This is a genomic window from Flavobacterium reichenbachii, assembly GCF_002217435.1.
In the GTDB taxonomy this organism is placed as follows: domain Bacteria; phylum Bacteroidota; class Bacteroidia; order Flavobacteriales; family Flavobacteriaceae; genus Flavobacterium; species Flavobacterium reichenbachii.
Window position 1 is genome coordinate 115,344 of record NZ_MUHF01000005.1, and the last position, 57,671, is coordinate 173,014.

Genomic DNA, 57,671 nt, shown 5'->3' on the forward strand with positions numbered 1-57,671 from the left:
ATTAGAATACATGAGACTCAGCAATCGTTCTGAAAAACAGATTGATTTAGTTGAAAAATACTGTAAAGCAAATCTCTTATGGCGCACAGGCGATGAAGCGATAACTTACACCGACGTTCTTGAACTGGATCTTTCTACTATCGAACCCACTATTGCGGGGCCAAAAAGACCGCAGGACAAAATTTTACTTAAGAATCTTGAACCCGCTTTTGTTGATTTGCTGGATAAAAATTTTGGGAGAAAATATACTAAACCTGCAAAACAATTAACCCATTGGTTTGCCGAGGGAGGTTCTCAGCCTTTGAGTGCCGGCGCTCCGGTTCCAGACGATATTTCGATTGATGAGAAAATAGAAAACGGAAGCAAAAGTGTGGCTGTAACTATTGGTTCAGAGCAATTTACACTTTCAGATGGTGCTGTAGCAATAGCCGCTATTACATCCTGCACAAATACCTCTAATCCTTTTCTGATGATTGGAGCGGGTCTAATAGCTCAAAAGGCAAGAGAAAGCGGCATTAACATCAAACCATGGGTAAAAACTTCGCTGGCACCGGGATCAAAAGTAGTAACAGAATATTTAATAAAAGCCGATTTATTAAAGGATCTCGAAGCTCTTAAATTTCATGTGGTAGGTTATGGCTGTACTTCCTGCATAGGAAATTCAGGACCGCTTCCGCCGCATGTTGCAAAAGCTGTAGAAGATCATAATCTTGTACTTGCATCGGTATTGTCTGGAAATAGAAATTTTGAAGCCAGAATACATCCGCAGATCAAAATGAATTTTCTAATGTCGCCTATGCTTGTGGTTATCTTTGCTATTGCAGGGCGTGTAGATATTGATATTATCAATGAACCACTGAGCTACGACTCTAACTTACTGCCTGTTTATCTTAAAGATTTATGGCCTACAAACGATCAAATTAATAAAGTTTTGAGTGATGTTTTAACCCCGAAACAATTTGCCGACTGTTATTCAACGATATTTGAAGGCAATGAAATCTGGAAACAGCTGCAGGCTCCCGTAGAAAAAAATTATCAGTGGAATCATGATTCAACTTATATAAAAGAAGCTCCCTTTTTTAAAGATCTTCCGGAACAGCCTAATGCGTTGCAAGATATTGTAGACGCCAGAACTTTACTGGTACTTGGGGACAGTATAACAACAGATCATATTTCGCCTGCAGGATCATTTAAGGAAAATTCTGCTGCTGGAAAATATCTTTTAAGCCGAGGTGTTGAGAAAAATGATTTCAATTCTTATGGCTCACGCAGAGGCCATGATGAAGTTATGGTAAGAGGTACGTTTGCAAATGTACGTCTTAAAAATGCATTGGCAGATCAGGAAGGCGGTTTTACCAAATATCTTCTAACGGGAGAAGAAATGAGTATTTACGAAGCTTCTGCAAAATATAAAGAAGCCGAAACACCTCTAATTATTCTTGCAGGAAAAGAATACGGCAGCGGTTCGTCTAGAGACTGGGCTGCAAAAGGTACTTTTTTACTGGGAATAAAAGCAGTTCTCACAGAAAGTTACGAAAGAATTCATAGAAGTAATCTTGTGGGTATGGGCGTGCTGCCTCTGCAGTATAAAGATCAGGAAAATGCAGCCAGTCTTGGACTTACAGGCAGAGAATTTTTTACTATAGAAGGAATTGCAAACGACATTAAACCCTTGAAAGAACTCTCTATTAAGGCCGTAAAGGAAAATGGAGAAATCATAAATTTTAATGCAATTGCAAGGCTGGATTCAAAAATTGAAATTGAATATTATAGAAATAATGGAATATTACAATATGTTTTAAGACAATTTCTTCAGAAATTATAAAATGAATTAGAGGATTTTTAAATGATCTTCGACTGATATTCTAGATTCCAAATGTCTCCAAATTAATTTAATTTGGAGACATTTTATTTTAAACAACTCATAATAAAAAACTTGAATGCATTACTTTAAAAAAACAACTAAAACAAAAAGTTTATTTAAATGTTAAAATCTTTAAATTTTATAACTTTATGTCAAGATTTGAGCTTTTATTAAAGAGCATTTTTATGCAACTTTGATCCTTAAATAAAACAATAATTTAAAATAAATAAAACAGTTTAATAAAACTGAAATAGAATAAAAATATATTAAACATCTTAAAGTACACGTAAAGTATTAAAAACTCTAATCAAATGCTCATCAAATACCTCCCCTTTTCTAAAACGGCAATTTCAATAAATTATATAATTTTAGAATACTTTTTTGCTCCCGAAAAGAATAATAACATGCAAAATTATTTAGAAAATGGAAAAAAATAAAAAAAGTCAAATCATCGATTTTTTCGACAATGTAAAAGTCATGGGTGCCAACTTTTCTGAAGGGCACATTGGAGACGAAGATTTTTCGTTAATCAACTCCAAGGTAATTCATCCAGAACATACACTTCCCTATTCTACCCCTTTATTTTACACCACTTTTTATTCAATTGGCGTTGTAATTGATGCTCATGGAAGTATTTTAGTTGATAAAATGCCGTTTGCTACCAAACCTGGTATGCTGTTTATTAATAAACCCGGCGAACCGCAGCAATTAACCTGGGAAACGATGAATGAGACATATGGATTATGCTTTACCGAAAATTTCCTTTCTAAATATGCTGGAATATCCATTTATAAAACATTCCCTTTTCTGCTATTCGAAAGACATGTACCACTGCAAAACACTGTAGAATTTCAGCAGGAACTTAAAAAGATTATTTTGCAAATTAATACCGAATTACGCAGAGAATCACCGCTGAAAAAAAAGATACTCGCCAATTTACTCACCAGATTCCTGCTTAAAATAAAACAAGAATTTTGGGAAGGATACAAAATTAATACGCCGCAAACCAGAAACCCAGATATTGTAAAAGATTTTAAACAAAATTTAGAATACCATTATGACCAGCTTCAAAAAGGAAAAGTCAATCAGATCCTCTATATAAAAGATTATGCTGAAATGCAGCATCTTCATGAAAACTATCTTTCTAAAGTTTTAAAGGAAAAAACAGGAAAAACCGGCAGTCAGTTAATTGCTGAAAAAACTTTGGGTGTCGCCAAAAGTCTCATCAAAGATTCAAGGCTTTCGGTAAAAGAGATTGCTTATATATTGGGGTTTTCTTATATATCGTATTTTAATATCTTTTTTAAAAAACACACTGGCCAAACCCCTGGAAGTTATCGTAAAAAGAGTCTATATTAAATTCCTTCGGTGCAATTATTTTCAACACATAAAAACATATTTTTTTGAAGATTAAAAAAAAACGTTTCACTAATCTAAATGCACACAGTTAATCTATGTGTGGAAACTTGTTTCTTTTAATCTCTTTTTGATACAATCGCATCCCATATTTTAGGAATATAGACTATGCTTCTATGTGTTAAAGTTTGTATGAATTTTTAATTTCATCCAACGATTTATATTAAATTTCACAAATATAGTGTTAAGACTAAGATTCAATAATACAATCCTAAACCGTTTACCAACTTGGTCTTATATTTACTGATTCGCCCCGATAAATATGAACGCGATCAGAATCTGAAGCATTAAAATCGTTCCTGACTAAATTTGGAGTGTTTTGGGTATGCTTTTTATAAAATGTATAAAAATATTTAAGATCGCCGAAACCAAACAACGCTGCAATTTCGGTCATTGGTTTATCTGTATTCTTTAGCAAATAAGTAATTTCATCAATAAGTCTCTCGTTGATCCAATGATTGATGGTCTTTCCTGAGCTTTTAGTTACAACCTTAGAAAGATACGTCTGGCTGAAATTCAGCATTTTTGCATGTTCTTTTGTTCGAAAAATTGTTGAGGTTTTCCCTGAAATCAACATGCTGAAATTCTGATCTATATTTTTGAAAAAAGAGGTTAGAACCGCAGTATTTTTTTCGTCCTGAATCTCGAGTTTAATTTTGTTCTGATGTTGTTGTATCAGAAGTAAAATATTAATGAGAAGATTAGAAATCATCTCGTTTTTAAAATTTAATCCAACAGTAGCTTCTTCGTAGATTTGCGCACAAATTTCCTCAAAAGCCTTAAAATCATTACTATTTAAGTAATAATTTAATGCACTTATGTTATTTTTTAATGGGATTTCTTCGATGCCTTCTGGAAAATATTTCTTAAAAAAATCTGTCGTAAAAGAAATACTGTATCCAACGGGTGACTCTGTCCAGCCGCTTGAAAAATAAACACCCGGCTGTTTCATAAAAACATGTTGTGGACCAAGTTCATAAATATGATCTCCTACAACAAAAGTGCCTTTTCCGCCTTGTATTACGGTTAAAGTATAATAATCTGGTCTAAAGGTTGGAGTAAGATACGGCATTTGCAATCCCATATCATGAATTTTTATGATAGCAAAATCATCGCTGTCAATATAAGAAGAGACCGGTAAATTCATAAAAGCAAGAATGTCTCTAAACTTGCTTAAGGTGGTTAGTTCTGGTTTCATATTTACCCACTTAATTGTCGCGTGTTATGCTAAATAACGTATTGAGCAAATTTAGTGAAATAGTAAAAAAAAAGGTCCTTACAGAGTACTTATTTCTGGTTATGTTTTATTCTATTTGAAAATAAAAAGGAAAAAAATAGGTTATTGTTGTCGCGTATACTATATTTGCAACAACAAAAAATTTATATTATGAAAAAATTAATTTTCTCTTCTCTTCAAGTAAGGGATTTAGAGGTTTCAAAAGCTTTCTACACAGATAAATTAGGATTTGAATTATCAGAAATGACAAATCCGGAAGCATGCATTTTTAAATACAACCAAGGAGAAGCTAGCTTTGCACTAAGAAAACCTATTGGAGACTTAGACGGCAAAGAGCTTGGAACAGGAGTTTCTCTTTGGTTTACTGTTGATGAAAGAATTGAAGAACTTCAAAAACAGCTGACTGAAAAAGGAGTACTATTATTAGGATCAATTAACAATACTCCTTTTGGCAAAACATTAATGGCAAAAGATCCTGACGGTTATGTTATTACATTTTTAGAACAAACGCAAAACAATCAATAATGAGTGATCGAGAGATAAAATACTGGGTAATCTCAGCATCCAAAGATCACGTAAAGAATGGTACAGCGCAAGGAATTGCTCAGGCTTGTCATGGAAAATCAGCGCCTTTAAAGAGAATGAAAAAAGGAGATTTTATTCTTTATTATTCAGGAAAGCAAACTTTAGGAAAACCAGATAAATGCCAGGAATTTACAGCAATAGGAAAAGTATTAGATGATGAAATATATCAGTTTCAAGTTTCTGAAGACTTTTGTCCTTCGAGAAGAAATATTGATTTTTTTGAATCTAAGGATCTCTCTATTCTTCCGTTAATTGAAGATTTAGATTTTATTCCAAACAAAAAAAGCTGGGGTTATCCATTTAGATTTGGTTTCTTTGAAATTAATTACCACGATTATAATTTAATTTCATCACAAATGCTTCAAAATCATGTCTGAAAAAATCGAATTTAAATTTAAAAGTCCAAACGACAGCCCAGGTTATCTGCTCGGGCAAATCACGATGCTTTGGCAGAGAAAACAAAAAAAAGCACTTGATCCTTTAGATCTCACACATACTCAATTTGTACTTCTCGCTGCTTTGGCGTGGCTTTCTAAAGAAAATGACAATGTAACTCAAATTGACATTGCCAATCAAAGTAATGCAGATAGAATGATGGTCTCAAAAGTACTGCGGACTCTGGAACAAAAAAAATTTATAACGCGTCATGAACATCAAACCGACACTCGAGCAAAGACTATTCGATTGACATTGATCGGCGAAAAAGTTTTACAAAAAGCTCTTACAGAAGTAGAAAATACAGATGCAGCATTTTTCTCCATTTTAGGAGAAAATCTCGCTTTGTTTAATTCTGAAATGGTAAAATTAATTGATGATAATAAAAGTGAATAAAGATAAATATCTAAAAAGAAACACATTATGACGACAATTGACTACAATAATAAAATTTGCACACTGATTAATGTTTTTACGGTTGAACCGGAAAGACTGAATGAATTGTTAGAAAGCTTAAAAAAAATTACCGTAAACGTAATGAGTAAGTATTCGGGTTTTATATCGGCTAATCTTCATGTTGGCGATGATATGAAAACGATTATCAATTATGCACAATGGGCTTCTATGGAAGATTATCAAAATGTTTTAAAAGATGAAGAAGCTTTAAAACATATGAAAGCTATTGCCGCAATTGCAACAGGTTTTAAACCTGCAACTTGCAGCGAAATATGGTCACATTCGGTATAATCTGAAACATTTCATTAAAACTTACGATTTTCTTTTTTAGATAAGCTAAAAAAATCTCTGTTAATCTTACCTGATTTGTGATTAACAGAGATAATTTATACTATTTTTTACTTAAATAAAAATGATTCTTCAGATGTTACAGCTGTTGATCTGTCTTGTACTGCAAACAAAAATTATTTTTTTTCATCGACAAATACATATAATTTCTGCACTTTACCATTTTCAATCACAAACAAATCCATTCCGGAAACAACAGCTGGTTTCTCTTTTGAACCAAAGTGCCAGTATAAACGAACTATATTATGATTGGTTTCAAGCAAATTTGCTGAAAATCTGAAATCAGGATTTTTTTTCTGAAGTTCTACAATAAATTTACTGATTTCATCACTTCCTACGGCAATAAAATGACGATCGACCATCTCAACATCGGCTGCATAAAATTGATTCAGCAAAGCATTTCTTTTGGTTTCATCTTTTTCATTCCAGATCTTAAGATGATTTTCTACTATTTCATTATTTTTTTTAGAATCTAGATCTGCAGCTGTTCTTTTAACAGAAGGATTTTTTGGAGACCATAATACCGTTTTCGGATTAGATTTTTCATATCCTTTTCCGTTAGGATAAGAAACAAGTTCCATTTTAGATCCCCAAGGTGTTTCAAAATAAACCCACGATTCGCCAGCCGTATCTCCAGACGGAGTCAGAAAAGGTTCTCCCAATATTTTTACACCTTTAGCTTTTAAATACTTTACTGCCGCATTTATATCTGCTGTATAAAAAGCAATATGCGAAGCTCCTATATCATCAGAATTAGGATGAACAAGACTGCCTTTATTATCTTCATAACTAAACAATTCGATGCTCGCGCCTGTTCCTGCATTTATCATTTTTATGGTTACAGCTCCTGTTCCCTTGTTGATGTGGTTGGCTTCTTTCCAGCCTGCATCCAGTGGTATAGGACCTAGCTGTGTTACAGGCGTAAAACCAAGTACATCGCTAAAAAATGTTATGCCTTTATTAAGATCGGGAACATTAATTCCAACATGGTCTACGCCGATAATTCCTGCGTTGTTTTGAGCAGCCGTTTTTTCTGAGGTCGAAAAGAAAAAAACTAAATTTAGTAAAGCTATGGCAGAAGTCTGCAATTTTTGATTTGATTTATGATTTGTTTTCATGATTTTATAAATATTATTTTATTGTTTTAAATGGCTGTTAGACAAAAAATTAATTACTGTAAGCCGCTAACCATTTTGCTTTAATTGCAGCACGTGCTTCTATAAATTCTTTATCAGTTCCCTGAGCAATAGCATCAAGTGGAAAACGAAGTGGTCGCTCCCCTTTTTTCATAGTAACCAATTCTAAAATTCCGTTTGCAATAGTTTGCGGATTCATATCAAACTGAGCCATTTTACCAAACATTGAAGCTCCTAAAGCATTAAATTTTTCTGTTGCAGCATCTCCATATTGATCTATAATATCTTGCTTATCTGCATGTATTCCTGCTTTAGAACCATTATTCATTTCAGTAGGATAAACGCCTGGCTGTATGCTTACGTTTTCAATTCCGTAATCAGCTAGTTCGTCCTGCAAGCCCTCTGTAAAACTTTCTACGACCAATTTTGAAGCGATATACGGAATCATAAAAGGAAGTGTGTGTCCGCTTGCTCCCGTCGTAATATTGATGATAAGTCCGTTTTTTTCTTTTCTCATAGAAGGAAGAACAGCCTGATACGTACGAAGAATGCTGTATACATTAACATCAAACATTCTCTTCACTTGTTCGATTGAATATCCTTCTAATAAACCAAAACCGCTTACTGCTGCATTATTGATTAGTACATCAATTTTTCCGTATTTTTCAAGGACTTTTTCAAAAGCCTGACCTACAGAAGCATCATCTGTTACATCAATATCTACTACTTCTATATTGGCAATTGCGGTTAATTCTTTTGCAGCTGCTTCATTTTTATCTTTTGTATTGCGCATTCCTGCAATTACAGAGTGGCCTGCGTTAGCTAATGTTATTGCTGTAAGTTTACCAAAGCCTGTACTTGTACCTGTAATGAAAATTGTTTTTGACATGATTTCTAATTTTAGTGTTAAACTATTTGTCCCTTTTGAACATTACAAAGTTGCGACGAATGCCAAACGTGCACATTGATTAGAAATAAGTAAAAACTTGATATAGATCAAGTGTTTTGAATATGCCATAAAAAAAGGAGCTTAAAAAGCTCCCTTATATTATTATTTTTTTGCGGTTTGTTTCCGTATACGACTTAATGTTTCCGGGGTCATACCAAGATAAGACGCGATCATAGTCTGCGGAATTCGTAAAGCAAATCCCGGATATTTATTTATGAAATTCAGATATTTTTCTTCTGCAGTAAACGATAATGATGCCTGAATTCTGTTTTGTGCTGCAATAAAACTCTTTTGCAAGATTGCATTTACCATAGCATTAAAAGCCGGCACCTCTTTGCAGAGCAATTCAAAATTATCATGTGTAAACAAAACGAGCTCACTATCTTCGACAGCATCAATATTAAAACGAGACGGCTGTTGGTACAGCAGGCTTTCTCTATCGCCTGTCCACCAATTCTCAATGCTGAAACTATTTACATGCTCGCTCCCTTTTTCATCTACAGAATAAGTACGCAGACAGCCTTTTGTTATAAAAGCATCGTATTTCCAAATATCGCCTTCCTGAAGAAGATATTGTTTTTTACGCAGTTTTTTAATAATAGCAAAAGATTGTATATAATCAGACTCTGCTTGTGTCAACGTGGTTTTATCGTCTAGATATTTTTGGAATATTTCATACATAGATTGTAAAAATATATAAAAGTTTTTAAAGTAAAATCAAGATTTTTATTATTTCTGAATTTAGAATTTATTAAAAAATACAGCAGCGATCTGCTATTCTGGAAGATTGGAATATAATATAGATTCTACAAATCTGAAATGCTATTATGTAACAAATCTCTTTAACAAAGAACTAAATTTGAGGCACTTCGCTAAAAATAATATCATGAAAAATTCTTTAATACTTTTACTAACAATTTTCTTTTTTTCATGTCAGCAAAAAGAAAATAATATCGCTCCTCTTAAAGTTACGGACACTATTGCTGCACAGAAAAAAATTATAGAAAAGAAACAAAACAAACAAACAGGCGATACTATTGTCATGAATTTCAAAAATGAAAAAGGTCTTTTTACAGCAGAAGGTAACTTAGATTCTATTCATTCTAAAACATACATTAAATTTAATAATGAAAATACAGGCGAATTAAAAGCAAAGATTATCCCAACTGACGGCAAAGGAAACATCCGTTTCAACCAAATTATTTTTCCCGATAAAACTTCTGACGGACCTTTTGGAATGGATTTGAACATCAGCCTCAATCAAAAGGGAAATTATATTCTGGTAATTGGACATTCGTTAATGGCAGACAATCCTTTCTTTGGTAAATTCAAAATAGAGCTTGAAAATAAAAAAGAATAATCGCATATAAACCGGTGTTTATATATTTATTAAAATTTTTATTATTATGTCTTATTATGTAATTAATACCAATTATAATTTATTAATTTGGCTTAATGGCTATAAAACAATTTTCACATTTATTCTTTCGATATTTTGAATTCCAAACTATTCACAAGCTGAAACCAGCTGCTTTTGATTTTCTTACTCAATCTTGCAGTATCAAAAAACCTGCTAATCTTCACCACTCCTACCTAATTAAATAATTATGAATATTGAAAACGAACAAGAACTTTATTTATTAGTTATGAACGCTCCGGTGGGCATTTGCGTTTTAGATTCTGAAACTCTTACAGCAGAAATTGTAAACGATAGTTTTATAGCCGTGGCAGGAAAACCAAGGCATGCCATATTGGGAAATTTTTATTGGAATGCTTTCGCAGAAGTACGCCAATACTATGAAAGCGCGTTGGAAAATGCTATCAAGGAAGGTAAACCTTATACTGCAAATGAAGCTGAACTGGTATTGATCAGACACGGCAAAGAAGAAACTGTGTATGTTACTTTTGTCTATACTCCTCTAAAAAATAGTGCAGGCGAAGTAAAAAAAGTGGCAATCTGGGTTTTAGAAAACACGCTTCAGGTAACTAACAGACTGAAAATCGAAGAAAGCGAAAAGTTTGCACGAACAGTATTTTATAATTCTCCTGTGGCAAAGCTTGTATACATAGGAACTAATATGATACTGCGGGAAGCAAATGAAAAAATGCTTGAAATTTTTGGCAGAGAAATTTCGATTATCGGGATGCCAATATTAGATAGTATTCCTGAATTGTCCGAAACTAAACTGATTGAAGAATACCTGCATGTTTTAAATACGGGAGAAGTTTATTCAAATACGGCACAACGAATCGGATTTATCAAAAATGGTTCACCTTGTATTGGCTATTATGATTACACGTATAAACCTCTTTATGATGCAGTTGGAAATATCTATGGAGTTATGTTTACTTTGATTGATGCAACAGATCAAGTGATTGCCCGCAATAAACTTGAGGAGGCTGAATTAAACCTGAGAGGTGCTGTAGAACTTGCACAGCTGGGCACATGGAGTATTGATGTAGCGACAAAAGGATTGACTTATTCTGACCGCTTAATTGAATGGTTTGGTTACGACCCTGCAGAACAAGACTATAATGAAGTAATACCCATCCTGTCGCAAGAAGATCAGGAAAGAATTGCACGAGCAGTAGCACTGGGACTCAGTGCAGAGTCTGGTGGTTTATATGATGAGATATACACTGTTATTCATCCTAAAACCGGAAAAAAAAGAATTTTGCACGCACAAGGAAAAACGGTCTTTGATCCTGAAGGCAGACCAGTTCGAATGAACGGAACTGCACAAGATATTACCATTCAGATTGAAGTTCAGATGGAATTGGAAAATCAGGTGCAGCAACGTACAGAAGAGATCGCCGCTGTTGTAGAAGAATTAACGGCTACAAATGAGGAATTAGAACACACCAATTTACAATTGATACATTCCAATCAAGAATTGGAACAGTTTGCCTATATTGCTTCACATGATTTGCAAGAACCTCTTCGTAAGATCAGCACATTTGTCCAGCTGCTCGAAAGCAAAATAGAAGACAATCTCGACGAAAAATCAAGGAATTATATCGATAAGATAAAGAATGCTGCCGTCAGGATGAGTAAACTTATTAGAGATGTACTCGCTTATTCGGCTTTACCTAAGAACAAAGAAGTTTTTGAGGATGTCAATCTTGAAAATATCGCACAGACTGCACTGGAAGATTACGATGTGCTCATGGATAAAAAAGGAGCTGTTATTACATGGAATTCACTGCCAATAATAAAAGGAATACCGCTGCAGATGTCGCAGCTGTTTTTTAATCTGATCGGAAATGCCTTAAAATTTACACGCCCCGATGTTAAACCTAAAATTGAAATTAACTGCACCACTGCTTCGCCAGAAGAAATCGTGTCTGCAAATTTAAAAGAAGGTGTATCTTATCATAAAATTCAATTTACTGATAATGGAATAGGAATGACGCCTGAAAACACAAAAAAAATCTTCAGTATCTTCCAAAGACTGCATGGAAAAAGTGAGTTTGAAGGCACCGGAATAGGATTGGCTATGTGCAAAAAAATTGTCCAAAATCATAATGGAGAAATCGATGCTAAAGGAAGTAATGAGAAAGGAGCTGTATTCAACGTCTATCTTCCAATGAATACTGTAAATTAATCCTAAAAAAAATTGACTTCATTTTTAGAAGTGTCACCACCTATTCAATCTGGTTTATAATTATAAAATCCTTGACTACTCAAAAGTCATCAGGAGGCAGTTTTATTCTCTAAAGTTTCTATTTTAAGCATTACCTCAACAGAACAAATAGGATTTTTTTAATTCTAGCTTTGGCTCTTCCCTACACTTTTACGACAGTTATGCTCAATCATTAATGCAAGCCGAAAGGCTTTATAATTTGAAAATTGAGCCGTTATTTTTTACTCTAAATTGACCTTTCTTTTTCAAGTTAACATTTTTTTTAAAAAAAATCAGTAAAAAAGCCCTATCTTACAAAATAGAAAAGCCCGTATTTGCTGGCATCTTGACGTAATATTAATTATAAATTACAAAAATGAAACAATTACTACAATGGACCACTATTATTCCTGTCTTATCCTGGATTCTTTTCTTTAGCGGTATAATAGAAGGCAGTACAATCTTTCAAATTACAGCAAGTATATTACTTATTCTTAGTGTAATGTCAGCAGTGCATCATTCAGAAATAATCGCAGAAAGAGTTGGAGAACCTTACGGAACTATTATTTTGGCCATATCTATTACAGTAATTGAAGTTTCGATAATCATATCATTAATGATGTCAGATGGCCCGGAAGCAGTTTCTCTTGCAAGAGATACAGTATATGCAGCAACTATGCTTATTCTAAATGGTATTATTGGATTGTGTCTGTTAATTGGAGGTTTAAAACATTATGAACAAAATTTTTCGGCTTCATCTGTAACGATTGGTTTAGTTTCGCTTGTTTCAATTATAGTATTTACACTGGTATTTCCAACTTTTACAGAAAGTGTTTCAGGATCTTATTATTCAGTTCCACAGCTTGTTTTTGCTTCTATTGTATGTATCGTTATTTATGCTTCTTTTCTTTTTGCACAGACCCGCAGATACCGACAATATTTTCTAACCGTTGGAGAAGATGAAAATGAAGATGAAGTAGAACCTATCGTAATCAACAATAAAACATTTTATACCAGTCTTGTGTTTCTTCTTGTTAGTTTAGGCATTGTAGTATTATTGGCCAAAACACTCTCTCCTACAATTGAAAGTATTATTGTGAGTTACAGTCTCCCTAAAAGTTTGGTTGGAGTTGTAATCGCAATTATTATCCTATTGCCAGAAGCAATTGCGGCAATTATTGCCGCAAGAAAAAACAAACTACAGACCAGTATAAATTTAGCTTTAGGATCTGCTTTGGCCAGTATTGGTTTAACCATTCCCAGTGTGGCCGCAATTTGTATCATCATGGACATGCCTATTATCCTTGGACTAGATATAAAATCGATTGTTTTGTTAGCTTTATCAGTATTTACAGTAATGCTGTCATTAAGTAAAGGAAAATCAAATATTGTATACGGAGTGGTTCTTCTGGTAAATTTATTTGCTTTTATTTTCCTTATGATCTATCCATAGTTTTTTTATTTGAATAAGACTCAAAAAGCAAAATTATGGCAGGAAATGTTTAGCTGGTTTTAAGAACTGCAGGCGGCGTCCATTCATTTTTAATCGTCTTTTCTTCCGGCCAGTAACATCTAAAATACAGACAGAAAATACCTTTTGGACTTGGCAGCCAGTTTTCTTTTTTATCTCCCTGCGGTTCAGATTTTTGCACGTACAGCGTAAGCGATCCGTCGGCATTGTATTTTAAACCTTTATTTTTTGTTCCGACAGAATAACGCTTGATTGGATTTGGAGAAAAAAAGTGATGTTCGTCGTACAAAGTAAGCGACCAAAAACCTTTTACCGGCGGCATTTTATCTTTTGCAAAAGTTACAGTATATTGGCTGCTTCCGTTTAATCTTGCGCCTTTGGAATCAAGGTCCTGATAATAATATTTTGTTTCGGCACCAACGTTTACCAATATATTCGACTTTGCAATGGCGGTACGTGTAAAATAATCGGTTCCAAAAGCAGCGCAGTTATTGGCAGTCGACCAATTGTCTGCAAGCGGTATTCCCCAATTACGAAACTGCAATAACGGATCAACTAATTCTTTATCTGCTTTATGAGCTTCTTCGATCATGGCTTTTTTTAGTGCGGGATCTTTTTTAGCTGCTTCAATTACCGCAAGTACTTGTGCATATCTCGCTGCTTCTCCTGGTAATGGCGGTGCATCTTTTAAAACTGCAGGAAGCTCATCAAAAAAAGTATCAGGAAATACCCATTTAGTTTCGCCTGTACCGCCATCTTTTGTAGGCGATGCCAGAGAAGGAAGTTTACTCCAATCCTGATTTTTCATTTTACCATCATATTTATCCAAAGCATATACATCAATGTTATTAATTATTTTTTGTATCGCTGCTTTATCTTCAGGAGTATCGTCCTGAAATACTCTTGGTACAATAAAAGCAGTTCCGGTTTTGCTGCGGAAAGTTTTTGTAATTCCTTTAGGAACTTCTCCTTTCCAGTTAGGTCCGGTCAATAAATAAAAACCGGGCTTAGTGCCGTACATTTTTCCTAATTGTGCAAAAGCATCTGTTCGTAAATCGACTACCTGATACACCCAGAAACGATCACCAAAATCCGGAACCTGAACGACCACGGGAGTTTCATCCAGTGCCGCAATTGCAGCGCCATAAACCACATCCTGATTAGGACAGGCCACCCAGCGCTGTTCTGGTTTTATATAATCGTGAAGCATCGCCAAAGAATTTAATGGAGCAAAAGGCAGTACGCCATTCATTAACCCAACTTTTGGAGACTGCTTAAAAGCGAGACGGCGGTTGTAAATATTTTCCATCGGCCATGCCCAGAAATAAGCATCTCTGGCAACTTGTCGTGCGTAAGATTCGGTAATCTTAACGTTAATATCTGGTCCGGTTGACACTGAATCTGAAGAATTTAGCGCAGTAGTATCTTTGATTACTGCATTTTGTGTGTCAATATCTTTATTTTTACTTTGATTACAGGCTGCGAAAACAAATACTACAAGCAGCATAATTAGATTCTTTTTCATACTTAAAAATTTTATTTTTTGCTTTATTTCACTTTTTCTACGTCATTTAGTTTCCAGCTCTGATCGTATAAGTTGGGTTTTGGACCGTAAAAACGAGCCAGAATTTCAAACTTACCTTTTGGATCTGTCGGCACCCAGTTTGATTCGCCGCTGTCAGGTGCAGTCGGGCCAAAATAAAGATCGACAGAACCATCGCTGTTTGTTTTAAGCCCAGGTGTTTGCGACGAGCGTCCTGCCCACTTTGCATTGCGTATAAAAGTATGCGTGTCGCGATTTTACACCGTCATCGACCAGTATTGTTTTACGGGAACATTGGCTGGTACATTTAATTTATAAGAAGAATTTCCATCAAGTGGATTGCCATCTTTGTCTACGATCTGCATAAGATAGTACTGAGATTCTCCAATATGTTTGGCACTAAAAAATCCCACTGTATAAAGAAGACCTCTATTTCCTGTAGGATAAGAGTCTGCGATAAGATAGTCTCCTTGTATATTTTTTCCGAATTCGGCAGTAACTGGAAAAACCCAATGCGTTCCTTTAAAAAAGGGAGCGGTCTCCTCAAGATTAGAGTCCAGCCAGGATCTTGCAGTTTTGGCGGCAGCTGTCAGTATTTCTTTGGTTCTCTCCTCTTCTTTAAAAGGTTTTCCTCTTTCGATACCAATTGATTTTAAAATATCTATCATGGCTTTATCTCTTTCCAGCCAAGGTTCTTCCTGAATTATTTCATTTAATATTTTGTAAAAAGTAAAATCAAAAGGAATGTTTGATTCATATACCTGTTCACTAGCATCGACAAATTGTGTAGTCGGTTTTTTTGATACTTCGCTTAAAGGGTAGACTTTTATGCGTTTTGCATAGGCAACAGCTGCGGCGACATCAATATCACTCCCGCTTTTTAATACAGATCGTAATAGTGCATAACCACGATACGTATTCGATTGTAATTCTATATAACCTGATGGAATTTTACTTTTATCATAACCAGGTGGTATAAAAAGATATTTCCCTCCCTTTCCTTTATCAACACCACCCGGACCTACATCCTGAATAGAATTTTGCCAATAGGTCATAATACTTCCGTTGAAAACACCAGTATCTGCCGGCGGAATTTCAAGAACAACAGGTCCCGTTTTTTCTGTATTGAAAAACGGCATTAAATAAATTACATCGGGATTAGGCGTTAAGGTTTGATTTTTCCAATCTAGCAATTTCGGCCAGATGACAACTTGATTATAATTTCCATTTATTTTGGAAAAAGCATCATACATTAATTGAAAATTAACCGCAGGCATTCCCCAAATTGCAGCTTCTACACCGCGCTGATAGAGAATTTGTTCTTTTATGTCTGCAGGTTTAAACTCCGTAACAACAGTATCTTTAATGTCGTTTTTTTCAGCCTTGATCGTTGTCTTTTGAGTACAAGCTGAAACGGTCAATACACTCAAAAATATAAGTAGATTCTTTTTCATAACATTTATATTAGTAATTGTAAATTTTATAATTAAATCTTATGCATCTTTTGAATTTTTTAGTATTTAAGGAGAAAACTAAAAGGAAAAGGAAGTTCCCAAAATATGAATACTTAAAAAAATGGATGCTGTATTATTTAATTCAGTGAAAGTGAATTTGAGCACTATTAAGTTTGTACGGTTAAAATTACAAAAAAAAATAATAGAAAAGCACTACATAACAATAAATCATTAATTATCAATAATTTAAAAATTATTCACTTAAATAAAAGAAATAGTTTATCGTGTTTCAAGCTGTGTAATTAAATGGAAATTTTATAAATCAGTAAAGCAGCATTATAAATTAATTACGATTCTATTTTACGAATTTAGACTTGATTATTACTCATCTCTTATCCTTGTAACAAAGCCTTATATTCAAATAAATGCACTTATGAATTTTATACAAAAAATCACCATTTCCGTTTTCTTCTTACTGACTTTTCACTGTGTATCGGGACAGCAGATTCAGACCGACCGCCCAAACGAAACGGAAAGTCCGTCAGCTGTTAAATCGAAGCATTTTCAAATTGAAAGTGGCATATCTTATGAAAAAGACAATACTGAAAAGAAAATTCAGGTGCCTGAAATGGTACTCCGTTTTGGAATTGTAAAAAATTTAGAAGTACGAGCAGAAAATGCTCTTAAAATTACCAATGAGGATCAAAATACCTTAACCGGAATTCAGCCGGTAGTTTTAGGATTAAAATACCACTTTTTAGACCATAAAGGGCTAATTGTTCCAGACCTTGCGATTTTGGGAAGAATCAGTATTCCGTGGATGGCTGATCCTGTTTATAAAGAACAAAAATACAGTCCCGAAATAAGAATGCTTGCTCAAAACGAGCTTTCATCAAAAACACATTTAGGTTATAACGGCGGCATCCGATGGCTTCCAGATACATCTCAGCCCGAATATATTTATACTCTTTCAGCAGATCATTCTTTAACCAAAAAAATCAAACTGGTAATTGAGGCTTATGGAACTTCACTTTCTAACCATCACGCACAAAATAGTGCAGATGCATCATTGTTGTTTCTCCTCACAAATAACATTCAGGCAGATATAACGGCCGGAAGCGGTATTATGCATTCTAATTCTGAGAAATTTGCTGCCGCTGGATTTTCAATACGAATCTAGTTCCCTGCCGACGCTAAATCTGGAAGAAAAATATGAAATGTGCTTCCTAATCCAGGTTCTGATACTGCATACAATATTCCCTGATGATTCATTACAATCCTTCTGCATAAAGCAAGACCAATTCCGGAGCCTGGATAAATATTTTGAGGGTGAAGACGTTTGAATATTTCAAAAATCTGATTTTCATAATTTTTCTCAAATCCAATACCATTGTCCTTAAATATGATATGATAATAATTAGCAGACGTCAATGGAGATTTGGTAAAAGCTGCAGCAAATTCATGAGATACCAGATTTGAAGTAATGACTATTTGAGGAAGAATATCGGGTTTTGTGAATTTAAGCGAATTACTGATCAGATTATAAAAAAGCTGATTCATTTGAAGACCTACTGCTTGTATAACAGGCAGATTGTCAATAGTAATGGAAGCATTTTTTTCCTGCACCATTAATTCAAAATCAATCCATATACTTTGAACTACTGTATTCAAATCTACAGGCTGATAACTTTTTTCGGGTTGAACCAGACGAGAGAAAGTCAGTAAATCTGTTATAAGCTGACGCATACGCTCAGCAGAAGTTCCTATTTTTTTAATTATAGCTTCCTGACTCAAAGTAGAACGTCCATTTTCAAGCATATCGGCAAAAAAACGAATCTTACGTAAAGGTTCCTGCAAATCGTGGCTGGCTACATAAGCAAACTGTGCAAGTTCTTCATTCGAATGTTTAAGTGCATGATTGGATTGTTCCAGTTCCTGATTAGAACTTTGCAATTTTTCCAGCACACTCGCCAGCTCCTTTGTTCTTAGTTTTACCTCCGTTTCCAGCGCCAGCTGCATTTCCCTCTGAATGGTGATGTCTTTTGCTGTTCCGCTGATCACAAGAGGTTTTCCATCTACATCAAAATAAGTCTGACCTATAGAATGTATAATTCTTTCCTCTCCTGTTATTCCGTTAACAATTTTATATTCCGATTCATATTTTCCATCTGATCCTTTTTGCTGTGCAGCTGTAAAAGCGGCTTTGACTCTCTGATGATCTGAATCTTTAATTACCGATCGTGCTTCTTCTAAAGACATATTGGTACTTTTCAATCCAAATATTTCGGCATGACGTTTTGATACTGTCGTGGCTCCCGTTGCAATCTCTGTAGACCAGGTTCCAAGTTCTGCCAATTCTACAGCACCGCGAAGTATTTCTTCTGCCTGTTCTATTTTTTTAATTGAAACAATTTCTTTAGTTACATCAGAACTTACATAAAGCACAGCATATACGGTACCGTTTCCGTCTAATAAAGGAGTAAGGCTAATGTTATGATAACGCTGTTCTTTTCCGATAGAATTAACACCCGGAATACCATTTACACTAAAACTTTCGGCAGTACGATAAACATTTTGGACTGTTTGTATAAATTCATTAGAATCTCCTCCTTCTAAAACCTCTTTCAGTAAAAGTCCCTCAATTGCATCTCCTTTACTAACATTTTCAATAAAAAGCTGATTTGGATTCTCTATAACTAAGTCTTCGCCAAGGAATAAACTAATCGCTACAGGAGCAGCATCAAGTACTGATCGTAATTTAGATTCGCTTTCGCGAAGTGCAATTTCTGTTATTTTACTCTGAGTTATGTCTGTAGCATGTACAATAAGACCAATAACTTTTCCGCTGCTGTTTTTATGTGGTGTATATACGATACTCAGCCATCGGGTTATTCCCATTCTCGAAGGTGCAAACATTTCGTACTTCTCCTGCTCTCCTCCATATGCAGCTACAAGATGAGGAAGTGTTTTCTCATACGCTGCTTCTCCTAAAAATTCCCGAACTGTTTTTCCTATTGCATCTTTTTCTCCAACCGCAAACCATTCCATAAAAACAGAGTTGTACGAGCAGTAACGCATTTCTTCATCCAGATAAAAAATCATAGCCGGCACTGTATCTCGCAATAACTGCAAATGTGCTTCACTTTCTTCTTTTTCCTTCTGCGCCTGTACATGTGTTGTAACATCAATGGCGATGTCAAGAATAGCATAAATTTCACCAGCTTTATTTTTAAGCGGTGTATAAGAAATATTATAATAATTATCGTTTAAGACTCCATTCTGGTTAATTTTTACCAGAGAACCAGGCGAAATAAATGGTACTCCGGTTGTAAAAATATCATCGAGTATTTTTAGGTAAGCCTGTCCTTCTGTTATTAGCTCCGGCATCACTTCTCGCAGCGGAAGACCTTTAATATCTGGTCCTTTGCCTACGATATCAATAAAAGTTTGATTTGGATATTCGATAATAAGGTCGCGTCCAACAAATAATCCTATTCCGGCAGGTGCGGCGGCAATCAGATTTTGCAGTTTGGTTTCACTTTCTTCTACTTCACGACGAATAAGAACCTGACTTGTTACATCTGTCGCTACAACCAAAATACTGCTGGCAAAACCGCTTGAGTTGAGGTTAATCTGGTAAACCAGATCTACATAAATATATTCAAGTTTACCGCTTCGCAGTAATTCGACTTCAACTTCTTTAGCAATAAACGGATTTCCTGTATTTATTACAGTTCGCAATAAATCATCAAAACCCTGACCTCGCAACTCTGGCAAAGCTTCAAGCAAAGGTTTACCCACTATTTCTTCACGCTGACGCCCTACTAATTGACAATAAAATTCATTGGCACTCTGAAAAACCAGATCTTCGTCAATATTTATTGTAGCAATTCCTACGGGTGATTGTTCAAAAATCATAGCCAATTCTTTATGACTGGCTGCAATTTGTTTTTGCGCCTTTACAGTAAGCGTGACATCAGAACACATGTGCAAAATTCCGTAAACACTGCCATCTTCATTAAATAAGGGAGTTAAGGAATAATCAAAATATTGCTCATTTAAAGTTTTTGGGGCTATGAGTAAAGTACCTGTGTTTTTATAAACTAAACCTGTTTTGTAAACTTCCTGTAAACGTTCAAAAAAATCTTTATATACTGCATCTGCAATTACATTGATAACTTTATTCCCAATAATTTCACTGTTTTTACCCCAATATTCAAGCATTACATCATTGGCAAGATCCACATAAAATTCCTTACCGCGAAATAGTGCTGTCCCAACGGGTGCTTTTGCAACAAGTGTTCTAAAACGAGCTTCACTGGCAGAAAGTTTATTTTCTCTTTCCTTTTCGGCAGTAATATCAATGGCAATCGCAGTCAAATATTTTTCTCCATCTGAATCTATTACAAGAGAAATACTGTTGTTTACCCAAATTTCCTGACCATCGCGTCGTATGTAGCGTTTGGTCATTAGAAAATCATTTCCATTGACAATACAATCTTCAAGCAAAATCATATTACGCTCTAAATCATCAGGATGTGTGAGTTCTCCTAAATTCATTTTTAGTATCTCCTCACGCGTATACCCCAGCATTTGACAGTAACGCTCGTTGACTTCCACCATACGTCCCTGAATATCAGCCTGAGCAATCCCGGCATTTGACTGCATTAAAACACTATTGAGCTGTGATCTTACACTGCTGGATTTAATTACGGCGGGAATACTGGTTGAGTTTTCAATACAGGTTACAAAAACTCCATTGACAGCATCATCTGCTCCAAATAAGATACTGTAGCTTAATGTTAAATAAACTTCTTGAAATGTATTGTTCCGACTAAGGGAAGCAATGATATTATCTTCAGATTTAGAACTGCCGTTTTTTACTATATTCTCCAGTGCAGAAGTTACAGCCTGCCATTCGTCTACTAATATTTCTTTAGCAGAATTTCCTAAAGTTTCAGGATGGTTATTCAAACGGTGTAAGAAAGGGCGAAAGGAATCATTGTAAAAAAAAGACTGTTCTGTTCCCCATACAAGAAACATGGGAACATTGGAACTGAGCATAATGCTAAGCGAAGTACGCAGGCTTTCCGGCCAGAATTCTATAGTTCCTAAAGAAGTGCCGATCCAGTTAAATTCATTAATGAGTCTCCCCATTTCTCCTCCCATTCTCAAAAATGGATATTTAAACTCTCTCCTGTCTGATCGCACTGCCACTATTATTTTACAAATTTTCTAGGGCGAAAGATAACGCTATTTAAATGAACCACCAATTATAAATTATGGATTTACCCAAGCTTATTTTTAGTAAAAAACTGATTAATAACAACTTTAAAGATTTTGGGAAAAACTATTTAGAAAAAATCATTTTAAGACTGGCTGCAAAGTAATTTTAAAAAGAGATCTTTTGGGATTTATTTTTTTTCAAAATAAAGATAATCCGTACCATTACCAACATTTCGTAATCGTATCTGCGAATTATTAAATTCAAATAACTTCCAATTATTGTTATTCAATTTACTTAATAATTCTGAATTAAATTTTATTTTTAATTCTTGAACACCATAATACGAAGTATTGTCCCATTGACCTGTTTCTGAAATCCCTGCTTTTGCAGCGACTACAGATTTATCACTTTTAAAAACAAATGAATAACCACTGTAAGAAGAAGTTTTTTCTGAATCATCAAAAAAATAAGGAATTGTCCAGGAACCTTTAGTTATTGTTTCTGCAAATTGAAGTGATGCCGTATTGTTTTCCGGACAGTAATCAATAGCATATTTTATGGCGTTTTCAAAATCCAGATTGCTTGCGATAGATTTAGTTTGAGAATTATAATCTCTTATCGTAATTGGATACCTTAAAGAAATATATTCACTATCGTTTAAGTTTTTTATAAAATTAAAAAATGTCTGATCGCTGGTAATAGAAACAGAACTCGCGATCTGATTTGAACTGTTGTAACTATTTATAGTTATAGGATAATTAATATTTAATCCGTTAATTTTGGATAAAAGATCAGGATACAGATTCCAATAATCAATCAAAGTATTAAAATCAGATTGATTGGGAATAAATTTTTCGATGTAATTATAGTACACCATTGTTACCGGAAAATCTATCTTTACATCATCATCATCTGTTGTACTGGCATTAATATTATTTAAAACCTTTTGGTAATCTGCAGCAGTATTAAGAGTAATATTTTCATTGTTAACCGTAACGGTGTAAGGAAATTTTATGGTGCAATAACTCGAATTATCGATTATATTATCCTGAACTGTCGGGACCATCGCTACCCTTTGCAAATAAGAAGTTAGAGGAGAAACCTTTGTAACTGTACCCTCTGCATTAGAATTCTGCTCCTCTGTTTCGTTTTGACAAGACAGCAAAAACAAAAAAAGTAGTATTGAAAAATATTTTTTTAAAGACAGCATATTTACATTTTTACAAAGGTAATAAAATTTAAAGAAATCGCTTTTTAATAAATTCGGCATCAGGCCTTTTGGTTTCTTCTTTTTCCTGATTAACAAATAAAAAAACAGCATTGCATCTTACTATAAAACAATCGGCAGTACTTTTACCCTACTTAAACTAAAAACAAATACTTTTGCATTTTACAAATTGCAAATATAAATGCCAAATAACCCCAAATCAAACACTTGTGATGAGATAATTTTTTCATCATTTTTTAAAACGCATATAAAAGCACTCCGCAATTTTCTTTTTTACAAATTTGGCGATACACAAAAGGCTGAAGATGCTGCACAGGAAGCTTTTTTAAAACTTTGGCAGAACTGTTCATCCGTTCCGTTAGAAAAGGCAAAATCATATCTGTATACCATTGCAAATAACAACAGTCTTAACGAAATTGCACATCAGAAAGTCGTTTTGAGATATGAGCAAAACTTTAGCGGTTTAGACAAAACCAACGAAAACCCAGAATATATTTTGGAGGAAAAACAATTTCAGTCCAAACTTTTGAAAGCCATCGAAAAATTAAATGAGAAACAGCGTACCGCCTTTTTAATGCATCGAATTGATGGAAAAAAATACAGCGAGATTGCGTTGGAATTAAACATTAGCGTAAAAGCTGTAGAAAAGCGCATTCATTTGGCTTTGTTAAGCTTACGCAAAGAAATTGATCTATAAAAGTAGGGTAAATTTAGTTCTGCCTGTTTTAATTACATAATACCAGTACAATGAAAAAAAATCAATTATTAGCCAAATGGCTTAACAATGATTTATCAGAGGATGAATTAGCTGCATTTGAAGCAAGTCCTGATTTCGAAAAATACAAAAAAATAAAATTTTATACGGATCATTTAGAAGTAGATGATCTGGATGAAGATACTATGCTTTCTAACATTCTTAAACAGAAAAAAGCAGTGCCTCCAAAAGTAGTGCCTTTGTACAAAAACTGGCTGCTTAGAATCGCTGCTGTCTTTGTTTTAGCGCTAGGAATTACCTTTGTTTATAACACATTAGCACAACAGACGGAAACAGCAGATTTTGGAGAGAAAACGGCTTTTTCTTTACCCGACAATTCTGAAGTAGTCTTAAATTCAGGTTCCGAAATAAATTATAAAAAGTGGAACTGGAACGACAACAGACATCTGGAACTAAAAGGAGAAGCTTATTTCAGGGTATCGAAAGGAAGACGTTTTGAAGTAGAAACTAATCTGGGAAAAGTATCTGTTTTAGGAACTCAGTTTAATGTTAAATCCAGAAAAAACAGATTTGATGTAATATGTTATGAAGGCCGCGTGAAAGTAAATTATAACGACAATCAAATCCTTTTAACTCGAGGACAAGGCATTAGTTTTGAAAACGGAAAACAACTAAAAATGACCATAACTTCCTTGAAACCGGAATGGATGGAGAATCAAATTTGTTTTTTTAAGGATAACATCAAAACCATATTAGATGAAATAGAGAGACAATATAATATAGAGATCGAATTAAACGCAAAAAACACTACTTCTTTATTTACAGGAAAACTGCCTGCAGAAAATCTCGATACTGCTCTGCAGATTATTAGTACAACCTATAATTTAAGAATCCAAAAAGTTTCAAAAAATAAAATAATTATTGACGAAAAATAAATGTTGCTCCCCAAACAATTTCATTTTTTGTTTTTTACATTTTTCTATGTCCTGAGTATTTTTGCTCAGGACAAAGGAAAAGCTATGCCTTTTAGTAAAATCATACATGATATTGAACAGCAGCATCAGGTAAGTTTCAACTATCTTCAGGAGGATATTGCGGGACTTGAATTGATTCCTCCAAAGAGGTCCTTTTCTTTAGATCAAAAATTGCGATACCTCACACAAAAAACCAATTTGTCTTTTGAAAATTTAGGCAATCAATTCATCAATATTTATAAAAACAAAGATGAATCTCAAACAATCTGCGGCTACGTTTTTTCTTCTGCTGATAAAAAACCTATTGAAGATGCCAATATCGTTTTAAATAACAAAATCCAGATTACAACCGATTTTAATGGTTATTTTGAGTTTAAGAAAGAAACCAAAAATATACTATTTATAAGTCATGTGGGATTTGTAACCAAAAAAATAACCGCTGGCAGTCAAGATTCTAAGAATTGTACGCAAATACTGTTAGAACCAGAAGTTACCGAATTAAAAGAAATTAAAGCCAATGCTATTCTGGCTTCGGGAATTTCTAAAAATACAGACGGAGCATTTGAAATTAAACCTAAGAAATTTGGAATTTTACCCGGACTGATTGAGCCAGACGCTCTGCAGGCGATGCAGCAGATTCCCGGAGTCAACAGCATCGACGAAAGTGTTTCCAGCATCAATGTGCGCGGCGGTACACACGACCAGAATTTGTTTTTATGGAACGGAATAAGAATGTACCAAACAGGACATTTTTTTGGTTTAATATCTGTATTTAATCCAAATTTGGCACACACCATTTCTATTTATAAAAACGGAAGTTCTGCTTTTTTTGGCGAAAGTGTATCCAGTGTGGTCGATATTTCGTCGAATCCGGAAACGGTAGAAAAAAACAATTTTAGTGCAGGAATAAATATGATTAATGCTGATATTTATACTAAATACAATCTTTCGAAGAAGAGTTTTATTGAAATTTCAGCGCGAAAATCTATTACTGATTTTGTAGAAACACCAACTTATAAAGAATATTTTAATAAAGTTTTTCAAAACACAACAATTACAGATTTTTCGCAAAACCAAAATGTAGATTATAAAAGTGATAAAAAATTTGGTTTCTATGACGCGACTCTCAAATATGCTCTAAAAATAGGAAGCAAAGATCAGATCATTTTAGATTTAATAACAATAAAAGACAATCTTGAAGTTTTTCAGAGTGCCACAGTTTACGATATAAAAAAATCAGAAAATAATATACTGCGCCAGCAGAATTATGGAGGAAATTTGACTTGGAAGAGAAACTGGAACAATCATAATACAACTAAAGTAAATGTAAGCAACTCTTCTTATGAACTTTTGGCTAACCAGACAACTGCAATTGGAAATCAAGTTGTTATTCAGGAAAATACCGTCAACAGTAATGGAATCAATATAGAGAATTTTCATAATATTAACTCTAGATTTAGTTTACGAAATGGCTATCAGTTTAATGAAATTGGTATTACAAACCTGGAACAGGTAACCAATCCTGATTTTTACCGTAAGGTTAAAGATGTCCTGAAAACCCATGCCTTAATTTTTGAAGGGAAATATAATGACACGCTTAATAGAATATATTTTAAAGCAGGAACACGCCTTAATTATATTGAAAAGTTTAAAAAGTATATCCTCGAACCCCGATTACAATTGGATTACGGCATTAACAAAAATCTAAATTTAGAATTGCTGGGTGAACTAAAAAGCCAAAATTCACAGCAGATAATTGATTTACAAAAAGATTATTTTGGAATTGAAAAAAGACGCTGGATTGTCTCCAATAATACTTCAATTCCTATTCAAAGAAGCAGGCAGATCTCTTTAAGTTTATTCTATAAAAAGAACGACTGGCTCTTGGATATAGAAAATTTTTATAAAAAAGTAAACGGAATTACAACCTCCAGCCAGGGTTTTCAAAACCAATTAGAATTTATTAGAACAACGGGAGATTATGAGGTTTTAGGAACAGAAATTCTCGTTCAAAAAAAAATGAACCACTTTCTGACCTGGTTGAGTTATACCTATAACAATAATAATTATCATTTTTCTAATTACGAATTCTCAAGTTTTCCGAACAATTTTGAGTTAACGCATACTTTTTCATGGGCTGTAATTTACGAGAAAAGAAATTTTAAAATTGCTTTAGGAACAAAATGGTCATCAGGAAGACCAAAAACCTCTCCAGATCTTTCAAGAATTGATCTTTCAGATCCTGTATTGGTTTACAATGAACCTAATAACACCAATTTGCATATTTTTTCGCAGGTTAATCTTTCCTCTACTTATAAATGGGAAACTGCAAATGGAATCCAGTACAAATTAGGAATATCTATTTTAAACATTTTAAATAGAAAAAATGAAATCAGCGAATATTACAGAATAAGTTCGCTGACGAATTCTATTGAAGAAGTAGAAACTTTTTCGCTGCAGAGAACTCCAAATTTGAGTTTTAGAATTTCATTCTAATACTCTCTATCTAAATAAGATAACAATCTCAAGTTTTCCTTTTTTATTTTTTTTTCAAAAAACAGCTATTCTTTGGTAGGGTAATCTTTATCAAGGCTGTTTTACTATTGAACCCCCTCAAAAAAAATAGAAAAATGAAACGAAAAAAAATAGCAATTGTAGTTGCTGCCTTGCTGATAGCTGTTTCTGGAGGCATTTATTTTTATTACGGTTTTCTCTTTAAGGAAGCTCGTAACATAGAAACCGAAATGCCTGATTTCAGTATAACGGCAGCCAAATTAATTGAAGATTACAGCTCAAATCCTGAAAAAGCAAATTCATTGTATCTCAATAAAACTATTGAATTAAAAGGCTTGGTAACAAAGGAAACCGACTCTGTTATCGTACTTGAGAATTCTGTTTTCTGCCTTTTTACTCAAAAAATAACACAAAAACTTTTAAATAATAACACAGTTGTTAAGGGTAAATGTATTGGTTATGATGAACTGTTTCAGGAAATTAAATTAGACCAATGCACCATTAATAAACAAAATAATTAATCCATTTATGAAAAAATTCCTAGTCCCAATCTGCCTTTTTTTGGCTACGATAGCATATTCGCAAGACGATTTACTAAACAGTCTTGATTCTACTCAGGTAGAACAAAATTATTCTACTGCCACCTTTAAAGCCTTACAGCTGGTAACCTTACAGACCACAAAAATGCCTGCAAAAAAAGAATTCTATTTTGTAGTCTCTCATCGTTTTGGTACTGTAAAAGACGGTTTTGACAGCTTTTTTGGTCTTGATAATGCAACTACAAAACTTGGAGGTATTTACGGAGTTACAGATTGGCTGTCTGTAAGCCTTTCGAGACATACGCTAAATAAGATGTACGAAACCGGAGTAAAATACAGAATGACAAGACAAGACGATCATTTTCCTGTAGACATTGTGGGGCATACTGTTGCCGATATTAATACATTCTTAGAAAAAGAACAATATCCAGGTCTGGAATTTAAACATCGCATGACCTACGTACAGCAGCTGTTGATATCCAGAAAATTTAGCGACAAATTATCTTTTGAATTAGTGCCGTCGTTTGTACATAGAAATCTTTACAATCCTGATTTAGAAAACGACAATCAGTTTTCTTTTGGAGGAGGCGGACGTTATAAAATCACTAAAAGATTATCTCTCAATTTAGAATACGTGCACAATTTTGATAAACCAGATTTTTACAAAAATCCCCTATCTGTTGGTTTGGATGTAGAAACCGGCGGCCACGTTTTTCAGCTGATATTTACCAATTCACAATCTATGAGCGAAAGCGGATATCTTACTAATGCATCTGGAGACTGGGGCAAAGGAGACTTCTTTTTTGGATTTAACTTATACAGAGTATTTTAATAACTATAAATAATAAATTATGAAAAAAGCAATAGCCCTAACAATCTTATTGGCAGTGTTTGCCAGCTGCAGTGATTCTGATACTTATCAGGATATTGAAACGCCGCCAACCACCGAAACACCAGGAACAGAAACGCCTACAGAACCAACTGTTGTTAATTATACTAAAAATGTAAAATCAATAATTGATGCCAACTGTATTGGCTGCCACCAAAGCGGAAGATCTGCTGGTTTTAGACCTTTAACTACTTACGCTGAAGTTAAAGCGGCAGTAGAAAATTCTGGCCTGCTGGCTCGTATTCAGCTTCAAAATGGACAGCAGGGTATTATGCCTCAAGCAGGAAGAATGTCTCAGACCAATATTGATGTGATTGTAAAATGGAATACAGACGGACTTAAAGAAAATTAATCATTATGAAAAAGTCATTTATTAATCTGTTTGCAGTATTACTAATCATTACTGTTACCACAAATGGATCTGCGCAGAAACTGATAACAAAAACAGGAAATATAAAATTTCAGGCTTCTATGCCTACTTATGAAGACGTTTCGGCTGAAAACAAAAGTGTATCTGCTATTTTAGAGCAGTCAACTGGAGATTTTGCTGCTTTGGTTCTTATAAAAGGCTTCCGATTTAAGACTGCCTTAATGGAAGAACATTTTAACGAGAACTATATGGAGTCTGAAAAGTTTTCTAAAGCAACTTTAAAAGGTAAAATAAGCGATTTGGATGTTTCTAAAATTACTAATACATCTAAAAATTTTACCCTAAAAGGAGATCTTACTATTCACGGCAAAACAAAACCTGTAACGCTCTTAGTAAAAGTTTCTAAAGCTGCCAATGGAGTCAATATCAATGGTTCTTTTGAGGTAAAACCTGAAGATTTTGATATAGAAATACCAAATCTGGTTAGAAAAAAAATTGCTGATAAAGTAAAAATCGAATACAACTTTTCATTAATTAAATAATCATTTTCAACACATTAAGTCTTTTAAAAAAATGATATGAGGTCAGTTATATAAGGCTGACCTCTCTTTTTAGTAATCATAATTTAAATTAAAATGATCTGCAAAAATTATACTGTTACAGGAGAAGATGTAAATGATATAATGGTGATGGAAAGTAATGCTTATTTCTCCTACACCATAAAAATATTATATCATTTTTTGTTTGACAAAGGGTTTTCAAAACAAAAACTCAATTCCCTGAATTTGGCATTACAAGAAGGAAACAGCGAATTGGTCTGTTATAAAAATCTAATGTTTACTGAAGATTTTTTTATTGAAATGAAGCATTTTCATATGGACAAAAACATCAATATTAAAAGCCGTTTTTTCAACTCAAAAAACGAATGCTGTGCTGAAGTGACTAAAGAATTTGAATGGTTTGACGATATTCGCAGAGAAGTTATAGCCACTCCGGTTAAAATTCTAAAGGGATTTAGTCCATTTATGAAATAAAGTATCTTTTACTATTTTAAAATTCCTAATTTCTTATAAAATCATGATCATTAAGTGTTTTCATAAACGAAATCAGATTGTTTTTTTCTTCTTCTGTAAGAGGAATTTTTGCACCATTATTTTTAAAAATCGGATCCAGATTATCAGCCTCTAAAACGCCGTTATCAAAATAATCCAATACAGATTTTAAAGTCGGAAACTGGCCAAAACTTCCATAAGGAGCAGTATATTCGATATTTCGCAGCGTTGGAACACGAAAACTCATAAAATCAGAAGGAATTCCTGTAACTCTTCCTCTTCCTGCTTCGTTAGAATTAGTGTTTAAAGGAAAACCAATATTTCTAAAACTCTGATCTGTAAACAATTCTGTACTGTGACAACTCGCACATTTTTGCTGAAAAGTTTGATATCCTTTTGCTTCGCTTTCTGTAAAAGTTTCTCCTTCATTTCGCTTTACTTTATCATATTTACTATTGGCAGAAATTAATGTATATTCAAACTGCGCGATACTTTTATAGATTCTGTCTGGGGTAATATTATCATCTCCAAATGCCTTTAAAAACAGTTCTTTATAATCGGAATCATTTTTAATTTTACCAATAACTTCCAAAATAGAAGAATCCATTTCTTCATGAGTGATGATTGGAACTAAGGGCTGATTTTCAAGCTGGAGTTTACTTCCGTCCCAATTGTAAAATTTCATAAACATCAGATTCTGAATCGATGGTGTATTTCTAAGTCCAACTCTTCCCTCAATTCCTACAGCTTGCGGATTATGGTCTGCAAATGCATTTTCCTGAATATGACAGCTGGAACAAGAAATCGTATTATCTGCACTAAATCTTTTCTCACTAAAAAGCTTTTGACCTAATTCTACGCCATATTTTGTAGGTTTGTTTAAACTTACGAAGCTGTTTATTTCTGGAAAACCTGTCGGAATATTTAGTGAAATCTCAGGATTATCAATAGAAATCATATCAGAATCATCATTACTGCAGGATGTTAGCAATAAGAGTAGTATTCCAAAACCAATTATTTTTTTCATGATTAATGAACATTAAAAAGAACCGTCTAAATGTTTAAAATTCAGACGGTTCTATAATACATTTTAGTTTTCTACACTAGTTACAGAAAACATGCCGCTAATATCGCTTAAGCCATTTCCTCCCAGATTGTCAACAAATTTTACCATCTGAGCAGCCGTGTGCACGTTTGGAGTTGCATTGTCGCCCATTCCTGTTCCGGTTGATAAAGTAATTGTATTGATTTTTCCGCTCAACAATTTGTCAAAATCCGCTTTTATTTTGATTTTTGGAGCTTTACTTCCTACCACTGCATTTGCAGTCAGATTTAAAGTAATATCTCGGTATGCGTTTACACCTTGTGTATAACTTCCTGCTGTTCCTTCAACAGTACTTCCGGTATGAATGGACATGGCTTTATTATCGGTATCATAAAAGCCTTCTACTTTTGTAAAACGGTAACCACTTCCCCATTCCCACATCATAGCAGTATCATTGGCGCCAGCTGCTGCATAGAAATTAGGAAATCTCACCTGATCCAAAGTGTTTTGTTCTTGTTTAATACCTAAACCAAATTTAATCTGTTTATAAGATGCAGAAGGAATATTACTCAAAACGTAACTAAGTGAAGCCGTTTTTGACTGATCAATAACTGTTGCTCCTTTATCTAAATCGTTCACATTGTAAGGAACTTCAGTGCCATTATCTTTAATAAGACGGATATTGCTGATTACATATTTCAATTCTGAGAAATGATGCACTTGTCCCGCAGCCGAAGTATTTGAAGTTGCAGCAACTGATGCCGCATCTCCAAGAACAATTGTATTGTTTTTAAAAGTATTATTGAATTCTAAAGTTACATTGTTTGCTGCAGGATTGTCATCATCGCTTGAACATGATACAAATGCCAAAGCGGCAACTGATAATAAAAGGTATTTTTTTAAATTTTGCATTTTTATTGATTTAAATAATTGTATTTACTGTTTAACCTGTTGGGTAATTATTTTCAACACATAGATTTTATTTAATTTGATAAAGATTAAAATAAATGACAAATCATTTACACATAGCTTTGTGCATTAATGCAAGTGAAACGCCTTTTAACAGCAGTAAAAGCTATGTTTCTATGTGTTTAAATTATTTTTTAATTGAGGGAATTAATCAGCAGATAGGCGGCGGTACAAAAATTTCAAGATATAGAGCCAATAGCTTTAAATCTTTATAAATCAATATTCTATTTGAATTTATGGCTTTAAAATTTTCTATTCTAAAGTCAATATTAGAAATCAGAACAAGGTCAATCTTCTTGCTGATGCTGTTTTCTAAATCACTCTTCTTTTCAGATTTTTGCAATTCTTTTTTCAAATGACATTTGCCATGACACTGCAGTTCGGGTTTCGCTTTATTTTCACAAAATTCCTGTTCTATCTTTTGCTGGTTGAGTTTAAAGTGTACAATAATCAATGCCTGCTGAAAAGAAACCAGCAGGAATAGAATTGTCATTGTAATACTAAAAACTTTTTTCATTATTTTAGAAACTAAATTTTAAAGACGTGAAAATGTTACGTCCCATTCTTGGAATATTTCCCCAGTCGGCATAGGTACTGTAATATTCATTTAATAAATTTTCTGCACCAATCTGTACAACGCTTTTTACTTTATTGATTTGGAAAGTGTAATTGGCAGAAAGATTCCAAATTGTGTAAGCAGGAGTTTGATCTTCGCCATATTCGGGGCTGTAATTAATTTGAGCAAAATCACCGTTAACAGAAGTCTGGATTCCAAAATTTTTATGCATAAAATGAAGCGAAGTCTGGTAGCTCAACGGACGAATAAATGGCAGGTTTTCGCCATTGTTATCTGTTCCTCTGGCATAAGTAAGCGTACCTTTCCAATGCAGATGTTCTAAAATATCATAACTCGTATTCAATGACATATTAAAAAGCGCCGCATTGTCTAATGACGTATATCCTTTTACTCCAACCGATTGGTAATTCATCGGACTTCCCATACTTAAAATCCTGCCGATAATGTAATTTTGAATGTAGAAATAATTCACTTTTCCCTGAAGGCTGAATCTTTCGTTTTTAAAACCAGCACTTGCGTTACCTTCATACGAAATTTCGTTTTTCAAATTTGGATTTCCGATATAATCATAACGGTCAAAACTATTGTAAATGTAATAGCCGTAACCTTCAGAAACAGAAGGCGCTCTGTGGCCGTAACCTGTTCCGACTGAGAAATTAAAATGATCAACATTAAGCTGATAACCAGCATTAAGACTTGGCAAAAAACGAGTTTTTTCCTGTGGTGCTCCCGGATGAAAAATCCAGTTGAATTCTACATATTTGGAATAATTGTAATTTACTCCCAGAGAACCTCCCAAATTCACCTGACTTTTCTCTGAAATATCCCATGAATTATTCATAGAAAGTCCGGCGTAACGGGTAGTGACCCACGGCCAGCTGTAGGCAAACATGGTTCTTTTACTTCGGTCCTGCGGATACATGCGCATTTCTGCAATAGATAAATTATCGTAAGCATTAAGCTGTATTTCAGAAGAGTAACTATTCTTTTTCAGGTTTGCTTTAGAAACTAATCCGTAAGTTGTACTCCAGCCCGGCATATCCATATGAACCAGATTTTCTGGACGTGTAGTATCGTCCATATAATGTTCTATTGCATTGAAGTACAATTTAGTATCTATAACTCTCACCAATCCTTCTTCAAATAATTGTTTGTAAGAAGCAGATGTTATGAGGGCGCGCGAAAGTGACAAATCCATTGGCAGTGCGGGATAACCAACATCTTTTGCCATATCAAAAATAGCATCTACTCTTACCGATGATAAATCGCTTGTTTTATAAGCTAAACCCAGTGAAGTGTTGAATTTTTTATATTGTGAATGTTTCACTTCATCGTTATTTCCGTCAGAATAATTCTCAGCAGTTCGATAAGAAATACTTCCGTCGGCTGCGAATTTATTACTTGAATAAGAAACATTTCCGAGATTAAAAAACTGTTTATTATTAAACTCAAAACCGCTTTGGTAAGCTCCGCCCCATTTTCTTTTACTGCTAAATGCTGTACTTTTCCTTTTAAGGTCAATGCTTCCGGCAACTGTTGCTCCGTGCAGATTTCCTTCCTGCCCCGACTTTATATCAATAGCAGCGAGATTATTACTTTCTACATAAGAGGTAATAGGATCCATTTTGTCGGTACACGCACCAAAAACGTGCATTCCGTCAATCGTAACGGTAGAACGTTCCGTGCTCATATTATTTAACAAAGGTTCCCATGCATAAGCCCCTCTTTTTATGAAACTTATATTATCAGAAGATGATAAAAACTCATCGACAGAAACGGCCATTTTCATCTCTGTTTCAATTTTCTTTTTCGCCGCTCCTTTTACGGTTACTTCTTCCAGGTTTTTTATGCTGTCGTGGTGTGTATGATTATTTTGGGCAGTTGCAGCGATTCCAAAAAAAGCTAACATTATTACTGTATATTTCATGTTTTTAAAATAATGTATCTATATAAAGTTCACTTTTTACACCTTCTACGCCAGGAGTAAAATCTGTAGGAACAACTGTTCCTTTTAGGATCAAACCATTCTGATTCATCATAATTAAGTTTAAAGTCCAGTTTCCTGTCATCGTATAATTCACAACTCCATGATACAGACCATCATTTTGCTGTGTCAAATCTTTATTATTTGGCGAAGAATGATTTCCCATAGAAGGTTCGGGCATTCTTGGATCTAATTTCAATGTAAAACCATTTACTTCTGAATAAGAAAATTGCGATGGATCTGGAAAATTTCCAGCGGAATTAGACGGTTTATTATATTTATAGATTCCGGCAGTTAGCGGATTTTCTGCCACTGTAGGCTTTTGAGGAGAAACCAATGCAATAAAATATTGTTCTCCATCATTTCCTTTAAAGGAAGTCATATTCAGGTTTTTATTGCTTTGTTTTTCTACAGCAACATCTTTATCAACTTTATACACTTGATTATCAGAAGTAAAACTAACATACAACTTCCAGCTTGCCATTGTTGCGCTCTCGCTTGTAAAAACCGAATATCCTGCATAGTATTTATTTACTGCATCATATTTCAAATTATATAAATGCGGACATGAAGATGTGTTTCCGTCAGGATTACTCATGACAGGCAAAAATGTTACTTCTGATGTGCTTATGTTTTGGCTGGTCTGCATATTCAGAATTTTTAAATGAATTTCATTATACCCTTTGTAGAAAGCACCGTTTAATGCTTCAATACTTATTTTATAATTACCGCTGGTAAAAGAAGCTGCTTCTTTAAATTCATAATATTCAGGAACTTCAGAACCTAACTCGGCTTCGTAATCTGTTTTATCAATCGTACAGGAAGTAATCGCTAAAAACAATGCGATTACAAGAAAATTAAAAAATTTCATTATTAATGAGTGTTATATAAACGGTTTAAAAACATAGCATAATGCCATTTGATTTAGAAAATCAAAAACAAGCTAAAGTGCCGTTAAATTAGACTAGACAAGGAATGAGATAACTGAAAAAATAAATTATTCAGTCAGTAAAAAGAGATCATTAAAATCAGTATCGAAAAGTAAATGCAGTAGTAATACTCAAATGAATGCAAATTATTCATTTGAAAAATCCTTGAAATAAGCATAAAATGACCGCGCTTATTTGTATTGTTAATAATCACTGATTATCATACCAATGAACTAACAAACCTACATTAAATTGAAACCAAAATTTGATCTATGCGAAACAGAGAGGAGGATGAAAAGTATGATTAGAAGCCCCGATTGGTTTCTTTTCAAACAAAATAGAAGTATTATCTTTTGATTCTGCTGCCAAAATATCATTTACTTCGATAGCAGTAGTATTTTGAACATACACAAGCTCTAATTTATCTTTTAGGCGGTCTTGCATTTTTCGTTCGTTTTCAGAATATTTTTTGATGCTTTTTTGAAGTTCACATCGACCATTACAACTGTTAAAAGCAACTTTTCGCTGTACGCAGATGTTTTTAGCAATTTCTTTCTGGTTTATTTTGAAAGAAGCATAAATAAACAAGCTGCCAAATGATGGCGATAAAATTAAAACCGAAAGTAATATGGTAAATAACCTTTTCAATGCTTGTTATAATGTTTGATCGCAAAAGTAAATCATTTTTATCTTTATATTGATGAAAATTTATGATTTTATTAGATAAAATTTATTTCAAACAGCATTTATTGATTTTAATTCAATACTAATTAAAGTACAAAATCTAAATATTCAGCAGTTTAAATAATCTTTTAACTGTTTCTATATTTTACCATCATACTTTTAAACAAATCTTTGTTTGAAGAAGGCGGGAAATGCAGTTATAAAAAAACGTCTCAAATATAAATTTGAGACGTTCATTAATTATTTTTTTTCTTCGTTATTTAATTTATCATCGAAATCTGGATCTTCACCTTTAAATTTCTTAGTGTCGGCATCGTAATTTTCATCGTTTGTCAAAACTTCATCATGATCTTTATATTGATGTTTTCTTGTATCGGTACGATGATCAGCACCTTTATTGGTACTTTTCTGAGTTTGATTATTTGTGTTCATAATTTTAAGTTTTAAATGTTTTATAAAATTACCTGAAATACAGCACAATAGTCTTATATAATCATTCTAAAAAATTATAAAATAACATTGTAATAGTTTAAATGTTTCAGTTAAAGTAACTTTGCAAAAAATGAACAAAAAGGTATACTATAAGCCTTTTAATAAAAATCCCAATAAAACATGTGGACTATCTGCCTGGAATGTCAGGGGCGCGGTAAGATAAATCGGGGACTAAGCAAAAAAGTGCGTCTTCAATATCAAAACGCTTTAAATGAATTTGAGAAAAATAAAAGCGAAGGAACTCCTCCGGTTCGTCCTAAAGCTCCTCTATATACCTGCTTAAAATGTTCAGGATCAGGATTAATTTCTTCTGATACGCCTCCAATTCCAGATTACGAAAACTATCCGCATGTTGCTATTATTGGTGCCGGTATCGGCGGAACAGCTCTTGCTGCCGCTTGCTTACACCGCGGTATTCCTTTTACTATTTATGAACGTGACCTCAACTTTGATGCCCGCTCTCAAGGCTACGGACTTACTTTGCAGCAAGCCAGTAAAGCGATAGAAGGATTGGGGATTTTAGCTTTAGACGGAGTAACATCGACCAGACATGTTGTTCATACAACTGAGGGAAAAATAATCGGTGAATGGGGAATCAGAAAATGGATGGATACTGATATAAAACCATCTTCTAAACGCACCAATATACATATCGCCAGACAGTTGCTGCGTTTTGCACTGCTCGAACAACTGGGTGGACATGATGCCGTACAATGGGGACACCAACTAATTGATTTTAAAGACACTGACGATAAAGTCGAACTCAATTTTCAGGTAAATGGAGAAATAAAAACTGTCAAAGCAGATCTTATAGTTGGAGCTGATGGTATTCGAAGCGCAGTTAGAAAATTACTGATTACTGACAACATATCGCCTTTACGCTATCTTGGCTGTATTGTAATATTAGGAATATGCCCTTTGAGTGCAATACAAGATATTGATAGTGAGTTACTAGACTCGGCTACCGTATTTCAAACTGCCAATGGCAATGAGCGAATCTACATGATGCCTTATACCTCAGACTCAGTAATGTGGCAGTTGAGCTTTCCGATGACCGAAAATGAAGCTAAACACTTAAGTGCTTTAGGACCTCAGGCGCTTAAAGAAGAAGCCTGCCGAAGAACACAGTGGCACGCTCCTATTCCGCAAATTTTAGAAGCAACTTTAACCGCTCAAATTTCCGGTTATCCTGTTTATGACCGTGAATTACTAAGTTCTGAATTGTTGGAAAAAGGAAAAAAAGCAACGCTAATCGGAGATGCAGCTCATCCTATGAGCCCTTTTAAAGGACAGGGAGCAAATCAGGCTCTTTTGGATGCGTTATCACTCGCACGAACTATTTTAAAAGGATCTAAACCTTTATCTCAATGGAAAAAAACGGGAGTCAGAGAAAGTATATTAACAGAGTTTGAAGCAGAAATGCTAAAAAGAAGTGCCGTCAAAGTACAAGACTCGGCAGAAGCAGCTCAGTTTCTTCATTCTGAAGTTGCACTTCATGAAGCAGATGAACCTAGAGGACGTTGCTTAAAGAAAAAAGATATTTAAAACAATACCAAATCAATCTCATTTTAAAATGGGATTTTTTTATGGATTATAATTTTATTTCAAACACATCAATTATGCCTAAGTGCGAGGTGCTGTAGTACTTCGCACTTTTTTATAGCCTATATCGTAAATATTTCAATTTAATTTAATACCAATCGGTATTTTGATTATATTTGTTTTAAATATTATTTATTCCATACCAAAATCATGAATACTTCTGAATTTATATTAGATAAAGTAGCTCCAATATTTAATAAGCAAGGTTATATTGGTACAAGTTTGACGGACATTACAAAAGCAACTGGTCTTACTAAAGGCGCTGTTTATTGTAATTTTTCCAATAAAGAAGATTTAGCCTTAAAAGCATTTCAGCATAACATAGCCCTGGCGATTACACCGTTGTTCAAGCTTGTAGCCAGTAAAAAAAACAGCTTAGACAAACTGCACGCTATTACAGAATATCAGCGAAGCTATTATGATCTGGTTAAAGATCAGGGAGGATGTCCGATGCTTCGTGCAGGAATTGATACCAAATTTATAAATCCTTTATTATTTAAAGCTGCACAGGGTTTGTCTCAAAAATTTAATACCGGACTAACCAATATTATAAAAGATGGAATTACCAATAATGAAATTAAGCACAATACCGATCCGGCTCAATTTGCCAAAACCATTTTATCATTAATAGAAGGAAGCTCACTTCTCGCATTTACGCATAATGATGCTTCTTATATTATAAATGCTATGGATTTTATAGACAGTTCGATAATTGAAACTATTAAACAATAAAAAAAATTTAATTTTTTAGATACCGATTGGTATTTGATGTAATATATTTAGAAATGGAAAAAATTTTAAAAACAAAAAGAAAAGTAAGATTTCAGGATTGTGATCCTTTCAATCATTTAAACAACTCCAAGTATCTTGAATACTTTATCAATGCCCGCGAAGATCAAATCGAATCCCATTACAATCTGGATGTTTTCGAACATATGAAAACCACAGGATTAAGCTGGGTTGTCGCGTCAAATCAGATTAGTTATTTAAAACCTGCTTTTACAATGGAGACGGTACTTATTGAATCTCAACTGATTCAATATACCGATAATCTTCTCTTGGTGGAAATGAAAATGTGGAATGAAAACGAAACAGAACTTAAAGCTATTTTATGGGTAAAGTTTATTCAATATAACATTCAGACCAAAAAAGCCGCCAAACATTCTGAGGATTTAATGAAACTATTCGAATCGGTTGTAGTACCGGTTGACCATTATGTTTTTGAAAATAGATTTTTAGAAATTATTCAAAATTTAAAAAATAAAGCTGCGGTCTAAGCTTAAAAATAGAAACATCTTATTTTACTAAACGTATTCCTGTAAACTGCCATTGAAGTCTTGGATGAAAAAAATTACGATACGTTTTTCTGCTGTGTTCCTTTGGAGTCGCAACAGACGCGCCTCGTAATACCATTTGGTTTACCATAAATTTACCATTGTATTCTCCTATAGCTCCGGGTTCTTTTTTATAACCCGGATATGGCAGATACGCACTTCCTGTCCATTCCCAGCGTTCTCCCCACTCAAATAAATGCGACGCTGCCTCCCATTCTTCTTCTGTAGGCAGGCGCATACCTTTCCATACTGCGTAGGCAGATGCTTCATAAAAATTAATATGGCAGACCGATTCCATAGAATCAATTTCTTTTAATCCGTTTAACGTGTAGTACATCCATTTTTCATCTACAAAATGCCAATAAAGCGGCGCTTTTGCATTATGCTGGTTTACCCATTCCCAGCCTTCAGAATGCCAGTGTCTAAAATCAGTATAACCACCATCTTCGATAAAATGCAGGAACTCTGCGTTGGTTACCAAAGAAGCTGCAATTTCATAAGTTTCTAAATATTTTTTATGGCGGGCAGATTCATTATCAAAACTAAAGCCGTTTCCTTTAAAACCGATTTCGTATAAACCTTCTGACATTGCGATAAATCCATTGTTTGGAGTGTTTTTCTTTTCGAAAACAACTTTGTCGCTATAGGCAGGAAAAAGCGGATTGTGGCCCAGAATAAATTTTATATCCGAAAATAAAAGTTCCTGATGCTGCTGTTCGTGATTTAAACCCAATTCTAACAGAGAAATAAGTTCATCTTCTAAAATACTGTTCTGCAAAAAAGCCTGCATCTGCTGATCTACATAAGATCTGTAACTGTAAATATCTGCTACCGACGGACGGCTCAAATTTCCTCGATCGGTGCGAACAACCCTTGCTCCTACAGTTTCATAATAACTATTAAATACAAAATTATACTGCGAATTGTATTCTTTGTATCCCTTAAAATTCGGAATAAGAATAAAGGTTTCAAAAAACCATGTAGTATGTCCCAAATGCCACTTAGGCGGACTCACATCTACTATTGGCTGTACTACATAGTCTTCAATTTCAAGCGGACGGCATATCTCTTCAGAATGTGCTCGTATTTTTTTATACTGTTGTAAAAGCAGCACCGCAGTATTTTTTATTGTTTCAATATCTTTCATAAAAATAATTCTATTAAACGGCAAGCCAGAAAGTATCTGCAAACCATTCTTTACTGTCTTGTATGGTATTAATTGTTTGAAATCCCGAAGAAACAGCAAGTTCCTCCATATCTGCTGTTGAGAATTTTTGCGAAACTTCCATATATACAACTTCATCTTTCGCAAAATCTATAGCTTGTGAATCAATAGTAACTTTTTGATTTTCAAGACTTACCAAATAACTTCTGCACGCGCCGCTCAAAGGATCATAATTCTGAAAATGCTCAAATTGTTTTACATCAAAATTGCCTTGAAGTTCACGATTGATGCGCTCCAGCAGATTAAGATTAAATGCTGCCGTAATGCCTTTTGGATCATTATAAGCATTCAGAATAATTTTTGGATCTTTTTTTAAGTCAAATCCCACCAAAACGATATCGCCTTTGTTAAGGTTTTTTCGCAATTCAACACAGAAATCTGACGCATGTTCAAACTCCATATTCCCAATATTACTTCCTAAAAAAAGTACCGCTTTTCTGCGGGAAGATAATCTGGAAGCTTTTTTAAGCATTTCAAAATAATCACCTTCCAAAATTGTAATATCCAGATCCGGAATGTTAGTTTTTAGCTTTTGGTCTAAAACAGACAATATATTACCGGAAATATCTATTGGCATATAGGTAAAATCTGCATTGGATTTTTTTAGAAATTGAAGCAGATGAAGTGACTTTGAAGCATCTCCAGCTCCCAGTTCTATAAGATCAAACGGAGTATTATTTTCCATTAATATAGAAGCAAGTTCCTGAGTTTTGTTTTTAAAAATATCCATCTCACAACGTGTAAGATAATATTCTGGCATTGCCATTATTTCCTGAAAAAGACTGTCCCCTCGTTTATCATAAAAATATTTAGACTGAAGATGTTTCGGCTCTTGCTGCAATCCGTCAATTACATCATTCAAAAATTGATCGTTAGAATGCTCTGCTTCCTTATTTTTATATATTGTTTCTATATTGAGTTGTGATTTCATTATTTAATTTTTAATGCTTTACATACAAAAAAATTATATTGTCGAGATACTTTATATATCGATAGTATAATAGATCTTCTAACTTAAAGGTACTATTTATTCTCATTTATAAGAGTTATTTTTTGATTTAAGTTTAAAATTTCTTTCAAAAAACACCTAAATATGTAGAGGAATTTTTGATTGTTTGCACATTTTTTTGACGTTTAATGAAATCTTAAAACAAATTAAACTGTGAAAATTTCTTCCAAAAATTTACTGCTTTTTTATGTAAATGCCTCTATTATTGGCTTGTTAGATATTTTAACAGACATATATCTGAAAATTATATCTATTTTTGCAGCTTACTTTTGAAAGCATGAATAACAAAGATTTCCCAATACCACACAACGAATTAGAACGTCTAGCAGCATTAAAACGCTATAATATAATTGATACATTACCCGAGAATGCCTTTGATGACGCTACAAAGCTTGTTTCTTATATCTGCGGCGTTCCTATTGCACATATTTCTTTTATAGATGAAGACAGGCAATGGTTTAAATCGGAAATCGGAATTGGTTTGACCGAAGTGCCTCGCGAAATCTCTTTCTGCCAGTATACTATCATGGATACTAAAATGCTTGAAATACCTGATACACATCTAAATGATACTTTTAAAGATGATGATAATGTTACAGGCGGTTTTAAAGTAAGATTCTATGCCGGGGTTCCGCTGACTACACCTGATGGTTACAATATCGGAACACTTTGCGCTATTGATCATGTTACCAAAGAGCTGAATGACGACCAGCGAAACGCACTTTCAATCGTTGCCAAACACGTTGTAAACCAGTTAGAGTTAAGAACAAAAAATATTGAATTAGCCAAACAGAAAAAAATTGCAGAGCGAGCAGTTTTCGCAAAAGACAGTTTTTTGGCCAATATGAGCCACGAAATTAGAACCCCTCTAAATGCGATAATTGGTTTTACAGATCTTCTGGCTCAAACCACAATGGACAATGTACAGCGCGACTATATAGAAAGCGTGCAGGTGGCGGGAGAAAATTTACTTATAATTATTAATGATATTCTTGATCTTTCAAAAATCGAATCGGGAAACCTTACGATTGATGCGCAGTCTTTCAATTTAAAAAAGACCCTTAAACATATTTATAACCTGCTAAAAGTAAAGGCTTCTAAAGATATCGAAGTCAATCTTTTTCTTGATGCAGATATGCCTGATGTTGTGATTGGAGATCAGGGAAGATTAAATCAAATATTGGTTAATCTTGTTGGCAATTCTATCAAGTTTACACAAGAAGGCGAAGTTACTGTTTCTGTTAAAAAAGTAGGTGAAACAGATGATGATTATTCGCTGAAATTTTCGGTAAAAGATACTGGAATCGGCATACAGAAAGACAAGCTTAAAACTATTTTTGATCGTTTTACTCAAGCTGAAGAAAGTACTACCAGAACTTTTGGCGGTACCGGACTTGGACTAAATATTGTAAAACAATTAGTTGAACTGCATAAATCTGAAATTCACGTAAAAAGTGAAGTCAATCGCGGTTCAGAATTTTTCTTTGTTCTTACTTATAAAAAAGCTCCTCCGGCAGTAAATGCAGTAAAAACAGTCTCAAAAAACAGCCTTGGACAACTCAAAATACTGCTGTGCGAAGACAATATCTTAAACCAGAAATTGGTAAAAAGCGTTATGAAAAATTTTGGATTCGAATTGGATATTGCAGATAATGGTGAAGCAGGCATAGAATTTTTATCTAAAAACAACTATGACCTTGTTTTAATGGATCTGCAAATGCCGGTTAAGGATGGATACCAAACTACGGAATATATTAGAAACGAAATGAATTCGACAATTCCGATTATAGCCATGACCGCCCACTCTCTTGTAGGCGAACAGGAACGCTGTTTTAATGTTGGAATGGATGCTTATGTGCCAAAACCTTTTAAACAGGCAGCACTTTTAGGAGCTATAAAAACGGTCATGAGTAAAGATCCTAAGCCTCTACAAAAAAGAAAACTCGATTTGTCATTTTTAGATGAAATGTCGTGTGGTGATCCCGATTTTAAAATGGAAATGATTACGCTTTTTGTAGAAAAAATTCCAAATGAAACAGCACAGCTTCAAGATGCTTTTAACCATAACGATACCGAAACCGTAATGCGAGTTGCGCATAATATGAGATCCAGTCTCGATATTTTTATGCTCCACGATCTCACAAATTGTTTGTCTGTTATTGAAGAAGAGGCGCGTTTAGGGCAATTTACTTCTGAAACTGTAAATAAAATAGAAATTTTACATTGTGGTATTATTGAAGTAATTAAAACTTTAAAGGAATTATGATAAGACCAAAATATAATATAGCTTTACATTACAACGTTATTTTATAAAATTGAATTCCCCAAATAATTAAGCAATGAACATAGTATTAGCCGAAGATAATGACATATTAAGAAGATCATTATCCTTTTTTCTGGAATCTAAAGGATTTGTTGTTAAGCAATTTTCTGATGGCAAAGATGCATTGGAAGCAATTAAAACAAATACTTTTGACCTCATATTGACTGATATAAATATGCCTGGAGTAAGCGGAATGGAAATTACGCAGTATGTAAGACAAACTATTGGCTCTCCTATCCCGATTATAATATTTACTTCTTCCGGCGTTGAGCAGACCGAACTGGATTGTTTTGATATTGGTGCAAACGAATTTATTGCAAAACCCGTTAGTCCAGCTGTGCTTTTAGTGAGAATTAATAAATTACTAAACAAACGTTCGTAATGAAGTTTCTATATTACTCTTTTTTCCTGTTTTTTATTTCTGCTGCAGTATTGGGGCAGGAAATCAACGCTGACGCTGTTATGTCTGAAGCAAAACGTGAAGTTGAAAAAGGCAGCTATGATAAGGCATTGTCCCTGCTTGAACCTTTACGCGCAAAATTCCCTGAAGATGAAGATATAAAAATTTATATCGGCAGAATTTACAGCTGGAAAAAGGATTATAAAACTGCAGAGAAAATACTACTGCCAATGGCAGATAAAGCCAATCCGAATCCAGAAGCTTTGACAGCAGTAATTAATGTGTATTATTGGTCGGAGCAATTTGAAAAATGTATCTTTTACTGTGATAAATATCTAGAACTGGATCCTAAAAATGCAGATGTACTGCTAATTAAAGCAGGATGTCTCGAAAGACTCAATCGCGACAAGGAAGCGCTGACTGTTTTAGAAAAAGCATATGCTGTAGACAACAGCAATTCAAAAATTACAGGATTACAAACACTTATTGGACATAAAACAAAAAATGCAGTGGCTTTCTCTTATTTGAATATCTCTACATCAAATCCCGGACAGCAGCCACAGCATTATGGTTATGTTGAATATTCGCATAAGTTCAGTAAATCGGCTCTTGTAGGACGAGCAAATATAGGAAATGCCTATAATGATACACAAATGCTGTTTGAGGCAGATTATTATCAAACCTTTGCAAAAAGAAATTATTTATATGTAAATGCAGGAGTTTCAACAGGCGAAACGATATTTCCCATAGCAAAAGCAGGTATCGAATATTATTTTGCGCCGCAAAAAAGATTTGATTACTCGCTGGGGCTAAAATACATGCATTTTAATACTACAGATGTAACCCTGCTTACAGGTCAAGTTGGGTATCGCACAGGAAATTATACTCTTGCCTACAGACCTTATTATGATACCGCAAACGAGTTGTTTTCTCATGTTTTAAGCGTTCAAAATACAAATGAAGATACAGAACGCATTATAAGATTAGAACTTCAATACGGAAATGTGCCTTATCTTTATCTTTATAATAATTTTATTGAACCATTAAAAGCCTATAGAATAGGTTTACAATACCAGCATCGTATTGGCAGCTCTTTTTTTATAAGACCTGTATTTTTGTATGAATACGAAGAATATTCGCCTGAGAAATATAGAAATAGATTTAATGCTCAAGTAATCCTTACTAAACGATTCTGATATGTTAGAACTATGGCAGCTTTATAAAAGTGGTACATGGGTAGAAGATTTCCTTTCTCTGTCAATCGATCTGTTTGTCGGAGCATCATTTATATTATATATTATGATTATCTGGAGCCGAAATAGAAATATAAAGCAGGAAAAACTCAGAGCGGCATACACAATAATTATTGAAAAATTAATGTTCTCAATGATTTTTGAAGATACCGCCCTTTCAGTCATTAAAGAAGACAAAAACTATATAACACTTTCTAATAAATCTTTTTTTAGAGAAGTTGCTGCGGAGTCTATTATAAATCTTCATAAAAACTATGAAGGTATTTATGCCGAAAAACTGGAAGATTTTTTTAAAGAATCCGGATTAATAAATGATTCTATTAAAAAACTGAGAAGCTTTAATTGGGAAATAAAATGCAAAGGAATCACTGAGCTTGCAGAAATGAATGTTACTGGGGTTTTTGATAAAATACTAGCCGTTTCTAAAGCAAGAAATAAAACACTAAAAATTACTGCTCTTAATGCCTGCGTAAAACTTGCAGGCGTAAAAGGCATTGTACATCTTACGGAACATCCTTTTCCTATTGATGAGTGGACGCAGATAAATATTATACACGCTTTTAAAAAACACGATATTGGCGACACAAAAGGTGTTGAACTTTTACTTGAATCTCAAAATACTACTGTAGTCACCTTAGGATTAAAACTTATTAAAGAACTTAAACTTTCTCAAAAAGCCCATTTTGTTGCCGCATTAGCCGCCAAAGCTCCAAATGCCCAAATACAATATGAAGCCGAGAACATACTACAGGCACTTAACAGTTAATTATATAAAAAATGACTTTTTTTAATACTGAAATAACAGCATTTTGCGATATATATCTCGTTCTTATACTTGGTTATGCCGTATTAATTATGTCTTCTTATCTTTTCCTGGCTTATCTTTCTACAAAAGAGCTGAGACAATATCTCAAAAAAAATAGTTTTGTAGATTATGATGTCCTTCTTACTAGCGAATTTGCTCCTAAACTTTCATTAATTGCGCCTGCTTATAATGAAGGATTTACGATAGAAGAAAACGTAAAATCTTTGCTTTCTTTAAATTATAATAATTACGAAGTTATTGTAGTAAATGATGGCAGTAAGGATAATTCGATGGAAATCCTCATCAATACTTATGACCTTACAGCAGCCGAACTTACAATACATCCAAAAATTGAAACCAAACAAATTAGAGGAATATATGTTTCTAAAAATGCTGCCTTTAAAAAACTTATTGTAGTTGATAAAGAAAACGGCGGTAAAGCTGATGCCTTAAATGTGGGATTGAATATTGCACAAAATCCGTATGTTGTATGTATTGATGTCGATTGTATTCTGGATAAAGATGCATTGCTGAGGCTGGCAAAACCTTTTCTTGAATCGCAGGGCAAACGTATTATTGCAACTGGAGGCGTAGTAAGAATAGCCAACCAATGCATTATAAAAAACGGCCGTTTGGTCGAAGTTAATATTCCTGATAGTTTACTGCCAAGAATACAGGTTTTAGAGTATCTAAGGGCATTCCTTTTAGGAAGAATGGCTTGGGGAAGACTCGACGGACTGTTACTTATAAGCGGTGCATTTGGTGCATTTGACAAGGAAATCGCTTTACTTGCAGGAGGTTACAGCACAAAAACAGTTGGTGAGGATATGGAACTTGTAGTAAGAATGCGTCGTTATATGCTCGAAAACAAACTTCCTTACACTGTACGTTATATTCCGGATCCGTTATGCTGGACAGAAGCTCCAGAAGACTTTAAGATATTTAAGAAACAGCGAAGCCGATGGATGAGAGGAACAATTGAAACACTAAGCCTTCACAAAAAAATGTTTCTAAATCCAAAATATAAACGCCTTGGAATGTTAAGTGTCCCTTATTGGACATTATTTGAATTTTTGGCTCCTGCAATTGAAGCTGCCGGACTTATAATCACGGTTCTGTTTTTTATTTTTGGTTTGCTAAACTTCCATTTTTTCTTATTGCTTTTACTGTTTGTTTACTTTTTTGCTGTTTTCTTTTCAGTAATCGCCTTATACAGCGAAGAACGAACATTTCACAAATATCCTAAACAAGTTGATTTTTTAAAATTGTTATTAGCTGCGTTTATAGAGCCTTTTTATTTTCATCCTCTTGCGGTATACGCTTCTTTAGCGGGCTATGTAGAGAAAATAAGAGGAACAAAAGGATGGGGAGAAATGACAAGAAAAGGTTTTACCAAAAACAATTAATTAAGCAGAGCAGCTGCAATAAAAAAATCATTCATCAAAATCTCATGAGATATTCAATGAATGATCTAAATTCTTGATCCTAAAATCTGACTCTTAATTCTAAAATCTTGCAGTTTCAATCTTGCCTCTTGCTTCTTGATTCTTAGTCTCTTCCTTCTTAAACTATTTCTTATTCTTATACCCTTTTTTTAAGCTGTCAGAAGCGTTTGTATTTGTGTAAGTTGCTCCATCTTTAGCACTCTCGCCAGGACCGCTTCCCTTGCCTGCTGTACTTGAGGAACTATTTTGCGAACCAGTATTAGTTTCTGCAGCATTACCCGCCTCTGTTCCATGTACGGTAGCCTCTACATTTATAGTATCTGAAACAACTGTCGCAGTATCAACTGGTCCTGTAGTCGTTTCGATTTCGTCGCTGTACCCGTCTTTATTGTTTTTACACGACCCTAAAACCGCTGTGAATAGGACTACTACTAATATATTTGTTTTAATAAAGCACTTCATAATAATTCTTTTAAGTTTATATTATTCCAAATTTAAAATTACTGACTCAAAAGATTTTACAACATTGCCATATTAACATATATTTCTTATTAAATGATTGTGATAAATTTGAAAACTAAAAAACCTGCACATTAGTACAGGTTTTAGAAGTTATTCCTATTCCGTTTATTTTTGTTTTGATTTTTGAATAGAATCTGTATTTGAATTTTTGAGCGAACTTCCTTTCTGAACTGTTCCCGCAGAACCAGAACCTGTCGAGCCTTCACCTGTTGCTCCTGTTGTCCCCGGATTATTTACAGTTGCAGTATCAGAATTAGGCCCCACACTGTCAATACTGGTTGATATAGTGTCTTTATTGGTAAGATTATCTGCTGGTGCAGTTTCGTACTTTTTGCAAGAAAAAGCCATTGTTATCAAAATTATAACCAATGCTATTTTAGAATTAAGGACATAAGTTTTCATAATAAAATTCTTTTTAGTTTGTATAACTTAAAAGTAAACACTTGAATCTCGTATTACTTACACTATTCTCTGCTTTATTTATAAAATTTGGCAACTTAAAACCCTTTTACATAACTGATAATTAAACAACTACAGATCAAAATTCTATAACCACATTGATATTATTAAATATAATTTAGATATTTAATCATTAAAAAGAATTGTTATGAATATTTCTGATTCAAAAAACAAAATTTTAAGTACGAGAACATCAGACAAAAAATACGCGATGAAAACGGTGTCCTCCCGCACAAATGAGAAAACATTTTCTGAGGTAAGAAAAAATTATCCCGACGGAAAATAATAAGAAATCAAATCAATTAAAAACACTAAAGATTAAGAACTTATAATTTAAAACAGAAGAATTAAGAGAAAATTATTCTGCCGTAAGAGGTTCTAAATTTAAAATTTCACCAAATGCTACCGCTGCTTTGTGCACCTGCACTGTCCAATCTTCAGCAGCATTTCCGTCGGCACCGTCAGAGATATATTTAAGGCATAAAAACGGAATATTTTCTTTCATAGCAACCAAAGCCAGTGCATACGCTTCCATATCTACAACATTGTAAGCTTTAGCAGAATGTCCCATTTCAAAATTATCTCCGGTACCGCAGATGCCTTCCGGAATACCATTCATTGTTAAACCATATTCTAAAATAGGTTTTATACCAGAAAGCGGTGTTTCGTACAGTTCAAATCCTAAACCGCGAACATCCATATCGCGCTGTATAAATTTTGTACAGCAGATTACTTCTCCTTTTTGAAAAAAATTGCTTCCTGCAGTTCCCAGATTAATAATTATGGAAGGTCTTTTGATCTGAATCGCTTTTGCAAGTTCATATGCAGCATTCACTTTTCCGATTCCTGTAATTAAGGTATGATGTGTCTTAAAAACTTCGGCAGCTTCTATTGCTAATGCAAAAGAGAATAGCGAGTTTTCTAATGGAAATATTTCTTTTTCATTAATCTTTATCATACGGTGTTTAAGTTATAGGAGTTAAAAATTATTATAAAAGTGAATCTTCAGGATCACAAGGAAAATAAATTGTTATTTCAGATCCTTCGCCTACTTTACCTTCTGCGTAAATTGCTCCGCCTAATGTCTGCATGATTTTTTTACACAAAGCCAGCCCCACTCCGGATCCTGTATATTCCTGCTGGTTATGGAGTCTCGTAAATACTTTAAAAATTGACTCTGAATATTTCTGATCAAAGCCAATTCCGTTATCAGAAAAACGTATCCAATAACAATAAACCTTAAACTTATCTTTTATGATTTCCGGTTCTTGCGAAGCTGTAATTTTAATTACAGGCGTTCTATCCGGCGATGCATATTTTAACGAATTCTGTATAATATTAGAAAATAATTGTTTGATTAAAAAACTAATGGCATGAACTTCTGGAAGGTTTTCAGATTCAATTACAGCATTCGATTCTGTAATTACTTCACTCATTTCCTCGATAGTTACCCTTAAAATATGATTTAAATCTGTTTTTTCTAAGACGCCTTTTGTATTTTTTATTCTGGTGTATTTAAGAATGTCTTCCAGCAAAACCCTCATTCTACTGGCCGAATTTGATACACGCTGCAACGAACTGTTTATAGAATCAATAGAAACAACATTAATTTCCGACATCATCTTAGAAGTAATCAACTGTATTTTTCGAAGCGGTTCCTGCAGATCATGCGTACTAATCCAGTTAATATTTTCTAATTCTGAATTTGTTTCACGCAGTATTTCACTCTGTGTACGATATTTTTCTTCTTCTTCAGTTAGCATAATCATCATAAAATGATTGTGGAGTGAATGGGCATATTGAGCCGCCGCATTAATTTCATATTCTTTCCAGACACTGCTTTGATTTTTTACAATCTGCTTCCAAATTTCAAATGAATTCCTAGGATGCAGTCCAGTACTGTCTTTAATAATACTTTTTTCGGGATCACCGCCCCAGTTAATTTCTAAAATTGTTTCAGGTCTGTACCAAATTATGTGGTTTCCATTGCCAACGGGATGATAAATAATACCTGCAATATTAGCAGAATCTATTTCCGGAAAATGATCTCTAATTTTATTGGTAGAAAATATAGTGTTGATTTTTAAATCATTAATAGATTCTACTACTGCCTCAATTTGTTCATCAGAAGGTGTTAAACCACTTTTGTAAATTTTATCTTTTGTAATAATAGAAACTCCGGCTGCATTGCAAATGTTTAGTAATTGAGGAGCACTGATAATTATATCAAACGAGTCTGATACAAGCGGAAGATCAAGTCCTGTTAACTGTTCAAAAGCAACAGCTGTTTTTTGCACATTTAAATATTCGTCATTTGACTGTCTGATGTCTATTTGAGAAGTTATAAAATAGCCTTGAAGTTTAGCTGCAAGCCTTATATCAGGCGAAATATTTTTTTCAGAATAATGATGGCATGCGATTAATCCCCACAATCTTCCATGATGAATAAGCGAAATAGTAAGCGTAGCACCAACACCCATATTTTGCAAATATTCTACATGTATCGGCGATGTGCTTCTTAGTACCGAAAAACTAAGATCGAGATTTTTGTTTTCAGAATCATCAACTGTAAAAATCGGAACTGGTTCATAACCTACATCCACTATTAATCTAAGCAGATTTTTAATATAAAGTTCTCTCGCTTGAGGAGGAATATCGGTATGTGGGTAATGCAATCCTAAAAACGGCTCTAAATCTTCTCTGCAGCTTTCGGCAAAAACTTCACCGTTGTACTGCTCATCAAAGCGATAAATCATTACGCGGTCGTAACCGGTTATTTCTCTTGTAGCTTCTGCAACAAGCGCACACAAATCCTTAAGCGATTTAGTGTTATTCATTTGGGTTACAAACTCAATAGTTTGTGTATAAACATCTGCAAGCTTTTCTCTGCTAAACAAAGGCTCAGCTTCAAGAACATACATATCCAGACTTTTATGTATACTGATTTGAAATGATTTTCCGAGCAAATCAATTTCAAGCGGAAAAGCATCCTTGATTTTATCTTCATCAATATAATCAAAAATCTTTTGTTCTGCACTTGATCCGAATACTGCAGCAAAACTTTTGCCAAGTGCTTCTGTATAGGTCACTTCAACAAATTCGGCAATATTACCCGTACAATAATCTATTTTACGACCTAAGGTAATGCCTATCAAGAAACCATGAGGCTGTATTTTACCCGGAATATGTATCGGTTCGTTTTCGCAGTTGGTCAGCGTAACAATCTCCCGATTTACTATATCTTTAATCTTCATTTTTTATCTGCCCCCAAAGTGATAATAAATACGGTTAAATGCATAAACTGCTCCTTCTATAATTGCATCTCCACAATTATTAGTCTGTTCATATTCAGAAAGTGTATTTAGAAATGATTTCCAATAACTTCCTGTTCTGTCTCCATAACCGCTAAAATACGATACACCTTGATTACCGGAAAGTTTTGGATTTAGTGCAACATTTTTTAAAATAAATCTGCCTCCAAGACTCGAACCTTCAATAACATATAATATTCCAAGTGCAAATGGAACAGACATTTCCGGAGCATTAAAAACGCTTGTAGAAACCGTTTTATTGCAATCAAGAAATAAAAGATCTTCTTCTATAAGATGTTTCTTTTTTCTGTCCTTCAAATCATCTACAATATTAGATAATAAAGGAAAAACAACCTCTTCGGCACTATTGTGAACATCATGCATTAAACTAATATAATTACAGTAATTTTCTATGTTCATATCTGGTGACAAAATAGAAGCAGAAACTGGAAGTCCTTCTAATTTTTTATGAGATTCGGCTGTGTGAGTTTTTAAATCGTTAAGGAAATTGGAGGATATTAAAGAAGAAGAAGTATTCGAGCTCATTAGGTAAAATTTCGTTATTTAGAAGAGTCTTTCAACAGCTTCCAGAAATACAAATTTAAAAAAAAATATATTAAACTCTTATTTTAAAGTACACCATTGTTTCAAAGGATAAAATTAAATCACAATTCAATTGAAATAACATCAAAAGCAGTTAAAAGGAATGAGCCTTTTATCGTGATGTGCTGAGATTTATTACTAAGAATGGCATCACTAAAAGCTTTTGTACTCTAAAATACAAAAATCAAAATAATTAAGTGTGTCATTTACACCAATAAACAGGACGCCAAAATGGGATAAATACACATAATCCTGCCTTAATATTGGCATCTTTTTTTTAACTTAGCCCAGCAAATCTTAAATAAGTAAGAGTTGTAAAACAATACTGTCAATTAATGATTAATCGCATTAAAAACAGTAAAACTTCTTATTTCAGTAATAAACAACAACACACTAATAATTTAGTTAATAAAAAAACTATGAGCAAATTTGATTTTGGAATAGTAGGACTCGGTGTAATGGGCCGTAACTTACTTTTAAATATCGCCAGCCATAACTTTGCGGCTGCAGGTTTAGACTTAGACACCGAAAAAGTCAACTCTCTTCAACAAGAAGCCGATTCTAATCATATTATTGAAGCTACAACAGATGTAAAACATTTTGTAGAACTTATTCAGAAACCAAGAGCTATTATGCTGCTGGTTCCTGCAGGAAAACCTGTAGACAGCGCAATTGCCAGCTTACTACCGCATTTAGATCAGGGAGATATTATCATCGATGGAGGAAATACTTACTTCACCGATACAGACAGAAGGTTTTTGGAATTGTCTGAAAAGGGAATTCATTTTTTTGGAATGGGAATTTCGGGCGGCGAAAAAGGAGCAAGATTTGGTCCTGCAATGATGCCTGGAGGAGACCAAAAAGCATACGAAAGACTTCGACCAATTTTTGAAGCTATTGCAGCAAAAGTAGATGGTGAACCTTGTGTAGAATATCTAGGAAACGGATCTGCAGGTAATTATGTAAAAATGGTTCATAACGGAATCGAATACGGAATTATGCAGTTGATTTCTGAAATTTATGATCTTATGAAAAGAGGTTATAATTTGGATGAAAATACTATTCAGAAAACTTTTGAAGAATGGAACAAAACCGATGAACTTAAATCTTATTTGATCGAAATTACCGGAAGCATCCTGAAACAAAAAGACGAAGACGGAAGCTTGTTAATCAATAAAATCTCTGATTGGGCAAGATCTAAAGGAACAGGAAAATGGACTTCGCAAAATGCAATGGATTTGCAGGTTCCCGTACCAACTATCGACGCTGCGGTTAACATGCGCGATATGTCTAAAACCAAACCGGAAAGAATTGAAGCTGCTAAAAAATTAGTCTGGAAAGATGCCGAAACTTCCGTAAACACAAGCGAAGCAATTGCTTCTCTAAAATCAGCATTATATTTTTCTATTGTTGTGACTTATGCACAAGGATTAGCACAGCTTCATACAGCTTCTAAAGAATACAATTACGGATTAAATTTAGAAACTGTTGCCAAAATATGGCGCGGGGGCTGTATTATTCGTGCTGCTATATTAGAAGATTTTAGAAAAGCATACGGCACAAAATCAGATTTGCCAAATCTTCTTTTAGATGGCGGAATCGCTTCAGAATTATCAGAGAATCAAGCAGGAATGAGAAGCGTTGTTCAGTTTGCAGTTCAAAAAGGAATACCTGTTGCAGGACTTATGAATTCATTAGCTTATTTTGATGCTTACAGATCAGAAAATCTTCCAACAAATCTAATTCAGGCGCAGCGTGATTATTTTGGCGCGCATACCTACGAACGTATTGATACAGAAGGTGTTTTCCATACACAATGGTCTGAATAAGAATTTTAAGCAACACAACTACACACAATGACTAAAAATAAAAATATAAATCCAACAATTATCGTAATTTTTGGAGGAACCGGAGATCTGGCAAAGAGAAAGCTCTTTCCCGCATTTCAAAATCTGTACTTAGACGGCCGTATGTCGGAGAAGTTTCAGATTATTGCTCTTGGAAGAGCAGAAAAAAGCGATGAAGATTTTCGCAGTTATGTGGCAGAAAATCTAAATATCTTTTCAAGAAAAAAAGAGATTTCTGATCCAGAAACACAAAAATTTCTTTCTCACATATCGTATCACAGCTTAGATATTGACAAAGAAGAATCGTATCAGGGATTAAACGAAAAGATAAACAGTTTTGACGAAGCTTTTGGAGAACGCGCCAATCGTCTTTTTTACCTTTCGATCACGCCTTCTTTTATTTCAACAATTTCAAGTAATATAAAAAAGATAGGCCTTGCGGCGAATGCTAATCAGGATCGTATTATTATTGAAAAACCTTTTGGTTACGATAAAGCTTCTGCAATTGAATTGAATGAAATGCTTTCGCAGACTTTCAAGGAAGAACAGATTTACAGAATCGATCATTATTTAGGTAAAGAAACAGTTCAAAACATTCTTGCTTTCCGTTTTGGAAATTCGATGTTTGAACCTTTGTGGAGCCGTAATTTTATTGATTTTGTTCAAATAACTGTCGCAGAAGAAGTGGGCGTTGAAGAACGAGGCGGTTTTTATGAAGGCGTTGGAGCATTAAAAGATATGATTCAGAATCATTTGTTTCAAATTTTATGTATGACGGCTATGGAAGCGCCTGCTTCCTTAGCAGCAGACGACATTAGAAATCGTAAAGCCGATGTTTTAAAATCGATTCGCCGTATCAAACCAGATGAAGTTGATCATTACATTGTAAGAGGTCAATATGGTCCAGGTGAAATAAAAGGAACTCCGGTTCCTGGATATCGTCAGGATAAAGGAATTGCACCAGATTCTAATACGGAAACGTATGTCGCAATGAAAATTTACCTGGACAACTGGAGATGGCAGGGAATTCCGTTTTACTTGCGCTCTGGAAAAAGAATGGAAGAAAAACAATCTTCTATTATTATTCAGTTTAAGCCAGTACCGCATTCTTCATTTTCTTATGGAAAAGGAGGAATGACTCCAAACCGACTGATTATCAACATTCAGCCGTCTATGGATATCAAATTGCAGTTCATGACCAAGAAACCTGGTTTGTCAATGTCACTAAGACCAGCTGAAATGGTATTTGATTATTTTGAATGCTCCACTATGTCGCCAGAAGCTTATGAAACTTTATTAGCAGATGCTTTGGCAGGAGATCCTACGCTATTTATGCGCTGGGATCAGGTAGAAGAGGCTTGGGACGCAATTGATACCATTCAGCAAGTATGGAAAACTACAGCTCCAGCCAATTTTCCAAATTACAAAGCGGGAAGCTGGGGGCCTGAAGAAGCAGACGAATTACTGGCACGCCAAGGACATAAATGGATCCCGAATACACAAACAAAACAAGAAGTTTTAGATGATACAGATTTACAATAATACCCAAGAAATAAATACTACGGCTGCAGATCTTTTTGTAGAAAACGCACAAAACGCAATTGCAAAAAGGGGCAAGTTTACTGTTGTACTTACGGGAGGTTCTTCTCCAGCCGGAATTTATAAACTACTAGCTTCTGATGCTTACAAAGATAAAATTGATTGGAGTAAAGTATATGTTTTTTGGGGCGATGAACGATGGGTACCGCTGAGTGACGATCTTAGCAACGCAAAAATGTCGTATAGCACATTACTAAGCCACGTGGCCATTCCAAGCGAAAATATTTTTCAAATGTATAAGGACGGCGTTACTCCTGAAGAATATGCAATCACTTACGAACAAACCATCAGAAAAATATTAGGCGAAGAAGGCAAATTTGACCTAATCTTATTAGGAATGGGAGATGACGGTCACACAGCTTCTCTTTTTCCCGGTGAAGCGGTTTTAGAAGAACAAAACAAATGGGTTGATGCTTATTATTTAGCGCCTCAAAAAATGCACCGTATTACGCTTACAGCGCCGCTAATTAACAAAGCCGAAAAAATTATTGTAGTCGCTTTTGGAGAGAAAAAAACTCATGCATTAAAGGAGGTAACAACCGGAGCTTACAATCCGACTACTTACCCGATGCAGTTGATTAAACCCGTTTCGGGAGAATTATTATTCCTTGTAGATAAAAGTGCTGCAGGAACAGTTTAGAAAGTTCGTTAACAATTTCATACAAAAACCTATGCCAAACGCATAGGTTTTTTCATTTAAAAAAAAAAATACACCTGACATAAAATATTTTATATGCCAGATGTACGCACAAATCAACTTAACGAATTAAGTTTTTATTTTACTAAATAAGTAACGGTATCAGCTTCACATAACCTGAAATAGCCCATTGCATAATTGTTTGCATCATTGACATTTACGACATTACCTCTTATATTTCCCGGAGGAACAGAAAAAGGGCTTCCGCCATAGACTTCTAAAATAAGATTCATATAATTATAGAAGTTTTTAGAAATGCCGCGGTGTGTAATTACCACAGTATTACCTGGTTTCATATCTTCGTCTGAGAAACGTGTACTAATTTCATTTCCATTAAATAAATCATCATCTGTCATTTCATATTCGGGAAACAACAGAAATTCACTTTTATAATCGGTGAGGTAATAATTAAGCTGCTCTGCCGGATCTTTATAATAAAATGTAAGTTCGATGATATCTTCTCCGCCAAAATCCGGAATAATTTTTTGCTCTACTTTATCAATTGGCGTTACAGAAGTTAGTTTTTCAGAAG

52 protein-coding genes and 1 pseudogene (2 of these 53 cut by a window edge) are annotated in these 57,671 nt (G+C 34.1%); 30 read left to right on the top strand and 23 right to left on the bottom strand.

Features of this window, described 5'->3' with window-relative positions; genetic code table 11:
* Both acnA and B0A68_RS05815 read left to right on the top strand, forming a co-directional pair.
* Positions 1-1,825: the 3' portion of an aconitate hydratase AcnA gene (gene acnA, locus B0A68_RS05810; RefSeq protein ID WP_035689658.1), read on the top strand. The gene continues 950 nt to the left of window position 1, outside the view; 1,825 of the gene's 2,775 nt are visible here — the last part of the coding sequence; its start codon lies off the left edge, out of view; it ends in the stop codon at positions 1,823-1,825.
* 462 nt (positions 1,826-2,287) lie between these two features.
* Positions 2,288-3,223 (top strand): helix-turn-helix domain-containing protein, encoded by a 936-nt coding sequence (locus B0A68_RS05815; protein ID WP_051892928.1) that lies wholly within the window; start codon positions 2,288-2,290, stop codon positions 3,221-3,223.
* A gap of 277 nt (positions 3,224-3,500) precedes the next feature.
* On the opposite strand, the gene B0A68_RS05820 is transcribed toward B0A68_RS05815, so the two are convergent.
* On the bottom strand, positions 3,501-4,478 hold the full coding sequence (locus tag B0A68_RS05820) for an AraC family transcriptional regulator (protein WP_035689659.1): 978 nt from the start codon (positions 4,476-4,478) through the stop codon (positions 3,501-3,503).
* A gap of 189 nt (positions 4,479-4,667) precedes the next feature.
* Between B0A68_RS05820 and B0A68_RS05825 the strand changes: the two genes are divergently transcribed.
* From B0A68_RS05825 to B0A68_RS05840, 4 genes are read left to right on the top strand one after another with little or no spacing between them, the layout of a single operon-like run.
* The gene (locus tag B0A68_RS05825) at positions 4,668-5,042 is read left to right on the top strand and encodes a VOC family protein (protein ID WP_035689661.1); all 375 of its coding nucleotides are present in this window, start codon (positions 4,668-4,670) and stop codon (positions 5,040-5,042) included.
* On the top strand, positions 5,042-5,479 hold the full coding sequence (locus B0A68_RS05830; protein WP_035689663.1) for an EVE domain-containing protein: 438 nt from the start codon (positions 5,042-5,044) through the stop codon (positions 5,477-5,479). Before B0A68_RS05825 ends, B0A68_RS05830 begins: the two co-directional genes overlap by 1 nt.
* On the top strand, positions 5,472-5,933 hold the full coding sequence (locus B0A68_RS05835) for a MarR family winged helix-turn-helix transcriptional regulator (protein ID WP_035689665.1): 462 nt from the start codon (positions 5,472-5,474) through the stop codon (positions 5,931-5,933). The genes B0A68_RS05830 and B0A68_RS05835 overlap by 8 nt, the downstream gene beginning before the upstream one ends.
* A 27-nt stretch (positions 5,934-5,960) precedes the next feature.
* Positions 5,961-6,284 carry an antibiotic biosynthesis monooxygenase family protein gene (locus B0A68_RS05840; protein ID WP_035689667.1) on the top strand — a complete coding sequence of 108 codons (324 nt, stop codon included), beginning with the start codon at positions 5,961-5,963 and terminating at the stop codon, positions 6,282-6,284.
* Positions 6,285-6,457: 173 nt separating this feature from the next.
* Here B0A68_RS05840 and B0A68_RS05845 read toward each other — a convergent pair whose 3' ends face one another.
* The 3 genes from B0A68_RS05845 to B0A68_RS05855 all read right to left on the bottom strand — a co-directional run bounded on the left by B0A68_RS05845 (position 6,458) and on the right by B0A68_RS05855 (position 9,107).
* A complete protein-coding gene (locus tag B0A68_RS05845; protein WP_035689669.1) occupies positions 6,458-7,459 on the bottom strand; it encodes a VOC family protein in 1,002 nt (333 codons plus the stop codon).
* A gap of 49 nt (positions 7,460-7,508) precedes the next feature.
* On the bottom strand, positions 7,509-8,366 hold the full coding sequence (locus B0A68_RS05850; RefSeq protein ID WP_035689671.1) for an SDR family oxidoreductase: 858 nt from the start codon (positions 8,364-8,366) through the stop codon (positions 7,509-7,511).
* A 162-nt stretch (positions 8,367-8,528) separates the two neighbouring features.
* The gene (locus tag B0A68_RS05855; RefSeq protein WP_035689672.1) at positions 8,529-9,107 is read right to left on the bottom strand and encodes a Crp/Fnr family transcriptional regulator; all 579 of its coding nucleotides are present in this window, start codon (positions 9,105-9,107) and stop codon (positions 8,529-8,531) included.
* A 205-nt stretch (positions 9,108-9,312) separates the two neighbouring features.
* On the opposite strand from B0A68_RS05855, the gene B0A68_RS05860 reads away from it, so the two are divergent.
* From B0A68_RS05860 to B0A68_RS05870, 3 genes are all read left to right on the top strand, one after another.
* Complete coding sequence (locus B0A68_RS05860; RefSeq protein WP_051892931.1) at positions 9,313-9,786, top strand: hypothetical protein; 474 nt, start codon at positions 9,313-9,315, stop codon at positions 9,784-9,786.
* A 247-nt stretch (positions 9,787-10,033) separates the two neighbouring features.
* The gene (locus B0A68_RS05865; protein WP_051892932.1) at positions 10,034-12,031 is read left to right on the top strand and encodes a PAS domain-containing sensor histidine kinase; all 1,998 of its coding nucleotides are present in this window, start codon (positions 10,034-10,036) and stop codon (positions 12,029-12,031) included.
* A 394-nt stretch (positions 12,032-12,425) separates the two neighbouring features.
* The gene (locus B0A68_RS05870) at positions 12,426-13,502 is read left to right on the top strand and encodes a calcium:proton antiporter (RefSeq protein ID WP_035689674.1); all 1,077 of its coding nucleotides are present in this window, start codon (positions 12,426-12,428) and stop codon (positions 13,500-13,502) included.
* Positions 13,503-13,551: 49 nt separating this feature from the next.
* On the opposite strand, the gene B0A68_RS05875 is transcribed toward B0A68_RS05870, so the two are convergent.
* Positions 13,552-15,045: a DUF1254 domain-containing protein gene (locus B0A68_RS05875; protein ID WP_084679208.1), complete on the bottom strand. Its 1,494-nt coding sequence runs from the start codon at positions 15,043-15,045 to the stop codon at positions 13,552-13,554.
* A gap of 23 nt (positions 15,046-15,068) precedes the next feature.
* Positions 15,069-16,517 (bottom strand): annotated as a pseudogene (locus B0A68_RS05880) (DUF1254 domain-containing protein).
* Between the two features lie 433 nt (positions 16,518-16,950).
* On the opposite strand from B0A68_RS05880, the gene B0A68_RS05885 reads away from it, so the two are divergent.
* The gene (locus tag B0A68_RS05885) at positions 16,951-17,697 is read left to right on the top strand and encodes a transporter (RefSeq protein WP_035689676.1); all 747 of its coding nucleotides are present in this window, start codon (positions 16,951-16,953) and stop codon (positions 17,695-17,697) included.
* On the opposite strand, the gene B0A68_RS05890 is transcribed toward B0A68_RS05885, so the two are convergent.
* Together B0A68_RS05890 and B0A68_RS05895 are read right to left on the bottom strand one after the other, a co-directional pair.
* A complete protein-coding gene (locus B0A68_RS05890; RefSeq protein WP_123947482.1) occupies positions 17,694-21,728 on the bottom strand; it encodes a PAS domain S-box protein in 4,035 nt (1,344 codons plus the stop codon). The two genes, B0A68_RS05885 and B0A68_RS05890, sit on opposite strands and share 4 nt — an antisense overlap.
* 203 nt (positions 21,729-21,931) lie before the next feature.
* Positions 21,932-22,954 (bottom strand): hypothetical protein, encoded by a 1,023-nt coding sequence (locus B0A68_RS05895; protein WP_035689862.1) that lies wholly within the window; start codon positions 22,952-22,954, stop codon positions 21,932-21,934.
* A 199-nt stretch (positions 22,955-23,153) separates the two neighbouring features.
* Here B0A68_RS05895 and B0A68_RS05900 point away from each other — a divergent pair, with 199 nt between their 5' ends.
* The 8 genes from B0A68_RS05900 (at position 23,154) to B0A68_RS05935 (ending at position 30,007) form a co-directional block, all read left to right on the top strand.
* Positions 23,154-23,669: an RNA polymerase sigma factor gene (locus tag B0A68_RS05900; RefSeq protein ID WP_035689678.1), complete on the top strand. Its 516-nt coding sequence runs from the start codon at positions 23,154-23,156 to the stop codon at positions 23,667-23,669.
* A 50-nt stretch (positions 23,670-23,719) separates the two neighbouring features.
* Entirely contained in the window at positions 23,720-24,622 is a 903-nt protein-coding gene (locus B0A68_RS05905) for a FecR family protein (protein WP_035689680.1), read from the top strand.
* Positions 24,623-24,649: 27 nt separating this feature from the next.
* A complete protein-coding gene (locus B0A68_RS05910) occupies positions 24,650-27,157 on the top strand; it encodes a carboxypeptidase-like regulatory domain-containing protein (RefSeq protein WP_240475333.1) in 2,508 nt (835 codons plus the stop codon).
* Between the two features lie 134 nt (positions 27,158-27,291).
* Positions 27,292-27,696 (top strand): OB-fold protein, encoded by a 405-nt coding sequence (locus B0A68_RS05915; protein WP_035689684.1) that lies wholly within the window; start codon positions 27,292-27,294, stop codon positions 27,694-27,696.
* A 7-nt stretch (positions 27,697-27,703) separates the two neighbouring features.
* The gene (locus B0A68_RS05920; RefSeq protein ID WP_035689685.1) at positions 27,704-28,546 is read left to right on the top strand and encodes a DUF5777 family beta-barrel protein; all 843 of its coding nucleotides are present in this window, start codon (positions 27,704-27,706) and stop codon (positions 28,544-28,546) included.
* Between the two features lie 19 nt (positions 28,547-28,565).
* Complete coding sequence (locus tag B0A68_RS05925) at positions 28,566-28,955, top strand: cytochrome c family protein (RefSeq protein WP_035689687.1); 390 nt, start codon at positions 28,566-28,568, stop codon at positions 28,953-28,955.
* Between the two features lie 5 nt (positions 28,956-28,960).
* Complete coding sequence (locus B0A68_RS05930) at positions 28,961-29,515, top strand: YceI family protein (RefSeq protein WP_035689689.1); 555 nt, start codon at positions 28,961-28,963, stop codon at positions 29,513-29,515.
* 93 nt (positions 29,516-29,608) lie between these two features.
* A complete protein-coding gene (locus tag B0A68_RS05935) occupies positions 29,609-30,007 on the top strand; it encodes a hypothetical protein (RefSeq protein WP_035689691.1) in 399 nt (132 codons plus the stop codon).
* Between the two features lie 25 nt (positions 30,008-30,032).
* On the opposite strand, the gene B0A68_RS05940 is transcribed toward B0A68_RS05935, so the two are convergent.
* The 7 genes from B0A68_RS05940 to B0A68_RS05970 all read right to left on the bottom strand — a co-directional run bounded on the left by B0A68_RS05940 (position 30,033) and on the right by B0A68_RS05970 (position 36,645).
* Complete coding sequence (locus B0A68_RS05940; RefSeq protein WP_035689693.1) at positions 30,033-31,052, bottom strand: cytochrome-c peroxidase; 1,020 nt, start codon at positions 31,050-31,052, stop codon at positions 30,033-30,035.
* Between the two features lie 63 nt (positions 31,053-31,115).
* A complete protein-coding gene (locus B0A68_RS05945; RefSeq protein ID WP_035689695.1) occupies positions 31,116-31,982 on the bottom strand; it encodes an MbnP family protein in 867 nt (288 codons plus the stop codon).
* 208 nt (positions 31,983-32,190) lie between these two features.
* Entirely contained in the window at positions 32,191-32,556 is a 366-nt protein-coding gene (locus B0A68_RS05950) for a hypothetical protein (RefSeq protein WP_051892939.1), read from the bottom strand.
* A gap of 4 nt (positions 32,557-32,560) precedes the next feature.
* On the bottom strand, positions 32,561-34,525 hold the full coding sequence (locus B0A68_RS05955) for a TonB-dependent receptor plug domain-containing protein (protein WP_394332274.1): 1,965 nt from the start codon (positions 34,523-34,525) through the stop codon (positions 32,561-32,563).
* Positions 34,526-34,547: 22 nt separating this feature from the next.
* On the bottom strand, positions 34,548-35,471 hold the full coding sequence (locus tag B0A68_RS05960; RefSeq protein WP_035689699.1) for a hypothetical protein: 924 nt from the start codon (positions 35,469-35,471) through the stop codon (positions 34,548-34,550).
* A gap of 328 nt (positions 35,472-35,799) precedes the next feature.
* Positions 35,800-36,177: a hypothetical protein gene (locus B0A68_RS05965; protein ID WP_035689700.1), complete on the bottom strand. Its 378-nt coding sequence runs from the start codon at positions 36,175-36,177 to the stop codon at positions 35,800-35,802.
* 276 nt (positions 36,178-36,453) lie between these two features.
* Positions 36,454-36,645, bottom strand: a complete 192-nt coding sequence (locus B0A68_RS05970) for a hypothetical protein (protein WP_035689702.1) — start codon at positions 36,643-36,645, stop codon at positions 36,454-36,456.
* 180 nt (positions 36,646-36,825) lie between these two features.
* On the opposite strand from B0A68_RS05970, the gene B0A68_RS05975 reads away from it, so the two are divergent.
* The 3 genes from B0A68_RS05975 (at position 36,826) to B0A68_RS05985 (ending at position 39,584) form a co-directional block, all read left to right on the top strand.
* Positions 36,826-38,250, top strand: a complete 1,425-nt coding sequence (locus tag B0A68_RS05975; protein WP_035689704.1) for an FAD-dependent oxidoreductase — start codon at positions 36,826-36,828, stop codon at positions 38,248-38,250.
* A gap of 207 nt (positions 38,251-38,457) precedes the next feature.
* The gene (locus B0A68_RS05980; RefSeq protein ID WP_035689705.1) at positions 38,458-39,039 is read left to right on the top strand and encodes a TetR/AcrR family transcriptional regulator; all 582 of its coding nucleotides are present in this window, start codon (positions 38,458-38,460) and stop codon (positions 39,037-39,039) included.
* 53 nt (positions 39,040-39,092) lie between these two features.
* On the top strand, positions 39,093-39,584 hold the full coding sequence (locus B0A68_RS05985; protein WP_035689706.1) for an acyl-CoA thioesterase: 492 nt from the start codon (positions 39,093-39,095) through the stop codon (positions 39,582-39,584).
* A gap of 19 nt (positions 39,585-39,603) precedes the next feature.
* Here the strand turns inward: B0A68_RS05985 and egtB are convergent, their stop codons facing one another.
* Together egtB and egtD are read right to left on the bottom strand one after the other, a co-directional pair.
* Positions 39,604-40,788: an ergothioneine biosynthesis protein EgtB gene (gene egtB / locus B0A68_RS05990; RefSeq protein WP_051892979.1), complete on the bottom strand. Its 1,185-nt coding sequence runs from the start codon at positions 40,786-40,788 to the stop codon at positions 39,604-39,606.
* Between the two features lie 13 nt (positions 40,789-40,801).
* Positions 40,802-41,797: an L-histidine N(alpha)-methyltransferase gene (gene egtD / locus B0A68_RS05995; protein ID WP_035689707.1), complete on the bottom strand. Its 996-nt coding sequence runs from the start codon at positions 41,795-41,797 to the stop codon at positions 40,802-40,804.
* Between the two features lie 355 nt (positions 41,798-42,152).
* Here egtD and B0A68_RS06000 point away from each other — a divergent pair, with 355 nt between their 5' ends.
* The 5 genes from B0A68_RS06000 (at position 42,153) to B0A68_RS06020 (ending at position 48,062) form a co-directional block, all read left to right on the top strand.
* Complete coding sequence (locus B0A68_RS06000; RefSeq protein WP_035689708.1) at positions 42,153-44,141, top strand: GAF domain-containing hybrid sensor histidine kinase/response regulator; 1,989 nt, start codon at positions 42,153-42,155, stop codon at positions 44,139-44,141.
* A gap of 73 nt (positions 44,142-44,214) precedes the next feature.
* On the top strand, positions 44,215-44,580 hold the full coding sequence (locus B0A68_RS06005) for a response regulator transcription factor (RefSeq protein WP_035689709.1): 366 nt from the start codon (positions 44,215-44,217) through the stop codon (positions 44,578-44,580).
* Positions 44,580-45,794: a YaiO family outer membrane beta-barrel protein gene (locus B0A68_RS06010; protein ID WP_035689710.1), complete on the top strand. Its 1,215-nt coding sequence runs from the start codon at positions 44,580-44,582 to the stop codon at positions 45,792-45,794. Before B0A68_RS06005 ends, B0A68_RS06010 begins: the two co-directional genes overlap by 1 nt.
* Position 45,795: 1 nt before the next feature.
* Positions 45,796-46,617, top strand: coding sequence for a hypothetical protein (locus tag B0A68_RS06015; RefSeq protein WP_035689711.1), 822 nt, complete (start codon positions 45,796-45,798; stop codon positions 46,615-46,617).
* An 11-nt stretch (positions 46,618-46,628) separates the two neighbouring features.
* Positions 46,629-48,062, top strand: a complete 1,434-nt coding sequence (locus B0A68_RS06020; protein ID WP_035689712.1) for a glycosyltransferase family 2 protein — start codon at positions 46,629-46,631, stop codon at positions 48,060-48,062.
* A 162-nt stretch (positions 48,063-48,224) separates the two neighbouring features.
* On the opposite strand, the gene B0A68_RS06025 is transcribed toward B0A68_RS06020, so the two are convergent.
* A complete protein-coding gene (locus B0A68_RS06025; protein WP_035689713.1) occupies positions 48,225-48,563 on the bottom strand; it encodes a hypothetical protein in 339 nt (112 codons plus the stop codon).
* 165 nt (positions 48,564-48,728) lie between these two features.
* A complete protein-coding gene (locus B0A68_RS06030; protein ID WP_035689714.1) occupies positions 48,729-49,025 on the bottom strand; it encodes a hypothetical protein in 297 nt (98 codons plus the stop codon).
* Positions 49,026-49,230: 205 nt separating this feature from the next.
* Here B0A68_RS06030 and B0A68_RS24430 point away from each other — a divergent pair, with 205 nt between their 5' ends.
* Positions 49,231-49,368 (top strand): hypothetical protein, encoded by a 138-nt coding sequence (locus B0A68_RS24430; RefSeq protein WP_165571367.1) that lies wholly within the window; start codon positions 49,231-49,233, stop codon positions 49,366-49,368.
* A gap of 72 nt (positions 49,369-49,440) precedes the next feature.
* Here the strand turns inward: B0A68_RS24430 and B0A68_RS06035 are convergent, their stop codons facing one another.
* From B0A68_RS06035 to B0A68_RS06045, 3 genes are read right to left on the bottom strand one after another with little or no spacing between them, the layout of a single operon-like run.
* Positions 49,441-50,040 carry a 5'-methylthioadenosine/S-adenosylhomocysteine nucleosidase family protein gene (locus B0A68_RS06035; RefSeq protein WP_035689715.1) on the bottom strand — a complete coding sequence of 200 codons (600 nt, stop codon included), beginning with the start codon at positions 50,038-50,040 and terminating at the stop codon, positions 49,441-49,443.
* A 31-nt stretch (positions 50,041-50,071) separates the two neighbouring features.
* The gene (locus tag B0A68_RS06040) at positions 50,072-52,336 is read right to left on the bottom strand and encodes an ATP-binding protein (protein ID WP_035689716.1); all 2,265 of its coding nucleotides are present in this window, start codon (positions 52,334-52,336) and stop codon (positions 50,072-50,074) included.
* A gap of 3 nt (positions 52,337-52,339) precedes the next feature.
* Positions 52,340-52,939, bottom strand: a complete 600-nt coding sequence (locus tag B0A68_RS06045; protein ID WP_035689717.1) for a biliverdin-producing heme oxygenase — start codon at positions 52,937-52,939, stop codon at positions 52,340-52,342.
* 476 nt (positions 52,940-53,415) lie between these two features.
* Between B0A68_RS06045 and gndA the strand changes: the two genes are divergently transcribed.
* The 3 genes from gndA to pgl are packed head-to-tail and all read left to right on the top strand — an operon-like array spanning position 53,416 to position 57,082.
* Complete coding sequence (gene gndA / locus B0A68_RS06050; protein ID WP_035689867.1) at positions 53,416-54,825, top strand: NADP-dependent phosphogluconate dehydrogenase; 1,410 nt, start codon at positions 53,416-53,418, stop codon at positions 54,823-54,825.
* A gap of 27 nt (positions 54,826-54,852) precedes the next feature.
* On the top strand, positions 54,853-56,385 hold the full coding sequence (gene zwf / locus B0A68_RS06055) for a glucose-6-phosphate dehydrogenase (RefSeq protein ID WP_035689718.1): 1,533 nt from the start codon (positions 54,853-54,855) through the stop codon (positions 56,383-56,385).
* On the top strand, positions 56,366-57,082 hold the full coding sequence (gene pgl / locus B0A68_RS06060) for a 6-phosphogluconolactonase (RefSeq protein ID WP_035689719.1): 717 nt from the start codon (positions 56,366-56,368) through the stop codon (positions 57,080-57,082). Before zwf ends, pgl begins: the two co-directional genes overlap by 20 nt.
* A 134-nt stretch (positions 57,083-57,216) precedes the next feature.
* Here the strand turns inward: pgl and B0A68_RS06065 are convergent, their stop codons facing one another.
* Positions 57,217-57,671, bottom strand: partial view of a DUF4249 domain-containing protein gene (locus B0A68_RS06065; RefSeq protein ID WP_035689869.1) — the 3' portion only. It continues 385 nt past the right edge of the window; 455 of the gene's 840 nt are visible here — the last part of the coding sequence; its start codon lies beyond the right edge, outside the window; its stop codon occupies positions 57,217-57,219.

Excerpts from the sequence above, each read along its gene's own strand:
- B0A68_RS05985 (WP_035689706.1), top strand. The coding sequence starts at position 39,093 with ATGGAAAAAATTTTAAAAACAAAAAGAAAAGTAAGATTTCAGGATTGT.
- B0A68_RS05950 (WP_051892939.1), bottom strand. The coding sequence starts at position 32,556 with ATGAAAAAAGTTTTTAGTATTACAATGACAATTCTATTCCTGCTGGTT.
- B0A68_RS05980 (WP_035689705.1), top strand. The coding sequence starts at position 38,458 with ATGAATACTTCTGAATTTATATTAGATAAAGTAGCTCCAATATTTAAT.
- B0A68_RS24430 (WP_165571367.1), top strand. The coding sequence starts at position 49,231 with ATGAATATTTCTGATTCAAAAAACAAAATTTTAAGTACGAGAACATCA.
- B0A68_RS05855 (WP_035689672.1), bottom strand. The coding sequence starts at position 9,107 with ATGTATGAAATATTCCAAAAATATCTAGACGATAAAACCACGTTGACA.
- B0A68_RS05885 (WP_035689676.1), top strand. The coding sequence starts at position 16,951 with ATGAATTTTATACAAAAAATCACCATTTCCGTTTTCTTCTTACTGACT.
- B0A68_RS05925 (WP_035689687.1), top strand. The coding sequence starts at position 28,566 with ATGAAAAAAGCAATAGCCCTAACAATCTTATTGGCAGTGTTTGCCAGC.
- B0A68_RS06025 (WP_035689713.1), bottom strand. The coding sequence starts at position 48,563 with ATGAAGTGCTTTATTAAAACAAATATATTAGTAGTAGTCCTATTCACA.
- B0A68_RS05900 (WP_035689678.1), top strand. The coding sequence starts at position 23,154 with ATGCCAAATAACCCCAAATCAAACACTTGTGATGAGATAATTTTTTCA.
- B0A68_RS05835 (WP_035689665.1), top strand. The coding sequence starts at position 5,472 with ATGTCTGAAAAAATCGAATTTAAATTTAAAAGTCCAAACGACAGCCCA.
- B0A68_RS05970 (WP_035689702.1), bottom strand. The coding sequence starts at position 36,645 with ATGAACACAAATAATCAAACTCAGAAAAGTACCAATAAAGGTGCTGAT.
- B0A68_RS05920 (WP_035689685.1), top strand. The coding sequence starts at position 27,704 with ATGAAAAAATTCCTAGTCCCAATCTGCCTTTTTTTGGCTACGATAGCA.
- B0A68_RS06005 (WP_035689709.1), top strand. The coding sequence starts at position 44,215 with ATGAACATAGTATTAGCCGAAGATAATGACATATTAAGAAGATCATTA.
- pgl (WP_035689719.1), top strand. The coding sequence starts at position 56,366 with ATGATACAGATTTACAATAATACCCAAGAAATAAATACTACGGCTGCA.
- B0A68_RS06010 (WP_035689710.1), top strand. The coding sequence starts at position 44,580 with ATGAAGTTTCTATATTACTCTTTTTTCCTGTTTTTTATTTCTGCTGCA.
- B0A68_RS06030 (WP_035689714.1), bottom strand. The coding sequence starts at position 49,025 with ATGAAAACTTATGTCCTTAATTCTAAAATAGCATTGGTTATAATTTTG.
- B0A68_RS05960 (WP_035689699.1), bottom strand. The coding sequence starts at position 35,471 with ATGAAATTTTTTAATTTTCTTGTAATCGCATTGTTTTTAGCGATTACT.
- B0A68_RS05940 (WP_035689693.1), bottom strand. The coding sequence starts at position 31,052 with ATGAAAAAAATAATTGGTTTTGGAATACTACTCTTATTGCTAACATCC.
- B0A68_RS05860 (WP_051892931.1), top strand. The coding sequence starts at position 9,313 with ATGAAAAATTCTTTAATACTTTTACTAACAATTTTCTTTTTTTCATGT.
- B0A68_RS05850 (WP_035689671.1), bottom strand. The coding sequence starts at position 8,366 with ATGTCAAAAACAATTTTCATTACAGGTACAAGTACAGGCTTTGGTAAA.
- egtD (WP_035689707.1), bottom strand. The coding sequence starts at position 41,797 with ATGAAATCACAACTCAATATAGAAACAATATATAAAAATAAGGAAGCA.
- B0A68_RS06035 (WP_035689715.1), bottom strand. The coding sequence starts at position 50,040 with ATGATAAAGATTAATGAAAAAGAAATATTTCCATTAGAAAACTCGCTA.
- B0A68_RS05830 (WP_035689663.1), top strand. The coding sequence starts at position 5,042 with ATGAGTGATCGAGAGATAAAATACTGGGTAATCTCAGCATCCAAAGAT.
- B0A68_RS05865 (WP_051892932.1), top strand. The coding sequence starts at position 10,034 with ATGAATATTGAAAACGAACAAGAACTTTATTTATTAGTTATGAACGCT.
- B0A68_RS05825 (WP_035689661.1), top strand. The coding sequence starts at position 4,668 with ATGAAAAAATTAATTTTCTCTTCTCTTCAAGTAAGGGATTTAGAGGTT.
- B0A68_RS05870 (WP_035689674.1), top strand. The coding sequence starts at position 12,426 with ATGAAACAATTACTACAATGGACCACTATTATTCCTGTCTTATCCTGG.
- B0A68_RS05955 (WP_394332274.1), bottom strand. The coding sequence starts at position 34,525 with ATGTTAGCTTTTTTTGGAATCGCTGCAACTGCCCAAAATAATCATACA.
- B0A68_RS05845 (WP_035689669.1), bottom strand. The coding sequence starts at position 7,459 with ATGAAAACAAATCATAAATCAAATCAAAAATTGCAGACTTCTGCCATA.
- B0A68_RS05815 (WP_051892928.1), top strand. The coding sequence starts at position 2,288 with ATGGAAAAAAATAAAAAAAGTCAAATCATCGATTTTTTCGACAATGTA.
- B0A68_RS05905 (WP_035689680.1), top strand. The coding sequence starts at position 23,720 with ATGAAAAAAAATCAATTATTAGCCAAATGGCTTAACAATGATTTATCA.
- B0A68_RS05875 (WP_084679208.1), bottom strand. The coding sequence starts at position 15,045 with ATGAAAAAGAATCTAATTATGCTGCTTGTAGTATTTGTTTTCGCAGCC.
- B0A68_RS06040 (WP_035689716.1), bottom strand. The coding sequence starts at position 52,336 with ATGAAGATTAAAGATATAGTAAATCGGGAGATTGTTACGCTGACCAAC.
- egtB (WP_051892979.1), bottom strand. The coding sequence starts at position 40,788 with ATGAAAGATATTGAAACAATAAAAAATACTGCGGTGCTGCTTTTACAA.
- B0A68_RS05975 (WP_035689704.1), top strand. The coding sequence starts at position 36,826 with ATGTGGACTATCTGCCTGGAATGTCAGGGGCGCGGTAAGATAAATCGG.
- B0A68_RS05915 (WP_035689684.1), top strand. The coding sequence starts at position 27,292 with ATGAAACGAAAAAAAATAGCAATTGTAGTTGCTGCCTTGCTGATAGCT.
- B0A68_RS05930 (WP_035689689.1), top strand. The coding sequence starts at position 28,961 with ATGAAAAAGTCATTTATTAATCTGTTTGCAGTATTACTAATCATTACT.
- B0A68_RS06045 (WP_035689717.1), bottom strand. The coding sequence starts at position 52,939 with ATGAGCTCGAATACTTCTTCTTCTTTAATATCCTCCAATTTCCTTAAC.
- B0A68_RS06020 (WP_035689712.1), top strand. The coding sequence starts at position 46,629 with ATGACTTTTTTTAATACTGAAATAACAGCATTTTGCGATATATATCTC.
- B0A68_RS05820 (WP_035689659.1), bottom strand. The coding sequence starts at position 4,478 with ATGAAACCAGAACTAACCACCTTAAGCAAGTTTAGAGACATTCTTGCT.
- B0A68_RS05935 (WP_035689691.1), top strand. The coding sequence starts at position 29,609 with ATGATCTGCAAAAATTATACTGTTACAGGAGAAGATGTAAATGATATA.
- B0A68_RS06000 (WP_035689708.1), top strand. The coding sequence starts at position 42,153 with ATGAATAACAAAGATTTCCCAATACCACACAACGAATTAGAACGTCTA.
- zwf (WP_035689718.1), top strand. The coding sequence starts at position 54,853 with ATGACTAAAAATAAAAATATAAATCCAACAATTATCGTAATTTTTGGA.
- B0A68_RS06015 (WP_035689711.1), top strand. The coding sequence starts at position 45,796 with ATGTTAGAACTATGGCAGCTTTATAAAAGTGGTACATGGGTAGAAGAT.
- gndA (WP_035689867.1), top strand. The coding sequence starts at position 53,416 with ATGAGCAAATTTGATTTTGGAATAGTAGGACTCGGTGTAATGGGCCGT.
- B0A68_RS05945 (WP_035689695.1), bottom strand. The coding sequence starts at position 31,982 with ATGCAAAATTTAAAAAAATACCTTTTATTATCAGTTGCCGCTTTGGCA.
- B0A68_RS05840 (WP_035689667.1), top strand. The coding sequence starts at position 5,961 with ATGACGACAATTGACTACAATAATAAAATTTGCACACTGATTAATGTT.
- B0A68_RS05895 (WP_035689862.1), bottom strand. The coding sequence starts at position 22,954 with ATGCTGTCTTTAAAAAAATATTTTTCAATACTACTTTTTTTGTTTTTG.